The organism is Rhizobium sp. CFBP 8762 (assembly GCF_014841565.1).
Taxonomy (GTDB): domain Bacteria; phylum Pseudomonadota; class Alphaproteobacteria; order Rhizobiales; family Rhizobiaceae; genus CFBP-8762.
This window is the reverse complement of the sequence record NZ_JACYUD010000001.1, coordinates 1,030,374-1,088,044: the sequence shown is the minus strand read 5'-3', so window position 1 is coordinate 1,088,044 and position 57,671 is coordinate 1,030,374. Positions and strand designations below refer to the sequence as shown.

Sequence of the window (57,671 nt, the reverse complement as noted above, 5' to 3'; positions counted from 1 at the left end):
CGTTTGTGCAGCGAAGCAGTCGTTTCCCGGCCAAGAATTGCTCGAGCAATCCAAGTCGATCCGCGTCGATGTATGGGTCCAGCAGAGGAAATGGCGCCGTTCTCGCCGCCAGGGGAGGAGTGATGAACTCGTCGGCGGGCCATGCCCTCGCATCGGCGAAAGATGCCCAGCCTTCTGGTGCGCGAGTGCTAGATACCGAAGGTAGAAGCGCATCACGAGACGAGAATATTTTCTCGCGGATCTCGTCTCGTTCCGACCCCTTCCACATCAGGAGATCCAGCACGACCTGCCGAGCCTGTGCGTGTGCAAGTTTCGTCTTCGCCAGTCGCGCCCCGGCAAGGGCTGCGTCGCGAGCGACGGCAAGGAACATCTGATTCAGCTCGACGCCGCTCTGGAGTGTCAGCCGGTTGAGGCTGGCGAGGAACGGCGCGTCGAGATATCCGGGGAAGGGTTTGCCCGCATCGGACCCCATGGGGAGAAAATTATAGAGCCGCCCATCCAACGGAGCTCCGTCGGCAGCAACGGCGACCGAGACGACGGCGTCGCCCGTCCACTTCAGCCAGGCTTCGGGCATCTTCTCGGCCATGACGTCTCGCTGGATAACGTCGATGACCGCAGCGTATGGAACAGTTCGTTCAACCACCGCATAGCTACGGTTACCGCAGGAGACGATCATGAGGCGGAGATCATGCTCGTCGTGGATAAACTGTGACGTCCGTGTCAGCGTGTTGAATACGGGATCGCAGCCGCGTCGTTCGACCGACAACGTGGTGACGCGCGTGAGAAAGAGCTGAACTGGAGGCCTTTCCTCCGCAAGATTGCCGAGCTGCGCGGCAACGGACTCCGCCGCCTCGGCGCTTTTGAAAGGCAGCCGCACGACGGTGGCGTAACCGTCCTTCGCCAGTTCCTCGACCGTAACGTTCGAGGCACTGGCGGGGCACCCGAGGTACACGCGCGGCATGCTCGCGATGACGAGCGCGGCGGTGTCGCCAAGCTGTTCGGCTTCAAGGAACCGTGTGAGCGTAGGATCATCCGCGAACTGAAAGCAGAAACCATCAAAATTAGGTGATTCAGGGCTCAGTCTTGAGAAGATTTCCGGATGGGCGCACACTTGAAAGACGCTGAGAAAGCCGACCCCTTTGTTCCCGATGGCCTCGTTCACGTCCTTGGTGGTTCGAGTGGGACTGCACAGTGCATCGAAGTTGTCGCGCGTGAAGCCGGCGCCATCATTGGCCACGTACAAGGTGCCGTGCGACTCCTCGCTCATATCCAAAACAAACTTTATCCGACCATCGCTTGATGTGCTCGGATGGGCGTCGTGAGCATTCTGGAGGAGTTCGATAATGACGCGGTCGCGATAGCTGTCCGACACGCGCTCGCACATGCCCTTCAGGTCCGGATAGACGGACAATGAGGGATCCGACAGAAAATGCTGGATACGGCGAAGCGTTTCGGCCCGGATATGCTCTGACGGTGATCGAACCATAGTGTTCTTGCTTGAATGATCCAGCATCTGCATTTCTTTCGACGTCGCTTATTGTGGCCATGTCGCTCAGCGACTCGGCGGATGCGGCGGTCCTTCTTTCATACGGAGCGGGCTTTTCCGATGGGACGGATAACCATTATCTACAACCGCTGGAGGACGTGGCGCGGGAATATGATGGCCCGCGATGTCGCCGCGAGCGACGCGTGCAGCCCGCCGACGCCTCACACCAAGTTCTCAACGGCGTTGAAGATCTCGATGGTTGCCTGGACCTCCGCATAGAGCTCTGCGTTGCTCTCGCCGGCGTCGATCTCGACGATCAGCGCAAAGCGAGCGGCAAGATCCTGCGGATCGGCAACGGTCTTGGTTTTCCACCAGCCGGCCACAGGATGCACCGCAAGGAGATTGCGACGCGCCAGATCGGATGCCGGGCACTCCAGTTCGTCGATGTGCAGCGATCCGACATCCCTGCGATTACGACCAAAGGTCCAGTTGTCGTCTTCATCCACAGCTGGACCATCCGGTTGTTCGGCCGCCTTGCTGATGCGTGCCAGGAATGCGGCCTGGTTCTCGTTCGGCCGGTTCAGCTTGAAGCGCAGATTGTGCGAGGCATATCGGAATTTCGAACCGCGCGCCGGCTCCGACGGGTTCGGCTCGATGAAGGTGCTGAGCGCAACGCGCAGTTTCACCGGGGCGTCAACCAGCTTCCGCAATTCTTCCACCGGCCAGGGCAGCTGAAACACTTTCATCTCGTTGTGGACATGCTGGGCCGACGGTTTGTCCGACTTCCGGTAAGGCTTGATCGTATCCTGCACGATAAGGGTCAGGGCATTGGAGGCGCTCCGGCGCGCGCGGTCGAGATCGGGAACGCCGTAGCCATAGCGTTTGAACAGCGGCGCATAGTCTCCCTTTGCCGGGTTGGCCGGGAGATGGCTCCTCATCTGAGGTGTCCAGCGGGCGGACGACACGAACAGGGCGCGGATGGTTTCCGGCCAGAGGCCGGGATAGTCCGACCAAATCTCGCTCACGGCGCGCGCGGCGAGCGCCGTGGCGCCGCTCGTCTCGCCTGTGGTCGTGAAGGCGCGCTGCGGGTACTGGTGATCGGTGGTAAGAAGCGACAACGCCGGGTGCTTCATCGGCGGGGGGGCGCCGTCCACCAGCCAGTTGCCGCCTTCTAATACCACGTCGGGCTTCAGCGGCCAGTGCGATGACCAGCTGGCCGTCCGCGAAGACGGGGCGAGGTCGCCAACTGGCGCCAGCGGCAAACCGACCTCTCCGGCTGGGAGCACATTCTTCTCGGTATAGGCTCCGACGCAGATCGCGTTCCAAGCGTGAGCGGGCGATTCCACCTCGTTGTCGGGAAGATCGCAAACCGACAGGTAATCGTTGTTGTCGAACTGGTTCTGGTTGGTGTTGCCGGCAGACACGAGGACCAGACGCTTGATCTTCTTGTCGCCGGACACGCCGGAGGCCAACTGGTCGACCTCGCTCGACCATGACGTGGGCGCCCCATCGTGCGGGCTATCGTCCTCTGTGGTGGTCGCCAGCGTGAACGTGCGTCGCCGGTCGCCGGTGATCTCAACGGCATTGATGCCCTTGCGCGTCACCGCGCCGAGAAGATGATGGGGATTGTGTCCGGCATCCGGAATGATCTTGGCGGATTCCAGCCGGTGCCGAATCTGAATCGGGTTCATCGTCTGCACTGCCGTTGTGAGGTCGCCGAAGAGGGCCAGGCCGGCGAGCTGGGTACCGTGGCCCACGGCATCTTCCAGCCCCCATGCCGGCTCTGCCGCGTGGCGGTCGGGGATGGCAAGAGCCGGCGCGATCAGCGGATGCGCCCTACTGACGCCGCGGTCGAGTAGGGTGATGTAACCGGGATCACCGCCGCCGTCGAACGTCGCCCTGCCGACGACGTCAGCCACCCATTCAACCTGCTCCTCAATTTCAAGCGCATCGAAGTAGTCCGCCGTGACGGTGGGAGCAGCCAGCGCACGAACACCTCCTAGCCGGCGCACTGCCAAGGCCAACGCGTCGCTTGTCGCCGTGCCGATGACGACGACGTCTTCGGGAAATTCAAGGCGATCGGCGCTGATGGCAACGCCATATTCGGGAGCGCCGGCAATGAAACCGGCCGCTGCCTCCTTGTCGAGCCAGATCTCCCAGGGCCGCGCGTCATTGCCCTCGGGAAACTTCTGATGGGGGCTACGCCACAGCGCCCGCAAGCCTGCTTCGACGATCGCGCCGATGCTCTGAACGAGATCGGCGTTGTAGGGCCGGCCTTCCGCTCCATCCTTCTTGATCCGGTTCTTCTCGCCAAAGTCAGTGACTTTCTGCCGAAGTTTGTCGATGCCATCTCCGGAGGCAAACACCGTCGCGCGCGCCGCCTGCTGCTCACCTGCTGCCGGCTGCACCTTGAGGAGCGTCAGGCCGCTGGCGTCGAGGCCGGACGTCACCATCACCTCTCCCGGCCGCCCCTCGACGTTAAGGTAGAGCCCGGGCCGGGCCTCGGCTGCTACGTTCGGGAGATGATCTAGCGCTTGGAGGAGAGCCTGAGCATGGGCGGCGCGGTTGGCGACGTCATTTGGTCTTTTTGGCGACCCGCCGCCCTTGGCCTTGAATACCTGGTTTTTTCCCAGACCTTGCAGAATAAAGTGTTCGCGATCCCTCGGCATCCCCGCCCATTCCCCCTATTCCATGCAACGAGCGGCGGCGATCCAGGGATGCGACGAGGGATGTTGTCTCGATGCTCTCCTTATGGGCCAATACCGCTCGTCTTGCTGCGTCCTCCGCGGCGGCGACGACATCGGCGGTCGACAATCCCTCGGCTTGGTGCGCGACGTTCGCCCAATCGACATCTTTGGCGTCGAAACCGGTCAACCGGCGGCGCAGCGCCTTTTCAATCGCCGCACCCTTGGGCATCTCGTAAGGCAGCACTAGGTCGAAGCGACGCAGCACTGCCCGGTCCAGAATTTCCGGAAGATTGGTGGTGGCGACAATGATCGACGGACCGGTGTCCTCATCAAGGAATTGCAGGAACGAGTTCAGGATGCGTCGCGCCTCACCTATATCGTTTTCAGAGCCCCTTGCTGCGGCAAGGGCGTCAATCTCGTCGAATAGGTACACGCCTCGCGTCGCGCGGACTGCATCAAAGATCATGCGCAGCTTCTGGGCAGTCTCGCCCATGAATTTTGTGATCAACCCATGCAGCAGCACGGTAAAAAGGGGGAACCGCAGCTCGCCAGCCAATGCAGCCGCACTCAAGGTCTTGCCGGTCCCTGGGGGGCCGGCGAACAGGAGCCGTCGACGAGGCCGCAATCCCTTTTCCTCCAGCCGCTCCCGCATGCGAGTTTCGGTGACGATATGTCTGAGCTCGTCCTCTAGGTGGAACGGCAGAATGACGTCATTGAGCCGCGTGGAGGGGTAGCTCGCATCAAGGAAACCAGCAAGATCACCGCGTGGCGCCGCCAATGGCGTGGGCTTTGCCGCGGCAGACCTAGGCGGCGTCCGCGTAACCTCTGCCCATTGTCGCAACTGCTCGGCAAGTCTTGTATGCCCTTTCTGGTCTTCAGCAGCAGCAAGCTGCATGGCGAGATCGAAGAAGCGTTCTTCGTCGCCTTCAGCATGACTCTTGACGAGCCCTATCAGTTGCTGTGCCGATGCCATGTTACTGCGACTTTCACTGCCCCGAGTCGATTTGCGTAGATACTACCGACGATGACTTTATATCTATGAAACGTTAATGGAAGAGAGCGATGCCCTGTTATGGCGATGTTCAACCACATTTGTCGACCTTCATACGCCGCTCCCATCCGCGGCTGCATCGACCTGCCTACGGTTGAGCGCCGCCTTTGGAAAATCATGATATCAGAAATGACAACAGCGGCGCGCCAAACCGCCGAAACTGCCCCATGGCCGCCGACTGTCCTCCCGGCCGGCCCACTCGATTGTTCAAACAACATATAACCAATTGAAATTGCTCGTAAATTTTTTATGGCGGCGAGAATATTCCGACACCGAGGCCGTCAAAAAGATACGCTTTTGATTTTAAAGGGAAAATCGCCGAAAAAATATTTTTGAGGTTTCGCCGACTATCGGAGTCAATCGGTTGATTTTAGACCTCAGCACGCCCAGCGTCGCAACGGGCTGTGCCTCGAAAAGTACCGTCAGCGAACCATATCACGCATCGTGGGCGTATGCCATCCTATGGCGCGACCGGCTCTATGCGAACCATCCAGGCTGGCCTTGAGGCACAGCGTTGCTGGTTGAAAATGATCAGGCCAACTGGATCATCGGCAAAGACCAATACAGGCGCGGCTCAGGATACGGGAGAGCAATTGGCCAACGGGGTGGCAAGTTCTAGCCGAGAACTACATGGCGTTGAAGTCGGGCGTTAGAACGATGCGCCATCCGGATCGACGACATCCGGGTCATCCTGTGCCGTCTTCCCCTTAGCCTTTTGTCTGCGCAGTGTGGTCGCAAAAGACCGCCCGCGACGGGGTTGGCGGGCGGCGGTCAACGCCAGCCCAAGATCATCCTTGCGGATATCGATCAGGTCCGCCAACCGATCCACTATACCAAGCACAACCAGGATATCCGCGAGCGTGCCGATCCCGACACCGAGATCTCCCTTTTCCAAACGCGCTACGCTGCTCGGCGACGTGCCCGCGCGCACTGCCAGATCAGCCACGGTGATGCCGCGCCGCAAGCGAGCGCCGCGGACATCGCGTCCAAGCCTTTCGACGGCGACCCTTGATTTCGGCGATCCCATGACAATCAACCATATATGGTTAGTTTGAAGCGTTAACGTGTCATATATGATGATTTTTTATGTTCAGCAAGCGTTGGATGTCGAGCCTTGCCAGTGCTTAACCGATCGCGCCAGCCTCCCCGACAAAGCGTCTACGAAGCCGGCGAATTCCGGACTAGATCCGTGTAGATCAGACTAAACCAGCTTTACTAAAGCTTGCATCGGTGAAATAGTTCACGCTGTTCGCGTCGAGCGGAGAAAGGGTGCGCCTCATGTCCGATCGCTGGATGTCCGTCGAAGAGATCGCCGGCTATCTGGGAGTCAGCAAAGACACGGTTTACGGATGGATAACCAAGAGAGATATGCCGGCTCATAAGGTCGGAAGGCTTTGGAAGTTCAAGTCGGATGAGGTTGATTCATGGGTAAGGGCTGGCAAAGCTTCCGAAGAGGGTAATGAGCATACGGTGAGCAATCCACAGAGCAGCAAAGGGCCCGCAAAGAGGGGTAAGAAATGAGCGATATCGCCTGCATTGATCTGTTCTGCGGCGCGGGCGGCTTGACGCATGGCCTCATCCGGGCAGGTGTCCCAGTTGTTGCAGGCATTGATGTCGATACGGCATGCCGCTATCCATTCGAGACCAACAATGGCGCACTCTTTCTTACCAAAGATATCAAAAGCGTAAAGCCAGCGGAGTTGAACAAGCTGTACGGCGACGCGAAGATTCGGATCCTGGCAGGGTGCGCTCCATGTCAGCCGTTCTCCACGTACTCCCAGCGCTATGACACGCTCACCAGCCCGCGCTGGCCCCTCCTGTATCAGTTCGCGCGCCTCGTCAAATCCGTTCGCCCGGACATCGTGACCATGGAGAACGTACCCCTAGTCGAGAAACATGCCGTCTTCGACGACTTCGTCGCCACCCTTGAGCGACTGGGTTATAAAGTCTGGAAGAACGTCGTCGATTGCACCCAATATGGGTTGCCTCAGACCAGACGGCGTATGGTCATTTTGGCGAGCTTGATCGGCCCGATCGAGTTGATCTCGCCGACCCATAAAAAGCCGCGAACCGTCAAAGACATGATCGGGAAGCTGCCCGCCATCGGGGCGGGAAGCTTCCACGGCGATGACACCTTCCATGTCTCTTCCAGACTTTCAGATTTGAACCTGGAGCGTATTCGCGCTTCCCGCCCTGGCGGGACTTGGCGCGATTGGCCCGAGCGCCTGGTCGCCGAATGCCATAAACGAGAAACCGGACGCACTTATCCGGGCGTCTATGGACGGATGACCTGGGAAGACCCGTCTCCGACGATCACCACACAATTCTATGGCTTCGGCAATGGCCGCTTCGGTCATCCCGATCAGGACCGAGCGATCTCGTTACGAGAAGGAGCCATTCTGCAAGGGTTTCCGAAGAAATACGCCTTCGTGGGGGATGGTGGCTCAACCCATTTCAAGACGTTAGGCCGGATGATCGGCAACGCCGTGCCCGTCGCCCTCGGCGAGGCGATTGGGCGAAGCATCGTGTCTCACCTCGGCATTGCAGCGCAGTCGGAGCAACTGAAGAAGGGAGGCGCCGCGGATGTCGCGCGTAAGCCCCTCGTCGCATGAGGCGAGCCTCCGCATGGCTCGGGTGCGGCAGAAGGGTACCGACGCCGAACTCTTTCTGCGCAGGGAACTGCACGCTAGAGGGTTGCGCTATCGTCTGCATGTCCCCCTGCTGACCAAGCCGCGCCGCGTGGCTGACATCGTGTTTCCCCGTGCCAAAGTCGCCATCTTTGTCGACGGTTGCTTCTGGCACGGTTGCCCGCAACACGCCTCATGGCCAAAAAGCAACGCGCAATTTTGGCGTGATAAAATCGAAGCAAATCGCGCGCGAGACGCTGATACCGACCAGCGCCTCAGTGCTTTGGGCTGGCGTGTCATCCGCGTCTGGGCGCATGAGCGCGCCGGCGAAGCAGCCGAACGCATCGGAAACGTTGTTCGAGGCGGGAGCGAGCTTCAATGATCGGTAGAGATGCGAGCAGTGCGGCAACTCAGATCGCCCATCATACCGTTCCCGAGTGCGGTCAGTTGGTTGAAGCTCGTCGACGGCAATGGATCGTGTCGGAGGTCGACGGTGGCTCGACAGCGCCCGGCCTACCGCAAAACCACCTCATCCGTTTGACGTCGATCGACGAAGACGCCCTCGGCGAGGAAATCGAAGTCCTTTGGGAGTTGGAGCCCGGTGCTCACGTCATAGAGCGAGCAGGTTTGCCGCGCATCACCGGCTTGGATGATCCAGCCGCCCTACAAGCGTTTCTTGATGCAGTCCGATGGGGAGCCGCCACCAACGCGGACAGGGCCTATCTCCAGGCGCCTTTTCGCAGCGGCGTCAGCATTGAAGACTTCCAGCTCGACCCATTGGTTCGAGCTATCGATATGGCCCGCATCAGCCTGCTCATCGCGGATGACGTCGGCCTCGGAAAGACGATCGAAGCCGGCTTGGTGATCCAGGAAATGCTCCTGCGCCATCGTGCCCGCACGGTGTTGGTGTTGTGTCCAGCGTCCCTACAGGAGAAGTGGCGCACGGAGATGCAGGAGAAATTCGGCCTCGATTTCCGCATCGTCGATACCGAGTTCGTCAAGCGCTTGCGCCGTGAACGTGGCTTGCACGCCAATCCGTGGACCTCTTTTCCTCTCCTCATCACGTCGATGGATTGGGTGAAGCAGGGCGAAGGGCTGCGCCTGTTCCGAGATGCGCTGCCACCCACTGTCAATCATCCTCGAAAATTCGATCTGCTGGTCATCGACGAAGCGCACAACGTAGCGCCCACGGTTGGACACTACGCGGTCGAAAGCCTCCGAACCAGGCTGGTGCGACTGCTCGCTCCGCATTTTCAGCACAAACTGTTTCTCACCGCCACGCCCCATGACGGCTACACCGAGTCGTTCACCGCTCTGCTCGAACTGCTCGATGACCAACGCTTCGCCCGAAACGTCCTGCCGAGTGAGGCCCAGCGTGCTCGGGTTATGGTGCGGCGGCTGAAGAGCGACCTGGTGGATGCGAACGGCAAGCGGCTTTACCCGGTGCGGCGTCTCGAAGGTCTCCCCATCAAATATGAAAATGACGAAAGGCATATCCGGCATCTTCTCGGCGATTACATATCGTCGCGAGAGAGTGGCGAGGGCAGCGCACGAGCTGTCGATCGGTTCGTTCACCAATTGCTTCGCAAGCGCCTCGCGTCGTCGCCCGCCGCATTCGCAGCGACACTGGAAAAACACATAGCGACGACCGAAGGCCGTTCGTCGGCCGACCAGACCCGGCGCAAGCTGGACGATCGCATCCTTCGCCGCGCCATATCGAAGACTGAGGAAGACTATGCCGACGACGCATTGCGCGAGGCGGCGGAATACGACGCGCTCAGTGAAGCCGGCAAACACATCCGGCCGCCCGGTGAGCAAGAGCGGCGGATGCTGGAACGCCTGCGCTCTTGGGCGCAGCAAGCATCACGCAAGGCGGATTCCAAGGCGCACGCGATATTGGAATGGCTGACCGAGCACCTCCAGGAGGGCGGTAAATGGACGAATGAGCGGGTCATCCTATTCACCGAATACCGAACAACGCAGCAGTGGATGCAAGAGACGCTCGTGTCGCACGGCTTCGGTGGCGACCGGCTGGCGCTCATCTATGGTGGCATGGATCACGACGAACGTGAGGCTGTGAAGGCGGCGTTCCAGGCCAGCCCTTCGGAATCGCCGGTCAGAATTCTGTTGGCGACCGACGCGGCATCCGAAGGCATCGACCTTCAGAACCACTGTCACCTGATGATCCATCTGGAAATTCCGTATAATCCCAATGTGATGGAGCAGCGGAACGGGCGCATCGACCGTCACGGCCAACGCTCCGGCGAGGTGGTGATCTGGCATCCAGTCGATGACGAAGGCGATCACGGACAGGACATCCTGCGAGCGCTTCGGAAACTCGAAGCCATGCGGGCCGACATGGGGAGCGTCAATCCGGTCATCGCCCCGCAGCTCCCGGACCTCATCGAGGGGCGCCGGCGCGACCTGGATACCCGGCTGGCCGAAGCCCGCATGGAAAAATCGCGGCGCTTCGTCAGGGCCGAGCGCGATGTCCGGGATCGGGTCGCAAAGCTGCACGAACGCCTCGCAGAGACCAAGCGCGAGCAAAATCTCACGCCCGATCACATCGAACGGGCGGTGAGAGCGGCTCTGCGTATTTCGGACAAACCGGACCTCGGGGCCGCGTCTCTGCCCTGTGCTCCAGACGGGGCCGTTTTCACCATGCCGGCGCTGTCCGGTTCATGGACGCGGTGCCTGGAGGGGCTGGAGCATCCCTACACCAAGAAAGTCCGCCCCATCACGTTCGACCACGACGTGGCAAAGGGGCGCGATGACGTCGTTCTGGTGCATCTCAATCATCCCCTCGTCCAGATGAGCCTGCGCCTGTTGCGCGCCGAAATCTGGGCGCGGGACGACGTGAAGAAGATCCACCGCGTCTCCGCCCGTTCCTTACCCGATGGTCAGCTCGAAGGCCCCGCCGTCATCGTAGTTTCTCGACTGGTCATCACTGGTGGTAGCCATCACCGACTGCACGAGGAACTCACCGAGGCCGGCGGTTATCTGCGTGATGCTGGCTTTCGCCGCGAAGACCGCGTGACGGAGGTACGACGATGGCTTGAAGATTCCGCTCCGGCCGTCCTGCCCGATACGACCTTCGCTGCGCTGCGCACCCGCTTCGACAAACAGCGCGACTCGGTGTTGGGAGCGGTCGATGCGCGCTCCAAGGACCGCCTGCGCTTCCTGTCCAATTCGATCGACACGCGTAAAGAACGGGAGATCGACGACATCCGGCAGGTCCTCGACGATCTCGACAAGGCTTTGCGGGCCGAACTCGTCGCCGACCGAGAGCCGCAACAGCTCTCGCTCTTCTCCGAGGACGAGCGCACTCAGCTCCGAAGGGATCATGCCGCCCTCGAAGCGCGGCTCGCCCGTATTCCGCTGGAACGGGAGCAAGAGGTGCGTGCCATCGAGAACAGGTATTCCAATGTCCGGGATCACACCTTTCCCGTCGCTGTCATCCTGCTCGTGCCCCAGTCCTTGACGAAGGGGAAGCCTTAATGAGCACCAACCAAGAATGGCTCAACCTCATTGAGGTCTCGGGACCGTTCCTTGCAGTGCCCGTGCTGCGGGAGGTGCTTCCCCAAGGATTGGAAGCCCTGACCTCCGGCCGCCCGCAGCGGCTGCGCGCCGCCTATGACGAATGGCGTGATGCCGTCGATGCGGACGATGTCGACCTACCCGCTATTCATACGGCCTGGATCGACGAGGTTCTCCAGACCGCTTTGGAGGTGGACGATCAAGTTTTGCGTCGGGCAGCTACTTTGCCGACGTCGCTGACGATATCGCTGCCCGAGCACGGCGCCACGATCACGCCCGACTTAGCGATCGTTAATCCGACCCAGGGCGACGCCGCCCTATTGCTCGTCCAGACCTACGATCCCGACACCGATCTCGACACCACCCGGAACTACGGCGGGCTGGTCACCACACCGGGCGACCGCATGGTGGCGCTGCTCCGCGCCGTCGGATGCCCGGTCGGTCTCATTACCAACGGCGAACGCTGGATGCTGCTTCACGCACCAGCCGGCACGGTCACGAGTTTCGCCAGTTGGTATGCCCGTCTTTGGGGCCAGGAGCCTGAAACGCTCCGCGCTTTCGTCAGCCTGCTCGGGGTTCGTCGCTTTTTCGGGCCCGAAGCTGAAAGGCTGCCGGTGCTGTTCGAGCGGTCGCTTAAGCATCAGGATGACGTGACCGAGGCGCTCGGCGAACAGGTCCGTCGCGCCGTGGAAGTGCTGATCCAATCCCTCGACCGCGCTGACCAGGATCGCAACAGGGATCTGTTGCACGACGTCGATCCGAAGGAACTCTACGAGGCCGGCCTCACAGTCATGATGCGGCTGGTGTTCCTGCTGGCAGCGGAAGAGCGCGGCCTGCTCCTGCTCGGCGATCCCCGCTACGACGCCTTCTATGCGCTCTCCAGCCTGCGTATGCAGTTGCGCGCCGATACCGAGGAGATACTCGAGCGCCGCCGCTCGGCATGGTCGCGGCTGCTCGCCCTGTTCCGTGGAGTCTATGGCGGCATCGACCATCCTCTGCTGCGGCTGCCGGCGATGGGCGGCTCGCTCTTCGACCCGGATCGCTATCCCTTCCTCGAAGGCCGCAAAAGGGGCACGAACTGGCGGAGCGATCCCGCCGAGCCCCTGCCGATCGACGACCGCACGGTCCTACTTCTGCTGGAGGCTATCCAGACCTTCGAGGGGCGCACGCTGTCCTATCGTGCGCTCGACGTGGAGCAGATCGGTCACGTTTATGAGGGTCTCCTCGAACGCATGGTCCAGCGGGTCGATGACGTGACGCTCGAACTCGAAGGATCGGCCAAGGCCAAGAATGCCCGCGTCTCGCTCGGCGAATTAGAGTCCGCGCACCTCGACGGCGCCGCTAAGGTCGTCGACCTTCTTAAGGAACGGAGCGAGCGTTCCGAGTCCGCCATCCGCAACGCCATCGGCCGAGAACCGGACGAGCGCGTGACGGCGCGGCTGCTCACCGTCTGCCGTGGCGACGTGGCCTTGCGTGATCGCATCCTGCGCTATGCCGAGCTCCTACGGACGGACCCGTGGGGATACCCTCTGGTCCATCACGCTGGCGCTTTCGTCGTCGTCCTCGGCGCCGACCGGCGCGAGAGTGGAACGCACTACACGCCCAAAAGCCTGACCGAGAAGATTGTCGAGGAGACGCTGGTCCCGATCGTCTACGGCGGTCCAGCCGAAGGAGCCGCACGCGCGGATTGGAAGCTCAAGAGCGCCCAAGACCTCCTCGACCTCAAGGTCTGCGATCCCGCGATGGGATCGGGCGCGTTCCTCGTGCAGGCTTGCCGCTGGCTCGCCGACCGGCTGGTGGAAGCCTGGTCTGATATGGAAGCGGCGGGCAGCCAGATCGACGCTGAAGGTATCATCCGCACCGCCGATGACCCGGCCGGATTCGAGCCGCTGTCGCGCGCTACCGAAGAGCGCGCCATCCTCGCGCGCCGTCTGATCGCCGAGCGTTGCCTCTACGGCGTAGACAAGAACCCGCTCGCTGTTGAACTCGCCAAGCTGTCGCTCTGGCTGACCACGCTCGCTAAGGGGCGGCCTTTCGGTTTCCTTGATCACAACCTGCGGAGCGGCGACAGCCTTCTCGGCATCCACGATCTTGACCAACTCATCAACTTAGACATGAAGACGAAGGGCAACGCGCAGCTTCGCCTTTTCGGCCGGACCATCCGGTCGGCCGTCGATAAGGCGCTCGTGCTCCGCGGCCAGCTTCGCTCAATACCCATTCGCGACATCCGCGACGTCGAGGCGATGGTCGCGCTCGACGCTCAATCGCGCAACGAATTGGCTCTACCAGAGCTGATCGCTGATGCCCACGTTGGCATCGCCCTCGCCAATGACCGGGCCGTGAGAACTACGGCGCTGGCGACCATGGCCGATGAGGCCGCAGGCGGTGATGCGAATGCACGGGCTCGCCTGTTGCAGCAGGCAAAGATCGATCTCGTGAATGATTCTCCAGACGGGGCTGTACGACGCCCTTTTCACTGGCCGCTCGAATTCCCGGAAGTATTTCTACGGGAGCCCGGTGGTTTTGATGCCTTCATCGGTAATCCGCCGTTCCTCGGCGGGAAAAGGATCACCGGCGTAGCTGGCACCGTATATCGAAATTGGCTCGTGGAGCATATTGCCGAGAGGCGCAGTGGGTCAGCTGACCTGGTGGCGTACTTTTTCCTACGCGCTTATTCACTGTTACGCGTCGGAGGCGGTTTCGGGCTCCTTGCGGTCAACACCATCGCGGAGGGTGATACGCGACAGGTTGGTTTGGAGGCTATGATCCGCACGGATGCTGTCATCCATGCCGCCTATCCGAACGAGCCTTGGCCTGGAAAGGCGGCAGTCGTCACCAGTAGGGTGCATATCCACAAGGGCGAATGGCGGGGGACGCGCACGTTACATGGGCGACCAGCTTCCTTCATTTCGGCCTTTTTATCCGATCGCGAGGAGTGGAGTCCACAGCGGCTAAAAGCTAGCGAGGGCGTTAGCTATCAAGGCTCAGTCGTTGTCGGCATGGGCTTCGTACTTTCGCCCGACGAAGCAGAGAGGATGCTGAACGCCGACCCTAAAAATGCTGATGTAGTCCTGCCTTATCTCGACGGAGACGATCTCAAATCAGGTCCAGAGCAGCGCCCCACGCGATGGGTCATCAGCTTTTGGGACTGGTCGGAGGAGCGCGCGCATCAATATGAGTTGCCGTGGCAATGGATCGAAGATCGGGTAAGACCAGAACGTCAACGCCTCAATCAGAAAGGTGAGTTCGTCCTTCGCAAACCGCTACCCCAGCGATGGTGGCACTTCGGTGATAAGCGCCCCGGTCTCTATCATGCGGTCGGTCGCGGTCACCATTTCGACCAACATCCAACGGGCTGGAATTCACAAGCAAAGCCGCTCCAACTCGTCCTCGTGGCGGGACGTGTTGGCAAATATTTCAATCCATCGGTGGTGCCAAATGACGTTATCTTCCACGAAAAGTGCGTAGTCTTCTCCGTGGCAGAACCCTACGCGCTCGCGGCAATCTTCAATTCATCCCCAGTGGATGCTTGGGTTTGGAAACAGTCTTCCCGGATGAAGCTTGACCTAAATTTCTCACCGTCCGACGCGGTCGAGACCTTTCCTTTCTTGGAGCCCTCCGAAATCATTCGTTTCGAAGGACTCGGCCGTGAATACCTCCAATCGCGTCACGAACTGATGACCGATCCGGCCAAACCCATCGGTCTCACAAAGCTCTATAACCGTTTCCACGACGCAGCCGACACCGATTGCGTCATAGAGCGTCTTCGTGAGCAGCACCGCGAAATCGACGCAGCAGTCATACGTGCCTACGGATGGGACGATATAGACCTCGGGCATGGCTATCACGAACAGCCAAATCTCGCTGAGAATGATCGCGTAAGGTTCACCATCTCCGATGCCGCTCGCGCAGAGGTGCTATATCGCTTCGCAGATATGAACCGTAATCAATATCAAAAAGAAATCGAAGCGGGACTTCACAAGACAACCACGAACCAAAAGTCCGGTAAGAAACGACCCGGCAATGACGTTGGTGATCTCTTTAATGCCGACATCACCGAGATGGAGATGATTGATGATTGATCGCACCTATATGGCGGCTGATCTCAACGTGCTCCCTTTTTTCAAGGAGAAGGCTTGCCGATGACGAGACCCACCACCGATCAGGCGGAGGCAAGCCCAACCAAACGGTTCTTCGTGTCCATGCTGACGCGCGACATCAACCTCGCCGACGCGATCCTCGACCTTCTGGACAATTGTCTCGACGGCGCGCTTCGGCTCGCAAACGGCGGTAACGTCGATTACTCGCAACACTTTGTGAAAATCAAACTCGCCGCCGATCACTTCTCGATCGAAGACAATTGCGGCGGCATCCCGCGCGAGGTCGCCAAGAACTACGCCTTCAAGATGGGCCGCGAGCCCGACGACGACCGGGACTCCGAATCCGAAACCATTGGCATGTACGGCGTCGGGATGAAGCGCGCGATCTTCAAAATGGGGCGTGAGGCGCTGGTTCGAACCCGCCATGGGGACGATACGTTTGAGGTGCCGATCACGTCGGCTTGGCTCGAAGCCAAGGGTTGGGACCCACTCCCGATCAACGAGCCAACGGAAGCGAGCGAGGAGCTCGCGGAGCCCGGCACTGTGATTCGAGTCGACGAATTATACGGGGGTGTCGCAAGGCATTTCGCCAACGAGGCGTTTGAGAACGAAGTCCGCACGGCCATCTCCGAACATTTCACGATGTTCCTTCAATGGGGATTGAAAGTCGATCTCAATGGCACGCCGGTGGAGCCCGTTTTTGTCGAAGTTCTGGTTTCCAACCGTGCCGATGGACCGGCGCCGTTCGTCTTCCAAAAAGCAATCGACGATGTGCTGGTTTCGATTACCGTCGGCCTCAACACGGGGCGCAGCCTCGGCAACGATGACGAGGACGAACCGGGCTTCGAGCGTGACCGCTCGTCAGCGACTGCCGGCTGGACGGTCCTTTGTAACGATCGCGCGGTGATCGTCGGTGACAAGAGCCGTCTGACGGGTTGGGGTGATGGCATTCCACTATACCATCCGCAGTTTGCGATCATTACCGGTATCATCGAGTTCCGATCCAAGCTTGCCGACAAACTCCCGGTCACGACGACGAAGCGCGCGCTCGACACGTCGTCGAATGTTTGGCTCGAGTCCTTGGTCAAGATGAAGGAAGGTATGCGGATTTGGATCTCGTATACCAACCAATGGAAGAACCATCCGCGCGTTGACCAGTCGAATTACTGGGAGGACTCAAAGCCTTTGTCTTTGGCCAAGACGATCGCCGCAATCGCTTTGCGTAGCGATGTCAAGAAGAGTGACAGCCAGATCGAATTCAACCCGCAGAAGGCGAAGGTTCTGCCCGAACCGCCTGGAAAGACTCCGTCTTCAAGGCGCGTCGTCTTCTCACGGCCCGTGGAAGAATTGCGTCTCGTTTCAAAAATGCTCTTCGACGTCGATGACGAGAAGCCGGGGATCGTCGGCGAGAAATGTTTCGAGCTGACACTGGCCAAAGCCAAGAAACAGGAACCTTGAGACATGAGCGCCGGATCTTCGCTCCCCTACCGACTGAGGCCCAACAAGGCTGTCGACCGAGAATTGTTTCTCTCCCTGTTGATGCGGTTGGCTCCTGTCCTTTCGCTAGAGAAATATCATTACGTCGGCCTCGGCGGACCGTTTCTCGAAGACTTCCGATTGGTTCATGCCAGGCTCGGCGTCGGTCGGATGACCTGCATCGAAACTGAAGCGGAGGTCCATAAACGCCAACTCTTTAATCGGCCCATCGCATCAATCGAGTGTGTCCACAACACGCTCGAAGAATACCTGGACGAGATCGATTTCGAGACGCCGGCGATCGTCTGGTTCGACTACACGGAGCCGAAGGGCATCACTACGCAAATCGAACGCTTTGCGCGGACGATTGGCGCGGTTCCGCTCGGGAGCGTGCTTCGGATAACGCTAAATGCCAATCCAGAATCGCTCGGGAAGCCGCTCCCAAGCGACATTTCGGTCGAGATCGGTGACGCTGCATCGGGTGACCGTGCGGCAAAGCCAACGGTGCAGGAGTGGCGCCTTGCTCGTTTCAAGGAGCGGGTTGGTCAACTCTTTCCGAGCGGGCTATCCCCCGAGGGTATGACGCACAAGACCTATGGGGCGAGCGTACTGCGTGTTCTCAAACTGGCGGTCGAAAAGGAAGCTCTCAATTTTCGTGATCGCCAGATCGTATGGTCACTGGCGACCCACTACAAGGACGGTCAGGCCATGGTAACGGCCGCACTTGTCGTGTGCGCAGCCGCCGACGCTTCCGTTGGAAATCTCTTGAAGGAATGGGAGTTTCTTTCGACGCCGGACGTTCCCCATCGCCTTGATCTACCCGCCCTTTCCACGCTGGAGCGTTTGACCATGGAATCAAACGACGACATTCGGGAGAAGATGGCCTTCGATCTCCCCAAATCTGATATGGGCGAAGATCCGATAACGGTCTTCAAGAAATTCTATCGTATCTATCCACATTTCTCTCGCGTCGAGCTGTAGAGATTTATTCGAGGGCGACGCATGAGCTTGACCGTTACTTCAGACCCGCAAAGTTGGCTTACAAAGGAGCTGATTTGGCTTGGCCCGTGTATGGCAAGGCTGGAGGGCAAGCGCTCGGCCTTTCCGGCAATCAATGAGGGGCATTGGGTCGTTGCGGCGGAAGCTGATGGGAAGTTGAAGCGCGTCGGCAAGATTCTCCGCATCCGGGCCGATCTAAACACAACGATGGTCTATTTCGATCATGTCCATGATTTCAGCGCATCGGGAACAGTCGCCGACCTCGGATTGACGCTGCCGAGCGGCCCAATCGCACGGCTTCGTCCGGAAGATCTCGCGAATATTCTCGCCCTGGACGACATATCGATAGCCGATGTTCCGCTCATACAGAACGTCGCTTATGTTCGCGACCTGCTCGAAATAGCAGTCCGCGACGATCTTCTCGGCCCCGCCGGTGGGCCGCACGAGCTGATCAAAGACATGAGCGTCCGCGACCGCTATCTGGTCGGCAAACTCGCACCGCGACGGCTGGGCGACACCGATATTGTCGCCGTCGAGCCGGCTTCCGGCGCAGATGAAATCCGAGACATCGAGGACGAGCGGGCGGCGCCCATCCATGAGCCCGGTGCCGAGTTCGCGAGCGTGTCAGGGCGCGTGGAGCCAGAGGACGACGCCCTCGACGAAATCGACACCACGAACAATCAGTCCCTCGTGCCGTCCAGCATCGGGTTTACCTTCTGCGTCGCGCCGGGTGTGGAGTCACTGGCCGCCGAGGTCCGGTGGGGACGCTATGAGCGTGTCCCAGGCGACGAACACGATGTAGTCAAGACACGCAAGAACCGAGCGACTGGCCGTGAGGAGGAGACCAAAGTCAGGGTATGGCGGAGAGTCCCGTGCGGCGGAATTCTTTCCCTTTCGCTGAAAGACGGACCAATGCGGCCGGCAACGCCGGATCGTGACCAGCCCGAGGTCCGGCTGCAAGGGACTATCCGTACGAATGCCCAAGGTGAGCGCCTCGTCACCCTTTTTCTCGTGAACGGCCAGTTGGAGCCCGACGAAAACAAGGATCGCGCTTGGCTGTTCCAACCTCAGATCTCGGTAGCTGGGCCGGAAGGCGATGCTGATCCAGCTATCTTCAGGCGTCGCCCTTCTAATGAAATCGTCGTCGATGATCCGGAACGCGATCGCTTGGCCCTGATTTATCGTAATCGGCTGGAGTTCGCTGTGGGCCACGGCGTATCCGTCCATGCTGACACGACGCCAGAAGATCCCGCGAAAGCTTCACACCTCCGCACGGAAATCATCCCGCGCTACGAGGTCGCTGTGACCGAAACACCCGGTCTCGAGCCGGATGATCGCCCCGCCATGCGCCGGATGATCGACGAAGAATGGCTCGACATGGGCCGCCTCGCGGACATGGCACCGCAACAATTGCGGGAGGCCCTTACATGCTTGGTCGAGGACTATGCGGCGTGGATCGGGGAACAGAGAACGCGACTGAAAACCGAGATCGTCGGCTTCGACATTCCGGGACAAGATGTGATCGCCCGCTGCGAAGAGACCCTGCGCCGCCTTCGCGAAGGAATGGACACGCTCTTTTCCGACAATGCTGCGCTATCGGCATTCCGCTTCGCCAACAAGTCGATGGCACTTCAGCGCGTGCGAAGCCTCTACGCCCTCAAACGCAGACGCGGCGAGACGGCCGACGCCGCGCAACTCGACATCCCGAGAAATAGGTCCTGGCGCCCGTTCCAGTTGGCGTTTCTCCTGTTGTCTGTCCCATCCCTCGCCGATCCGGCACATCCAGATCGAACGAAGCCCGCTGAAGCCTTCGCCGATCTCCTCTGGTTCCCAACGGGCGGTGGCAAGACCGAAGCCTATCTGGGTGTGGCGGCTTTCGCGATGGCGATGCGCCGATTGAAGAATGATCTCGGCGGCCTCGATGCATCACGTGGTTTGGCCGTTATCATGCGGTACACGCTACGCCTGTTGACCCTGCAACAGTTCCAGCGTGCTGCGGCGCTTCTGTGTGCTATGGAAGTGATCCGTCGCGCCGACGAGAAGCTCTGGGGCAAGGAACCCTTCTCGCTGGGGCTGTGGGTCGGCAATCGGGTGACGCCGGGTCGAACCGAGGACGCCCATCAAGCGATCGAGGCATTGCGGAACGGCGACCGAAACAAATCTGGTGTCGCGTCGCCGGCGCAGTTGACGAGCTGCCCTTGGTGCGGGTCCGAGATCTCCGCGGGTCGCGATATCGAGGTCGATCGGATTGCCGGGCGAACGCTCATCCATTGCAGCGACAAACTCGGCACTTGTGAATTCTCGCGTGCCGGCTCTAGCGGCAGCCCACATCCCGGCTTGCCCGTGAAGGTGGTTGATGAGGAAATCTATCATCGTCCGCCGACCATGATGATCGCCACCGTCGACAAGTTCGCAATGATGGCGTGGCGGCCGGAAGTGCGAAACCTATTCGGCCGGGTCGATGAAGAATGCGAGCGTCACGGCCTGCTCTGGCCGGGGCACGATTGCGGCACGGGGCATCGCGCGCGCGGCGCTCATCGCGCGGCGAGGGTGAAGCCGGTTCGCGCCGCCGTTCGGCCTCCCGATCTCATCATCCAGGATGAGTTCCATCTCATCAGCGGGCCGCTCGGCACCATGGTTGGTCTCTACGAGAGCGCCGTCGATGAGTTGAGTTCCTGGCATCTCGGTGACACAAAGGTCCGGCCCAAAGTCGTAGCATCGACCGCTACGGTTCGGCGTGCCGAAGATCAGGTCCGCAATGTATTCATGCGGCGTACCTCGATCTTTCCACCCACCGGCCTCGACGTCGAGGACAATTTCTTTTCGGTTCAGCGCCCCGTCGATGAGAAGCCCGGCCGCCGCTACATGGGTATTTGCGCCCCCGGCAGCTCCCGACCTGCGGTATTGATCCGGACGTACACGGCCTTCCTCACCGCCGCCCAAGCGCTCTACGATCGCTTCGGCCCGGTCGCCGATCCCTATATGACGCTCGTCGGTTACTTCAATTCGCTGCGCGAGTTGGGCGGAATGAAGCGTCTCGCGGAGGATGACGTGCAGACGCGTTCCTTCCGCGTCAACATGAGCTTGGTCGATCGCCCGGGTTTGTCACAACGTCGCGTCGATGACGTTCGTGAACTCACCTCGCGTGTCTCCAGCCATGACATCCCACGCTATCTCGATCAGATGGAGATTCCATTCACCGGGATCCTGGATCCCGCAACAGGTACATGGAAGGAGCATCGGGCTCCGGGCTCCCCACGCCCTATTGATGTCGTTCTCGCCACCAACATGCTTTCAGTCGGCGTCGACGTGAATCGTCTCGGAGTCATGGTCGTCAATGGTCAGCCGAAGGGAACCGCGGAGTATATTCAGGCGACCAGCCGCGTGGGTCGCTCGCCGCCGGGCCTGGTTGCTACCGTGCTCACTTGGGCACGTCCTCGCGACCTCTCTCACTACGAGACCTTCGAGCACTACCACGCGACCTTCTATCAGCATGTCGAAGCCCAATCCGTGACGCCATTCTCTCCCCGCGCGTTGGATCGCGGTCTTACAGGGGCGATGCTGTCCATCATGCGAAACACTTATGATCCCTTCGCTCCAAATGCGGGCGCGGGCGCCATGAACAGCCCCAGCCGACCAGAGATGACGGAGACGATCCGCGTCGTTTCCGAACGAACCTGGGAGGTCACGGAAGACTCCGCCAAAAAGTCGTTGACCGAACAGGAACTCAAGCATCGTGCCGACGACTGGGCCAAGGAGGCGAGCGTCGGAGGTCGTGCCCTCGTTTATCAAAAATATGGCGCTGGTCCGACGGCCTATCCCCTTCTGGAAACACCGGGCGTGAAGCCCTGGACGGATTGGACCGTGCCGATGTCTATGCGCGAGGTCGAACCCGGCGTGAGATTGGTGATGGAAGATTCGCGATCGAACAGTGATCCGGTCTGGCGCGCCCGCGTTGCTCCAGCCGATGGGGGTGATGCATGAGCAAGACGCCCGTCGGTGAAATTCGGCCCAGCCAACTCCTTTGGACTTACGGCCCCGGCGCCCTGATCGATCTGCCCAACCTCTCTGTCGTCACGATGGGCATTGATCGTTGGGAAAAAGACAGGTGCCAGCCCATCCAGGAAGCCCGGTTACTCGCGAACGTTCGAAGTGTTCTCGGCCCGCAGATGGAATCGCTGAGAATGCCTCCGCTCGGCGACCGTGACGTTGTCGATCCATTCTCCGCTGCGGCTCTCATCGGCGTCCCGGTCAAGCCGTTTCCCCGATGGTTGCGCTGCGTGAAATGCGGTCTGCTGTCGCCGTACGATGCTGGCCTCTTCAAATTGAAAGAGAACCGGTATCGTCCGGAACTGACACGCTTCGTCCATGAGGGATGTAGAGGTTCGAACAACGATCAACGGGCCAAAGACGCCGATGCCGTGCCGGCGCGTTTTTTGATGGCTTGCCGTGAAGGACATCTCGATGATTTCCCGTGGCATTGGTTCGTTCATGGCGGTCCGTCGGATTGCCGCGGGACACTCCGGTTTTTCGAAAGCGGAGCCTCGCTGCAAACCGAGAATCTCTGGGTTAAGTGCGATGCCTGCGGCGCATCGAAGAATATGGCCCAGGCCTTCGGTCAAGCCGGAAGAGACAACCTCCCCGCCTGCCGCGGAAGGCATCCGCATATCGATCGGTTCGATGATGACTGCCCCGAAGATCCTCGGGCGATCCTTCTCGGCGCTACCAATGGGTGGTTTCCGGTAACATTGTCTGTCCTCGCCATTCCTCAAACGGGGAGCCCCTTGGCGCAACTCGTTGGAGATGGCTGGACCTTCTTCGAAGATGTTTCCTCGGCCGACGAGGTAGGATTTGTGGTCAAGACACTGAAGAAGACGGCTCAGCTCCCCGGCATCGATCAGTTCACCAACCAGCAAATTTGGACTGCCATAGAGGCTCAGAGGAGCGGAGGCGCGGACGTCGACCAAAGCGACCTCAAAGAACCCGAATGGCAGGTTCTCACGGCGGACGATCCACCGACCGACTACCCGCATTTCATGAGCCGGAAGGTTGGAGTTCCAAAAGGGTTCGAAACGGCAATCTCTCGCGTCTTGCTGTTGGAACGCCTGCGCGAGGTGAATGCTTTGCTAGGTTTCACGCGCGTCGAATCACCGGACGAGGGATCCGGCGACGATGCTGCGCCACGTGCTCCGCTGGGGCGTTCGGCACCGAATTGGGTCCCGGCGACCCAGGTGCATGGTGAGGGAATCTTCATTCGCTTCGACGCCGGAGCTTTGGACGCATGGGCGGACGAGGATCCGGTCAAGGAAATCGATGCCCGCTTGCGTACGGGACATCGCGGGTGGCGCCAAAAACGGAACCTTGATCCGAGAGAAGGTTATCCGGGCGTGCGGTACGTGTTTCTACACACCTTGACCCACATGCTGATCAGAGAACTGGCTCTGGAATGCGGATATAATGCCGCCAGCATCCGCGAACGAATATATGGAGAAGTCGACGGCGAAAAAGATCAAGCCGGAATCCTGATTTACACCGCCGCCGCAGACTCCGACGGAACGCTTGGTGGCTTGGTCGAACTGGGAAAACCTGAAAACCTCGGACGATTGCTCAGGCAGGCTCTGGATCGCGCCCACGTCTGTGCTTCCGACCCTCTATGCTCCGAGCACGATCCTAGCAAAGACCAGTCGCTGCATGGCGCTGCCTGCCACGCCTGTTCCTTCGTCTCGGAAACGTCTTGCGAAAGGGGCAACAGGCATTTGGATCGTGCGCTGGTGGTCCCCACGCTTGAAAACCCGAACGCGGCATTTTTCCGGTGCTCATGATGGGACCGCTCTTGGATGCGGTCGCGAAATTCGTGGCCTTGGTGTCGCCATCGAAGATCGAAGCAATAGCGTCACGACTGCGTGGCGCTTTACCTTCCGACCCGGGGCAAAACCTCCAGGAGGTCGTTGGCACACCAGCGGGTCGAGCCGCCTTGGCCGCGCTTATGACTGCTTGGCGGGACACCGCTTTGCCCGGTAATGTCGTGGCGGGAATGCTGTTGGGAGCGGCTCATACCAGGCAGCAGACGCAGCGAGACAATAGCGTCGAGCTCGTGTGGACTGGGCCGACGACGCCGTTCGTAGCGACCCGCCGTACCGAACAGGTGCTCTTGGATCTCATCAGACAGGCGAAACAAGAGCTTTTCGTCGTAAGTTTCGTCGCGTACGACGTGCCTTCGGTCATAACAGCGCTCAACGACGCCATTGATCGAGGCGTCGATACCCGTATTCTCGTCGAGGCCTCCTTGACCCAGGGTGGCAGTTTGCTCGTCGATCCGGTGGCGACGATGAGAAATGCCGTTCCCTTGGCCCGGTTATACGTCTGGACCGATCGCCCGCACCCATTCACCAATGGTCGGGTTCACGCGAAGGTGGCCGTCGCGGACGGCGCCATTGCATTCTTGACGAGTGCCAATCTGACGGGACACGCATTGGAAAAGAATATGGAGGCAGGTGTTCTGCTCACCGGCGGATCAACCCCAGCCAATTTGCGTGATCATATGTTTGCATTGATCGAAACAAAGGTGATTAGATCTGCCTAGCTAATTCAGCATCGGAACTATTGCAGTGATTCAGCGTCTGATCATCGACAGCAACATGCTGCAATCGGAACATCTCAGGTACTTTCTCAATACCTCATCTACCAATTTTGCGGTTCTGCCCGATTTCGCTTGGTTTGAAATTTACAAGCAGAGATCAATCGAAGCGGTTGCTTCGGCCCTGTCCGTGATTGGTGATTTTCCTGAACAGGTCATTGTTTTGAAGTCAGGACGGGAGATCGCGGAAATCGATTCCCTAACGCCAATGATGCCGCCCCTGATGCAGTATGAGGATACGGCAGGGAGCATTCGAGAAATGGTCAACATCCTGAATGGACCTGGCCGAAACGCGCCAGAGATTCTTGATCAGTTGGATCGCATGTGGGATGGCGCTGTGAATTTTCTTCCTGGCATGCTCGAAGGCGCCCAAGATATAATGACCTCTCTGCCAGAGATGTCCGAGCAGATGTTCAAACCACAACACCTTCGTATCATTCGGCAGAACTCACGATATACTCCGGAAATGTTTTCCTCTATTTTCGGAGCTGCCGACCAGATATGCGAGACTTTGTCGGATGGAGGAAAGCAACGTTCCACTCCGTCAGGGTTCGGCGAGCATAAAATTCATACCTATCTCTACCGTTATGCCCTTGCACTCGTCATCTACCTTCTCTGGTGGATCAGGAATGGAAATCAGGCTCAAAAGCGGCTTGATCGAGCCAGAAACGATCTCATCGACCTAAGCTTTGCTGTGTACGGGACATATTACGAGGGTCTGATGACTTCCGACAAGAAGGCGGGATGGATGTATGAAAACCTTCGCCTCGCGCTCGATGCCATTGAGATGGAAACGACGACAAACCGGTAATTCCGTTTGCACTTTTGGGGCGTCCTCCGCATGCAGCCGCCCATCGAGTGAACCGCATGTCATGCGTAGCCACGATAGACGTGGATATACGCGGAAAGCGCCTGACAAACGGCCCTCTTGCCTCTAGCATTTGTAGAATGTCGACCGGGCCTTGGACAGACGAAGAGAATGACCTGATCGTCGTGGACTATTTCACGATGCTTGCTGATGACGTCGCAGGGCGCCCTTATAGCAAGTCTGATCATAATCGACGAATGCTAGAGAAAATCGATCGTTCTCGAAAGTCCGTCGAGTTCAAGCATCAAAATATCAGCGCTGTACTCAAGGGCTTGGGCGAGGATTGGATTCCGGGCTACAAGCCCGCTTTCCATTTCCAGGCATCTTTGGTCGATGCGGTGGCGCGCTGGCTTGCGCGAAACCCGCATTGGCTGGCCCGGAAGCCGAATATGTCGACAAAATCTGCACTGAGGGAGCCTTCATCCATTTGGATCGGACCTCCGCCGACACATTCGAATCAGCCTCCGCCGCAAGAACTGGAGCAGACGCTCCACATCGCTCGAAAGTTCGACGTTGCGGCGAGAGACGAGCGCAATCGTGTCCTGGGGCGAGCTGGCGAAGAACGTGTCTTGGAACACGAACACGCGGCATTAATCGGCGCAGGCCGTGACGACCTTGCCAGAAAGATACGTTGGGTGGCGAACGAAGATGGGGATGGACTCGGATACGATGTCGCAAGTTTCACTTCCGATGGCCGATCACGCCTAATCGAGGTCAAAACTACCAACGGCTGGGAACGCACCCCCTTTGAGATCACGCGGAACGAACTGGCGGTGGCCGAGGAGAGGCGATCTGAGTGGTGCCTTTTCCGCCTCTGGAACTTCTCTCGCGAGCCAAAGGCGTTCGAATTATACCCTCCACTGGATGCCCACGTTTCGCTGACTGCGACGACGTTCCAAGCGAGTTTTGGTTGAATAGCCGCAAACAAGACCAATGGCTGTCAATTGGCGTCGCAGCAGGCTGGATCGGCCCGAACGCCAGCCTCGATATGAGTGCTGCATCCACGATGTGAGGTTTCATCGCCTTGGGATGTGCCGATGGGGCGGATATCCGGTGATCGTGAAACTTCTCAAATACCGACCGAGGAGATCAACCGCTCATTGACCCAAGCTCAGCGCCAACGTCGCGCGCGGCATGAGAAATGCGGCAATGTCCTTTATGACATTCGCGAGATCACCCGGATCGTGGGCGACATCTCTGACAAAAGCGTCCCACTGTCGCTGCTTTTGCGCATCCCCGGCAAAGGCTGGTGTCAGCGCATCCGGCAGATCTCGAGGTATTGCCGTCCCGCGCCGCGCGAAAGTGGCGGCGATCGCGCGGGGCAACCTGTCATCGTCAAAGGTGAAGGACCGGCTGAGAATCCAGATGTCGTAGAAGTCCTTCATCCGGGTATTCGCCCGCCCCAGCGCAACCATCGCCTGGAATTTCTCGGCAATGACGGTTTCCCGCGCGTAGCCACGCAGCCGGGGCATGGGAAAGTCCAGAATGGACGGAAAGTCCAGCATCTCGGCTCCGGGCTCCGTCGCGTCACCAAAACCGATGTCGATCGTCAGACTGACCCGGGCACCGCCGATCGATGCCGTCGTCCGCAGTCGCAGGCCGCCATACTCCAGTTCCTCGCGGATTCGATCGACACGAAGCGCATCGACGTCGAACTCCACGCCGTCGGCAGCACCCTGCGCCAGGATCTCCCGAAACGTCGCCAGCATCGGCTCCGCGCTCGGATCGCCGAAGCCCAGCAGATCAAGGTCGCGCGTGCCACGGTGCGGGTCATCGAACCAACTCATCATCAGCATCGCGCCCTTCAGCACGAAGCGGTCGGCGTGGGGTGACTGGCTGAGCCGGAAGAGCAGCCGCTCCAAGGCGAAGCGGGTCAGGACAAGATCGAAGGTCTGGGCGCTCGTCTTGGAGACCTGCAACAGGCGGGCGCGAACCGAAGCGCCGATATTCTTTATCTCCTTAGCCATTGGCGGTCAGCGCCTCGAGATAGGGCCGAACGACCGTGGCGACCGTTCCTCGTTCAGCCTGCCTGGCAATCTCGCCCGGCGTTGTCTTGCTCTGGCGCAGCGCTTCCTGAAGGCCTTCGATCGCCACGGACAGGCCAATCTTGTTCCGATATCGGAAGCAATCGGCGATCGTCTTTGCGACGCTGAAGACCTTTACAGTTACCCCCTCGACAGGATGTGTTTCAACACCCTCCGCCAGCAGACGATCTGTGAAACGTACCAGCCGAATGGGCGTGCCTTCGGGTTTCGGGGACCAGTCCTTCTGGCCCACGGCGAGCCAAACCTGCCTCGGGAGCTGATCCGTCAGACCATGAAAAGCCAGGGCCGAAACGAGGCAAACGACGCCCTTGGGAACCCGTTTGGCGGCCTCTGCCAGATTGTGGTGAACGTCGAGGGGTGCATCAGAAAGTTGATAAAGTCCTCGCGCGAGCCGAAGCACCTCGCCGTCGCGTTCCATGCGGCTCATGGTGGCGGCTGTTACGCCCGCCTCGCGCAGCTCTGCCAGGCGCGAAATGCCGCGCGCGGTCAGCACGGTATGGGCAATCTGGCGTTGGGACATGGATGATGGCACGATACGGAAACTCGGAACATAGGACTTACTGTCCGAGGATTTGTATCATTTTTCGCATGGCGAGGAAAGGTGCCAGGTAGAAGAGGCTGCCGCTCTACGAAACGCGTTCGTTTCAAACGGACCCCTGAGCCAACAGCGACGACTGCTTATCGGGTCACCTTGTACATCCGCACCGGGAGGGGAAAGCCTTCCCCTGCGTCCGAGCCTTTGGTCTCGACCGACCCCTTCTGCGGGGCGGCTGCCCCGCAACGCCCCGCTGAGAGTGAGAGAGTGGACTTGTTTCCCGTGACGGGTTGAAGGTTGGAGAAGAGGTCTCCGACGCCCGTCATGGAGTTTGTCCCATGAATATGCAGGTCCTCGATGCGCGCCGTGACACCAGCGGCGGTTACAAGGTCGATGTCGGCCGTGGCGAGCGGGTCGGCCGCGTCTCGTCAGAGTGGTTCTCGCGTCCGGCCGACGAGCGCTACCTCTCCTTGTCCGAGTTGGCCCACACGGTCCGCGACCGCACCGAACGCAGCCGGACGCGGGTGGTGGAGAGCGCGCTCATCCATGTCGAGGCGAACCGCAACGATTCGGAGCGGTTGGCCCTCATCCTGCCGGGCACGGATGCGGCAATCGCGCCGACACACTGGTCCTTCGGACAACTCGCCAGCCTGGTCGGGGCTCCCGCCGCCTATCTCAGGCAGCTCCCGGCCGCACTTGCCGCCATCAACCTGCAATACGGCCTGACCTCCAATCGGGCCGAGCAAATCAAGACGTTCGAAACCGACAATGGCCGAGTCGAGCTGCGCGCCGTCACCGGCCCGGACTACGGCCGGATCTTCGACCACGAGTTGGTCGAGGCCGTGCAGCGCATCGCCGGCAACGGCACGGGTGACACCCGCTGGAAGGTGCCGGGCGTGCTGGACTGGTCGACGGGCGTCTACAATCCGCGCGTCGACATCACCAAGGATACGACGACGCTCTACGCCTCCGATCGCGACGTCTTCCTGTTCCTCGTGGACGACCTGAACCCGATCAAGGCCGGTCGCCTCCCAGACGGCTCGCCCGATCTCTATTTCCGGGGCTTCTACTGCTGGAACTCCGAGGTTGGCGCCAAGACGCTCGGCATGGCGAGCTTCTATCTCCGCGCGGTCTGCCAGAATCGCAATTTGTGGGGCGTGGAAGATTTCGAGGAAATCACCATCCGCCACTCCAAATATGCGGCCAATCGCTTCGCGCACGAGGCAGCCCCGGCGCTGGCGAACTTCGCCAACTCCTCGCCCCTGCCGTTCGTCAACGGCATCAAGGCGGCCCGCGAGCGGATCGTCGCCAGAACCGACGAGGACCGCACCGACTTCCTGCGTCGGCGCGGCTTCTCCAAGGCCGAGACCGGCAAGATCATCGACAGGGTCCTGTCCGAGGAAGGCCGCCCGCCGGAGAGCATCTTCGATTTCGTGCAGGGCATCACCGCCATCGCCCGCGACAAGCCGCACCAGGACGCCCGCCTCGACATGGAGGGCAAGGCCAAGAAGCTGCTCGATCGAGCTGCCTGATTTCCGCGAAGCCGGGGATGCGGTTTTCCGTATCTCCGGCTTTGCGCTTCCGTGCCTTTCAGGTTTGCCGGTTCGTGGCGCTGCCCCTTTTAGAGGAAGAGGGCGGCGCTTCGCTTCGTGACGGGTTGGAGGTTGAGAGAGAGTCTCTCGGCCGCCCGTCGCGGAGTAAATCCCGATGGCTACTGCCGTTCAGAAGATCATCCTGTCGTCCTCGCGCGACATCCCCTTCAACAAGCTGGTGCTCTCCCAGTCCAACGTCCGGCGCGTGAAGGCCGGCGTCTCGATCGAGGACCTGGCGGCCTCGATCGCTCGCCGCGGCCTGATCCAGAGCCTCAGCGTCTTCCCCGTCGTTGACGCCGAAGGCGTCGAGACTGGCATGTTCGAGGTGCCGGCTGGCGGCCGCCGCTTCCGCGCACTCGAACTGCTGGTGAAGCAGAAGCGTCTCGCCAAGGTCGCGCCCGTCCCCTGCGTGGTCCGCGATCGCGACGGCGTCATCCTCCCCGAGGAAGTGTCGCTCGCCGAGAATATCGAGCGCGCACCTCTCTTAGGTTCTGTGTCGCAACTGTCCTGTTGGGTTCGTACAGCCGTCATGGTTTTGAGCGACACTGGTGGGACATATAAAGGAAGGCACGCAGACGTCCGCCTCAAGCGTTCCCGCAGCGAAGCGAGAACAACGCTTGAGGCGGCGGCGACACCACAAGCTAGTCCATGAAGTGCAGGACTAATCCTGCACTTCTGCCACGTGGCGAACGGGAGAGCGCGAGGGGAACCCCTCGCATAAGAGAAGAGTGCGCCGGAGGCGCTCCGCTCAAGATAATATCCGGTTCGAAGAACTGTCTTCTTTGTCGCTATGCAGGGCTTTTGGCCCTGGCTGATGTCTTTTGCCGCTTTGAATGGCGGCGAGCAAAGAGGACAGGTCATGGTGCGGATTATTAAGGCGGCGATGGGTTACGCTGCAATCCCGGCCGGCTTTCCGATCTTGGTGTCGGAACGGATGGCGATCATCAAGCCGGCGTTTGCCTGGTTGATGGAACTGGCGACGATACCGGGCCGCTCCCATGCGACGGAAACAATCCGGACCTACGGCGAGCACCTGCACGACTGGTTCGACAGTTTGGAGCAATCCGGTCTCGACTGGCGTATGGTTAGCGAGGCTGAGATCGCGGCTTGGCGCAATCGCATGCTGTCACAGCCGAGCCCGCATACGAAACGGCCATATGCGCGCTCGACGGTGAACGATCGGGTCCGCACGGTCTGCCGGTTTTATGCCTGGGCGCAAGGCCGCGGGTGGATTGAGACCTTGCCGTTCCACTTTGTCGATTTGCGGGTGGGTGCCAGTCGGCGACAATCGTTCCTTGCGCATGTCGATGCGCGCCCAGGCGTCATGGCGGCGAACATCCTGACAGTCGCCGAGCACGAACGGTTACCGCGGCCATTGCGGGTTGACCAGTTGCACCGGGTGTTTGCACATCTGGACATACCTTACCAGTTGATGGCGGAATGGGCGCTGGCGACGGGATTGCGGCGCAAGGAGCTTTGTGGCCTTGCCGTCTTCCAGGTCCCGGAGACGGCGCATCTGGACGAGGAGGATCATCCGCTTGTCGGCGTGCCTCTGACGATCACGAAAGGTGACAAGCCACGCACGATCTACCCGCCAATCCGTCTGGTCGATCGTACGCAACGCTATATCGACGAGGTGCGCACGCCGCAGGTCCGGGCGTTGCGACGTCAACGGCCGGACTATCGGCCGCCTTCGGCGCTGTTCCTCAACGCTCAAGGAAACGCGGTCAGCAAGACGCGATTGACGGCGGTGTTTGCAGAGGCATTCCGGGCAGCTGGTGTGACGGGAACCTTGCATTATCTGAGGCACACATTTGCGATGACCATGCTGGTGCGGTTGCAGCGGCAGGCATTGACCACGCCGGACCTCAATCCGCTGAAAATCGTGCAGGTGCTGCTAGGGCACAGCTCGATCCAGAGCACTGCAATCTACCTGCGCTGCGTCGAGCTGAATGCGCGGGACCTCGCCGACAGCATCGACTATCTCTATGGCGAGTTGATCCCCGATGGCTGTTAGACGCGGGCACATCGATCGGCGGCTGGCGACCGCGGCGCCGATTGTTCTGGATCAGCCAGCCGGCACCATCGTCGTCTTCCGCGACGGCTGGGGCGAGGTCACGAAGCGCTACGATCTCGGCGCGCTCGGCTTGCCGCGGGACGTCGCGATGCTTCTGGCCGACGCCTTTCGCCACCATCATGCCGTCTCGAGCCATGATACGCAGCGCCATTGCTGGATGGCGCTGCGGTCGTTCGCGCGATTTGTTGCAGAGGACGGCCAGGTACTATCCGCCGACGATCTGACCACCGCTATGGTCGGGCGCTACATCGCCTGGTTGGATCGGCAGGTCGCAGGACAGACGAACAAGTCCTGGTCCAAGAGTTCGCGGGCGAATGTCCTGATGCAGCTTCGTCAGATGATTGACTGGACGAAGCGCCGGCATCCGTCGCGGTTGCCGGGCCGCATCGACTTCCCCTGGCGGGTTTGGCCGAACCGCAATGCCGACGCCCGATCACGTCTTGCCGGGGAGGATCTCAAGGCGATCCTGCGCGCGTGCTACGAGGAAATAAACGAAGCATGGGAGCGCTTCGAAGCGGGGCGCACCATGCTTATGACGAGCGATCCGATCGAAGGCATCGACCCCAAGCTTTGCGACTTGGTCCGGGCGCTCGCGGGGGCGAATGACGGCGTGCTGCCGTCGCGGACGCTTGCGATACGCAGCGGCGTCAACATCTCGGCAGTCAACCGTCATGGCGGCCTTCGTCACATTGGCGGTTATCTTCACCTGACAGGCGAAACGGTCGTCGCATTCTTCATTGCGCTGTCGATCCAGACCGCGGGCAATCCGGATGCGCTGCGGCTGATGACGCGCGATTGCCAGGTGGCGCATCCGCTCGACGAGCATCGCATCATCGTCGAGTGGGCCAAGCCTCGGGCCGGTGCGAAGGTGAAGCGCGCACAAAGGCGATCGTTCGATCGCCGCCGCCGCTATGCGGCGCCGAACCTGATTGACAGGCTTTTGGCGATGACGGCGCCGCTCGCGGCCCGGGCCAGCCGCCAGGATCGCAATCGTCTGTTCCTGGTGAAAAGCGAGAAAAAGGATGCGGTGACGCTGATTGCGGAGGCGACATTGTCGCATGCCCTGAAGGCCTTCATCAAACGCTCGAATGCCCGGATATCCATCTGGAACAAGGCGGCGCCCGAGCGCGCACGCCAACTCTTGCCGGATTTTGCCGCCGTTTTGCTGCGCGGCAGCGTCGCCACCGAATATTACAAGGCGTCCGGCGGCGACATCGTCGCGACACAGGACGTGCTCAATCACGCTCGCGCCGACACGACCGAGCTTTACATCAAGGGGCCTCAGACGCGCCGCATCCAGCGCGAGACCATCGCCCGATTGCAGGGGCTGATGCTTGGCTGGATCGTCGGCGCGAAGGCTGACGTGCAAGATGAGGCGCAGCGCGATAGCATTGCGCTGGCGGCCAATGCGACGGCTCCGTTCAGCCATGATTGCCTCAACCCGGCCACTGGCACAGCGCCGGGATCGGCTGCTGGCAGGATCTGCCGGTACTTCGGCGGATGCCTGCGTTGCCCGGGATTGGTTATCCCGACCGATGCGGAACACATGGCGCGTGTTCTTCAGGCAATCGGCGAACTGGAGCGAGCGCGGGAACGCATCGACCCGTGTCGCTTCGAGCTTCTGTATGCGCCGAGCCTGCGGATTTTGACCGACGACATCCTCCCCGACTTCCCACCCTCGCTGCGTGCGGAGGCCGAACGTCGAATGTTGGGACTGCCAATCCTTCCGGCGCTGGAGTGAACGATGACTGCGTCCACGGCACCCGATCTTGCAATCACGGCGAGGCCAGCGCTTCGGATATCGGCGCGCTCGCTATGGTCAGACCAAGTCTGGCATCTCGACGGCCATCGCCCCGGCGCAAACCGGAGTGACTTCTCGCTCGACTGGGGATTTGCCCTGGCCGACGACAGCCGGTTCAGTGATCGGCAATGGGCTGACTGGCGAGAGGCGGCGAAGCTGTTCTTGTGGAGCCTGAAGTTGGACCCGCCTGCAGGCCGCCGCAATGTCCATGAATCGACCATCGTCCGCGTCTTTAATATGCAGAGGACGCTGATCCGCTGGATGGCGGCGCAAGGGTACCGCAGCTTCGCCGATCTCGACCGTGCTGGCAGCGACATGTTCTTGGCGGCGATGGCGCAGCGTCCTGGCAGCAAGCCGGGCAAGGCGCTGTCGGCCATGACCCTGCAACACTACGCAAATTTGCTGACGCTTCTGTATCTCCAAGGATCGAAGTTCCCGGAAGTGGCAATTGATGATCCATTCCCAGGGACTGTGCCGCCGTTCGTTCGGCGTGACCCAGGCTGGCTTCCCTATACGCCAGACGCGATCGCCGTGCCATTGGTCTCGGCGGCCTTGCGGCTGATCGAACAACCGGCGGACGACGTCATCGCTTTGCAAATGCAGGCGCAGGCTGCGTATGACGATGCCCTTGCCAGTGGCATCAGCCAGACGAAGGCCGGGTTCGTCGCGACCGACGCGATCAGGGAGTTTACCTTCTCGACCCTGTCCGGAGAGGAATCTCCCTGGCATGAAGCGCCTGTCACCAGCACTAAGCAGGTGCGGTATCTTGCAGATCGCATTTACGACGCGTGCTTTGTCGTCGTCGCTTATCTGGTCGGCGCCCGCGTCTCGGAGATCCTTGGCCTTCAGGTCGGCTGCATCGAGCAGCATCCTGCCAGTGATGGCAGCGAGAGCTTCGCCTATCTCGCCGGCCAGATCTACAAGACGGCGCGCGGCGTCGACGGCGAAGCCCATCGCTGGGTTGCTCCAGCGCCCGTCGAGCGGGCCGTCTTGGTCATGGAGCAACTGACCGCTCGCCTGCGGGCCCAAAGCGGGCGGTCAGAGCTCTTTCTGGTGATGGCCAGCACGGGCCTTGTCGGTCCCGCTGCGAGAACTGACCTGCCCGTCGTCTCCACGATCATACGGCGGCTGAACGATCTGTTCGCACCGTTCATCGGCCTGCCGGACCACGAGGGCGAGCCCTGGCATCTGAATACCCATCAGGGCCGAAAGACCTTTGCGCGCTTTGTCGGCAAACGCGACCGCACCGGACTACATGCGCTTCAGGCGCACTTCGGCCATGTGACCCGGGCCATGACCGATCGTGGCTATGTCGGAACCGACTTCGCGCTTGACGACCTGATCGATCGGCATACCCGGGAAGAAACCCGCGCGGCTCTCGAAGAGGTGCTGACGGCGACGACGCTCGCCGGCAAGGGTGGACGCATGATTGCCGCTCGCTCGCAGTTCCGCGGGCGCACACGCGACGGCGATGTCCAGGCTTATGTCCGGTTCCTGACGGAAGAAACTGACCTCCGCCTCGGGGTCTGCGACTGGGGCTATTGTGTCTATCGCGTCGAAACGGCTGCCTGCTTCGGCGACGAGAAAGGACCCAACCCCGTGCTGCGGACTGAAAGCACGTGTCTTACCTGCGCCAACTTTGCCGTCACGGCCCGGCATCGACCGGTCTGGCAGGCGCGCCGCGACCGCAATGCCGATCTTCTCGCTCACCCCGGGCTGGACCCGGTCAGCCGCCGGGTTGCGGAAACACGGATCGTCGAATGCGATCGCATCCTTGGCGAACTCGATCATGGAAAGGATGGTCGCGATGGCGCGTAAACCCAGCAAAACACCGGCGCTGATGCCGCACGAAAAACGCCTGCGCAACACCGACCGCAAGCTGCGGGAGGCTCTGGAGCGCCTGGTGAAGGGACTGCCCACACACCCGGACCTGCAAAAGCGATCCTACCGTCTGACCATTGCCACGCTCGCACGTGAAGCGCGTGTCGGCCGCAATGCGATCTACACCAACCACCGCTCGATGATCGACGAGTTGCGTCGCGCCAGCGATCGCAAGGTCGTCCCCGAGAAACTGGCGGCCTGGGAAGACAAACTCGCCCAGCAGCGCGCTCTGATCCAGGTCTTGCAGATCGAGGAGCGGCGTATGGTGACGGAAAATGCCGTCTTGCTGAAGCGCATCCTCGACGCCGAGGCGGAGGTCGAGCGGCAGAAGCGTCATAATGCCCGCCTGATAACTGAGCGCGATCGCGCCATGAAGCCGGTGCCTCTCCCGCGCGGGCCAAAATCCTGATGTCGTCTGCGATTGCAGGTTGGTTACCGCGCTCGTCGCAGGACAATTGTCGTCCTATCTATTGCCCGCAACACTCGTGCGCGGCATGATCTGCCGCATGCTTGACCCCTTCGATCCAGACAGCTTCATCGTGCGCGCCGAGGTTCATATCCTCGGCATCGAGCCCATGATCAGCCGCACGCTCGAACTGCCCATCACTCTCAACCTCGCTCAACTCCACGAGATGCTGCAGGCCGCCTTTGGCTGGACCGACAGTCATTTGCATCAGTTCAATATCGGAGGCCTTATCTACGGGGCACCAGAGTTCGATGAGGATGGTCTGTCCGACAGCCGGACCTTCGAGGCGACCGAGGTCAGGATGATCGACCTTCACTTTCCCTACGATCCCGAGGAAAACCCGCTCACGATCCTCTACGAATATGACTTTGGCGATAATTGGCGTCATCTGCTGCGCCTGGAGCGCGTCGCGCGCGAGGAGAATGCCAAATATCCTCGCTGTATCGCAGGCAAACGTTCCGGACCTCCCGAAGATGTTGGTGGGACTTCAGGCTATGCTGACTTCCTCGAAGCCTGGCTCGATCCTGACCACGAGGAACATAATGCCATGCGCCGGTGGGTGGGTCGCAAGTTCCACCCGGAGACCTGCAATCTCGACGACATCAACAAGGCGATCGCCAAGGCCATGCGCGCATCAAAGGGCGGCTATCGCTTCCGTCGAGAAAGCCCGTAATTGACAGACCCAAGAGGGCTTCGAAGCCAAAGATACACTCGAAATACGGAGCGCAGCTAAAAAGTCCTTAGAATCAGCGCTGTCCAGCTAAAAGGACACTTGACGCATAACCTAAGCGTTGCATCCCCTCGATCAGTTCCGCGCCTTCCACGACATGCTGACCAATGGCATGACCGAGGAGGAGATCGCCGCGGCATTCTTCGTGCCCGTCAACGTGGTCAAGCAGCGGCTGCGCCTCGCAACCGTGTCGCCCGCACTGCACGACGTTTATGCCGACGACGGCATGACGCTGGAGCAACTCATGGCCTTTACAGTCGCCGAAGACCATGATCGTCAGGCTCAGGTCTGGGACGCGATCAAGGACGCCTGGTCGAAGGAGCCCTATCAGATCCGGCGCATGCTGACCGAAACCACGGTGCGGGCCTCAGACAAGCGCGCCGTCTTCCTTGGCACCGAAGCCTATGAGGCGGCCGGAGGGATCGTCATGCGCGATCTGTTCCAGGCCGACGATGGCGGCTGGCTGCAGGACGTCGGGCTTCTCGATCGACTCGTCGCCGAGAAGCTGAAGGCCGAGGCCGAGGCGATCGCCGCCGAGGGCTGGAAGTGGATCGAGGTCGCGGTCAGCTTCCCCTACGATGCCGTGCGCGGCCTGCACGAGGTCTCCGGCACGCCGATCGATCTATCGGCGGAGGAACAGGCGACCATCGAGGCGCTCACCGCCGAGCAGGCCAGGCTCGAAGCGGAATATCAGGACGCCGACGAACTGCCCGACGAGGTCGACGAGCGTATGGGCGAGATCGAGTCCGCTCTGGCGGCGTTCGACGATCGCCCGGAGCACTTCGACCCGACCGACATCGCCATCGCCGGCGTCTTCGTTAGCATCGACGCCGACGGTTCGCTTTCGGTCGATCGCGGCTTCGTCCGGCCCGAGGATGTGCCTCAGGTCCGGTCCGATGGCGAGGAGGGATCGGAGACGGATATCGAATCCGTCGACGCCGATCGCCCGTCGCTGCAACGCGCCGTCATTACCATCGGCGGACAACCCGCCGAGTCCGATGACGACGATGAGGACGACGGGATCAAGCCGCTGCCCGAACGCCTCGTCGTCGAGCTGACCGCCTATCGCACCCTCGCGCTGCGCAACGCGGTGGCGAAAAACCCGCACATCGCCATGACGGCGCTCCTCCACAAGCTGATCTCGGACACGTTCATGACCCGCATGTATACGGGCGCCATGGAGGCCGGGGTGAAGCACATCTTCTTCCCCGTTCAGGACGAGGCGCTGAAGGACAGCCCCTCCGCCCGGGCCGTGCAGGAGCGCCACGACGCCTGGGCCAGCGACATCCCAAAGGACGATGACGCCCTTTGGGACTGGCTCGCCGGTCTCGACGACGCCAGCCGCATGGCTCTGCTGGCACATTGCGTCAGCTATGGGGTCAACGCGCTCTATGAGCGGCCGAACCCGCACAGTGCTGGCGGCGTGTCGCAGCACACGCTCGACATGCGGCTCGCGCAGGCCGACCGCCTGACGCGAGCGACCGGGCTCGACATCGTCGAAGCCGGCTGGCGCCCGACCTTCGGCAACTACCTCAACCGTGTCACCAAGCCACGCATCCTCGAAGCCGTCCGCGAAGGCGCCGGCGAACGGGCAGCGCAGCTCATCGACCATATGAAAAAGGGCGACATGGCCAAGGAGGCCGAGCGTCTGCTGGCCGATAGTGGCTGGCTGCCCGAGCCGCTTCGGTTGGCCGGCGTTGACGGCGATCCCGCAGCGGACGCGGACGGAGCCGGCGAAACCGAGGGGGCCGAACTGCCCGACTTCCTCAGCGCCGACGAAGATTCGGAAACGCCACCCGACAGCGAGGATGACGACCGTCACCTCGTCGCCGCTGAATGAGTGGCTCGCGGGGCGGTTTCGGCCGCTCCGCAACTTCCAATCCCATCCACTTAGAGCCCGGCTCAGCGCCGGGCTCTTTACGTTTCAGGAGCCTGATATGGCCGAACATCTCACCCGCTTCTCCTGCCTGCTCGACGTCGGCTCGGTCGCCAATGTCGCGCAGGCGTTCGACATCTATACCGCGCTGATGGCCGAGAACGGTCGCGAGGACCCGCCCGCCGAGCCGTTCCTGCTCTCGCTCACGCCCGAGCATGGCGCGACACGCCTCTGGCTTCGCGACCCCGGCACCGCCGATCCGCAGTTGCTGGTCACCTTCGTCACCCGCTGCGCGGAGACATTCGCGCTCACCGGCACCTGGGGCTTTCAGTGGGCCGGCGTCGCCTCGGACCCTGTCGTCGACGGCTTCTCCGGCGGCGCCCATCTGCTCGATCTCTCCACCGGCCGCACGATCGAGTGGATCAGCACTGGCCGGTGGCTAGCTGAGGGAGGTGTGCGATGATTCCCGACCATGCGCGCGCCCGGCCTCACGGTCGGGCGCTTTTTTTATGTCAGCGGACAAGAGGAAGAGGACGGCCGGGATGGGTCGAGTCCGGGTGGTCGAGAGAGAGCGCCGACCGGGCTTGTCCCTTCCGCTCTCCCGAGATTCCTCCCATGAACATTCTGTCTCCCGCGGCCCTTCCGGCCGCGCTCGTCACCCGTGCGTCTCCGATCCTCGCGGTGGCGCTACAGCTTCTCGATCATCTCGAACGCGGCCAGCGCATCGACGCCGCGATCCTCCGTGCAGCCATGGAAGCGGCCTTCGGCGCGTCCGACACCAGCGGCACCTGGGACTGGAAGGCGGCCTATGAGGCCTGCGAGGTCGCGACAGTCCTCTTCCTGCGCAAATACGGAAAAGCACTTTTCCGCAAAGCCGCATCTCCGGCTGCACGTTTCTCCGCTCTTTCAAAGATCGCCGGGCTCCTGCCGACGCATACCCGGCGCTCGGAAGAATCGCAGGCGCTCCAGCAGTTCTCGACGCCGGTGCCACTCGGCCTTGCCGCCGTGGCGGCCGCCTCCATTGCTGCTGGCGACATCGTGCTGGAGCCGTCGGCTGGCACCGGCCTGCTCGCCATCCTGTCCGAGATATCAGGCGGAACGCTCCTCCTTAACGAGCTGGCCGAAACCCGCGCCGATCTACTCGCTGCGCTGTTTCCGGCCGTTGCCGTCACGCGCTTCGACGCCGCCCAGATCGACGATCATCTCGCGCCGGGAGCCGTTCCCTCCGTCGTGCTGATGAACCCACCGTTCTCGGCCATGGCAAACGTCACCGGCCGCGTGGCCGATGCAGCCTATCGCCACGTTGCCTCAGCACTGGCCCGGCTCGCCGATGGCGGGCGGCTGGTGGCGATCACTGGTGCCAACTTCAGCCCCGACCATCCGGCTTGGGCAGCGGCCTTCGTCCGGCTTCAGGAGCGCGGCCGCGTCGTCTTCACCGCGGCCATTGACGGCTCGGTTTACGCCAAGCACGGCACGACAATCGACACGCGGCTGACGGTCATCGACAAGCTGCCGGCCGACGATCGTTCGGCGTTTCCCGCTTCGCCCGGCATCGCGCCTGACGTCGCCACGTTGCTCGACTGGATCGAGACGCAGGTTCCACCGCGTGCGACTTCGACCCTCCCGCCAGTGGAAACCTCAGGGTCCGCCGCGACGGCCCGGACCGTTCGCGGATACCTCGCGCGCACCACTGCTGCACGTCGCGCCACGCCCGCGTCCATTGAGCCCGAAGGCGTCGAACTCGCCTATGAGACCGTGGACTGGACTCCCGCCGAAAACGGCCGGATCACCGACGCGATCTATGAAGAATACGGATTGCAGGCGATCCGTATTCCCGGGGCGCAGGCTCACCCGACCAAACTCGTACAGTCGGTGGCGATGGCCTCGGTCGCGCCGCCCAGACCGAGTTATCGGCCCCGGATTCCCGCCAACATCGTCACCGACGGGCTTCTCTCCGACGCCCAACTCGAAACCGTCATCTACGCCGGCGAGGCGCATGCCGACTTCCTCGCGGGATCATGGACGCTCGATGAGACCTACGACGTCGTCTCGGCCGCGCCCGACGATGCACCGAACGCCGTGCGGTTCCGCCGGGGCTTCATGCTTGGCGACGGCACCGGCGCCGGCAAGGGTCGCCAGTCGGCCGGCATCATCCTCGACAACTGGATGCAGGGCCGCCGCAAGGCGGTGTGGATCTCCAAATCCGATAAGCTGCTGGAGGACGCCCAGCGCGACTGGTCGGCCCTCGGAATGGAGCGGCTGCTGGTCACGCCGCTGTCGCGTTTCCCGCAGGGCAAGGACATCACGCTCTCGGAAGCCGTCCTATTCACCACCTATGCCACGCTACGGTCCGACGACCGGGGCGAGAAGCTTTCCCGCGTCAAGCAGATCGTCGAATGGTTGGGCTCCGACTTCGATGGAGTGATTATCTTCGACGAGAGCCACGCCATGCAGAATGCCGCCGGCGGCAAGGGCGAACGCGGCGACGTCGCCGCCTCGCAACAGGGCCGTGCGGGCCTCCGACTCCAGCATGCGTTGCCGAATGCGCGCGTCGTCTATGTTTCGGCGACCGGCGCGACCACTGTCCACAATCTCGCCTACGCCCAGCGCCTTGGTCTCTGGGGCGGCGAGGACTTCCCGTTCTCGACCCGCGCCGAATTCGTCGAGGCGATCGAGGACGGCGGCGTCGCGGCGATGGAAGTGCTGGCCCGCGACCTGCGCTCGCTCGGTCTCTACACGGCCCGCTCACTCTCCTATGACGGCGTCGAATACGAACTGGTCGAGCACCAGCTCACCCCCGAGCAGACCGGCATCTACGACGCCTATGCCGGCGCCTTCGCCGTCATTCATAACAATCTCGACGCCGCCATGCAGGCCGCCAACATCACTGGCGACAGCGGTACGTTGAACCGCCAGGCCAAGTCCGCCGCCCGCTCCGCCTTCGAATCCGCCAAGCAGCGCTTCTTCGGCCATCTGCTGACCTCAATGAAGACGCCGACACTGATCCGCTCGATCGAACAGGACCTGGTCGACGGCCATGCCGCCGTGATCCAGATCGTGTCGACCGGCGAAGCCCTGATGGAGCGCCGTCTCGCGGAGATCCCCACCGAGGAATGGAATGACGTCCGGGTGGACATAACCCCGCGCGAATATGTTCTGGATTATCTCGCACACTCTTTCCCGGTGCAGCTCTATGAGCCGTTCACCGACAGCGAGGGCAACCTGTCGTCACGGCCGGTGTTTCGCGACGGCCAGCCGGTCGAGAGCCGCGACGCCGTCGCACGTCGCGACCGCCTGATCGAGAGGCTCGCTTCGCTGCCCCCGGTTCCCGGCGCGCTCGATCAGATCGTCCAGCGCTTCGGCACCGATGTCGTGGCGGAGGTGACAGGACGTTCGCGCCGCATCGTCCGCAAGTCGGGTGCCGACTCCATGACCAGCCCCGGCGGCATCGACCGCCTCGCCGTGGAGAACCGCGCCGCCTCGGCCAATCTCGCCGAGACGCAAGGCTTCATGGACGATCAGAAGCGCATCCTGATCTTCTCCGACGCCGGCGGCACCGGACGCAGCTATCACGCCGATCTGTCGGCGCGGAACCAGCGGCTGCGCGTCCACTATCTGCTGGAGCCGGGCTGGAAGGCTGACGCCGCCATCCAGGGCCTGGGCCGCACCAACCGGACCAACCAGGCGCAGCCACCGCTGTTCCGGCCGATCTCGACCGACGTGAAGGCGGAAAAGCGCTTTCTCTCGACCATCGCCCGCCGCCTCGACACGCTGGGCGCGATCACGCGCGGCCAGCGCCAAACGGGCGGCCAAGGCCTGTTCCGTCCCGAAGACAATCTGGAGAGCCACTACGCCCGCGACGCGCTGCGGCAGCTTTACCTGTTGCTGGTGCGCGGCAAGGTCGACGGCTGCTCGCTCCAGATGTTCGAGGACGCCACCGGCCTCTCGCTGATGGATTCCACCGGCATCAAGGACGAACTGCCGCCGATCACAACCTTTCTCAACCGGCTGCTGGCGCTGACCATCGAACTTCAGGGCGTCCTGTTCACGGCGTTCGAGCGACTGCTGAACGCCAAGATCGAAGGCGCTATCGCTTCCGGCAGCTACGACGTCGGGCTGGAGACGCTGCAGGCCGAGAGTTTCATCGTCACCGACCGCCGGACGATCCACGTTCATCCTGGCACCGGGGCCGAGGCTCGGCTGCTGACCATCACCCAGCGCCAGCGCAATCGTCCCGTGACGCTGGCCGAGGCGTTCGGCCATCTCGATGACCCGGGCGCGAGGCTGCTGGTCAACGAGCGTTCGGGCCGCGCCGCCGTGCAGATACCGACCACCAGCATCATGCTGGACGATGGCGAGATCGAGCGGCGGGTGCGGCTGGTCCGGCCAATGGAAGCGCAGAACATCCCCATCAAGATGATGGGCGAGACCCACTGGGTCGACGCGGATCGGTCGGGCTTCGCAGCGGCATGGGATGCGGAGTTGGCCGAAGTGCCGGAATATGCCGACAGCACCATCCATGTCGTCAGCGGGCTCTTGTTGCCGATCTGGAAGCGGCTGCCGAACGAGTCGACGCGGGTCTATCGACTCCAGACCGACGACGGCGAGCGCATCGTCGGCCGCCGCGTCTCCCCGGCATGGGTGGCCGGCGCGCTTGCGACCGGCATGTCGACCCTGACGCCCGACGACGCCTTCATGGCGCTGATGGACGGCAAGACCATCCTCGATCTGACGGAGGGTCTTCAGCTTCGCCGCGTCCGCGTGATGGGCGCAAACCGCATCGAACTGTCGGGCTTCACCGACGCCATGCGCGATCGCCTGCGGGCCTACGGCCTGTTCCACGAGATCATCTCGTGGAAGCTGCGGATGTTCGTGCCGACCGATACGACCGGGGCGACCATCCTCGCCAAGGTGCTGGAGCGCTATCCCGTTGAGCGCATCGGCGAGCGGGAGGCGGCGTGATGGCACGGCAGGACGCCTCCGAACTGGCGATCCGTCTCGGCCGGCAGGCCGAGGCGGTGTGCCGCCACTACCTCTCTGCCGGTCATCGGGAGGGCCGTTACTGGCTGGTCGGCGATGTGCGCAATACGCCGGGCCGCTCGATGTTCGTGCGGCTGAAGGGCGGCGAGACAGGCAAGGGCGCCGCCGGCAAGTGGACCGACGCCGCGACCGGCGAGCATGGCGATCTGCTCGACGTCATTCGCGAGAGCTGCGGCCTGGTCGACTTCAAGGACGTCGCCGACGAGGCGCGCACCTTCCTGTCGATGCCGCATCCCGAACCGGACCGTTGGCATGATGGCGAACGCAAATCACCGGCGCCGACGGGATCACCCGAGGCTGCACGACGGCTCGTTGGAATGTCGCGGCCGATTTTGGGCACTGTCGTAGAAACGTATCTACGGAACCGTGCGATTACGGCTTTGCACGGAACCGGAAGTCTCCACTTTCATCCCCGCTGCTATTACCGTCCCGACGAACATTCCCCGACCGAGACCTGGCCGGCGATGATCGCATCGGTCACCGATCTCGACGGGCGTCAGACCGGCGCGCACCGCACCTGGCTCGCTCCCGACGGCTCTGACAAAGCTCCGATCGACACGCCGCGACGGGCGATGGGCGACCTCCTTGGGCACGCCGTTCGCTTCGGTGTGGCGGGCGACGTGATGGCGGCGGGCGAAGGCATCGAGACGATGCTGTCGATCAGAATGGCGCTGCCCACCATGCCGATGGCGGCGGCGCTCTCGGCGGCGCATCTCTCGGCCATCCTGTTCCCCGACACGCTGCGCCGGCTCTATATCGTCCGCGACAATGATCCGGCTGGCGACGGTGCGATGACGACGTTGATCGAACGGGCGAACGCGGCCGGGATCGAGGCGGTTGTGGTGTCTCCAAGCCTGGGTGACTTCAACGAGGATCTTCGCATGGAGGGCCTGGACAGTGTCCGGGCAGCGGCCAGGGTGCAGATCGCGCCTCAGGACGTCGCACGCTTCATGGCGCTGGCGGCATAGGCCGGAAGAAGATTGCAGGCGGCGGGAGCGCCGTCGTCGGCATCGCTCGGATGATCCCCAGGTCGGAGAGAACCGCACCCCGGCCTTCAAGAGGGCGATCGGCCAGCAAACGGGCCGGACCCACAATGCCTGTGGCGGACTATTTTCCGGCGCGGCCGAGGACCGCTTTCCATCGCGAGGCAAAATAGCCCGCCTTCGTCATCCTCCGCTGTGCTCCGGCCCTCCGCTTTGCTGCGGATGCAGGTCCGGCCCGCCCGCCGGCTTTCGTCGCCATGAAGGCCGCGAGGGTCGCGGTCGAACCGACGGAGCATCCCATGAGCGAGCACGATGACTACGAACCGCACCACGCCTCTTCCCCCACCGACCATGTCCTCAGCGAACTTCAGCTTTACGGCTACCGTCCCTTCACGGATGAACCCGATCCCCGACCGCTTCCGGAGGGCGACCATGTCGCCGGCGCCATCGCCGACATCTTCGACGCCCTGATCGTCGCCCTGGAAGACACCCGCCTCGAGCCCGACCTCGACGATCTCCTCTGGTCGACCGTCAACCTCTTCCACCGCACCACCGCCCGGATCGAGCGCGAGTTGGACGACAACGAGCAGGCGCAGCGTCGCGGCCAGCGCGAACAGGACGGCAGCGAGGTGAAGGCGGTCGAGTTGGAACGCCTGACGGCCGAGGGCCAGACCATGATCGAACGCCGCAACGCCTTCGAGCTGATGCGCGACCAGGCCGCCGAACACTATGAGCGCCACACCGGATCGAACTGGCGACCGCGCAGCGGATCGATGGTCAACCATCGCAACCTGACCTCGGCGATGATCGACAGCCGGGACTTCCTCGCCGCCAAGAAACGCGCCGATAATCAGGTGCTGCTCCCTGCCGGTCCGAAGATTGCCTTCACCGGCGGGCTCGACTTCAACGATCACCACCTGATCTGGGCCAAGCTCGATCAGGTCCACGCCAAGCACCCCGACATGGTGCTGCTTCACGGCAAGTCGCCGAAGGGCGCCGAGAAGATCGCGGCGAAATGGGCCGACGCCCGCAAGGTGCCACAGGTCGGCTTCGCCCCCGACTGGACGAAACACGCCAAGGCCGCACCGTTCAAGCGCAACGATCAGATGCTCGACGTCCTGCCGATCGGGGTGATCGTATTCCCCGGCACCGGTATTCAGGACAACCTCGCCGACAAGGCGAGGAAGCTCGGTATCCCGCTGTTCGATTTCCGCCAGAAGGGAGGCGGCGCGTGAGCGCTGCCTTCACAGCATCTCAGGTCGGAACAGCGACCTCCGACTGATGACCTTGCCGGACATCACGAACACGCCCTCGCCGGTGTAGTGCAACGTCTCGGGATGCTTCGGCGACACGGCGACGTGCGCCTTCACCACCTCGAAAATGAAGAAATTGTACTTCTCGACCAGCGCATCGTCGTGAAGGCGGCACTCAAAGCTGGCATGGCATTCGCCGATCAGCGGCGCATCGACCGCGCTCACGTCTTCCGCCGTGAGATCGAACTTGGCGAACTTGTCGATGTCGGCTCCCGACGTATTGCCGATCCCGACCACGGTATCGGTCAGCGCCGTCGTCGGCAGATTGATGACGCACTCCCGGCTTTCGCGGATCATGCGGTGGCTGTGATTTCCGGCGGAAATCATCATGCCGACGAGTGACGGCGAAAACTCCAGGATCGTATGCCAGCCGAGCGTCATGATGTTCGTCGCGCCCTGCCACTTCGACGACACCAGCACGATCGGGCCGGGCTCCAGATAGCGCCGCACCTGGCTGACGGGGAAGTCGGTCTTCTTCGGCAGTTTCGGCACGGGTATCCCCCTCGGCTGTTGCGCTTTGCATGACCTTACCGGCCCATGTCGGCAGCATAACGACGGGCCGCACGGCAACGAGGCTAGGGCGCGAAAGCATTGAACACGCGACCCCATCGTGGCCCCGGTCATGGCGGAAAAACCATCTCCAGCTTCCATTGCGCTGATCCTTGGTCCAGCCGCTGGCCTGACGCCATCAACCCGTAAAGGGTCGGACTACGCAAAGCGTGCCGCCGCTCCGGCTTCGCCTGCGCGGTGATTGCGGCCATCGGCCGGACAAATCGGGCGCCTGTCGCGCGGGAGATGGTCTCCCGCCTCCAAGACAGGAGCCGGTCAGATGTCCCTCAATCAAGCTCACGCCTTCGCCTTCAGCCTCGCCACCACCCTCATGGTCACCATCGTCATCTTCCAGGCGGGCGACGGCACCATGGGCGTCATGCCCGCCGGCGAATATGACGGCGAATTCGCCGCCATCGTTCACGAGATCGATCCCTTCGCCCGCTGATCGCGGGCTCCCGTGCCGCCTTCTCTTCGGCTATACTGGCATCGCGCCGTGGTGGTGGTGGAGGCGCGACCGTCAAACCTGTCTTTCACGGAGAACACCACCATGATCTTCATTGGAGTCCTCTGCAGCATTGCGGCGATCGTCGCTCTGTGCTGGCTCTTGTTCACACTCGCTGTCTTCGCTCTGCCGTTCTTCGCAGGCGTCAGCGCCGGGACTTGGGCCTTTCAGACCGGCGCCGGTTGGCTCGGGGCGATCCTCGTCGGCCTCGCCGCCGCCGCGCTGACGCTCGGCCTCGGCCAGTTCCTGCTCGCCTTCGTCCGTCCGCTCTGGATACGGCTCGCGATCGCACTCGCCTTCGTCGCGCCTGCGGCGCTCGCCGGCTACCACGCGACCCATGGCATCGTGAAACACACCATGCCCTCCGACACCTGGCAGATCATCTTCTCCGTCATCGGCGCAATCGCCGTCGGCGTCACTGCGCTGATCCGGGTCACAGCAATGGCCGCGCCCGGGCCAACCGGGCAGAACCTCGCGCGCGCCTGACACTGTTGCTGGCGGCGGCAGGACGGCGGGTCGATGTCTACATGCCGCGCTTCTCGTCGGCAGGGTCGTTTGCAATCGCGTTGATCGGATCGACGGCTAACCCAACTGACGCGCCATACCCTCGGTGATAGCGCTTGGGGGCAAAGCCGTGACAGCACGCCCGACGGCGCGAGTGCCGAGAGGGGCGATCTCGTGGGCGACGGGCAGGAGTCGGCGGAACGTAGCGTCTGGCGGAACTGGTTTGAACCGCGGTGTCAGGCGTCGTCACGGCCTATCGGTTCGGAATGGTCGCCACGTTCTCCTGTGATGCGTCTCTATCAGGTCGACCGCTCCAAAACGGCCTCTTCAATGGGCTGATCTGGCCGAAGGTCGGCTGCGCCTCGATCGCCTATGCCGCAACAGCGGCGTCGAAACTTTCTTCCCCTGCCGGCTGCGCCGTCATTCCTCGCGAGCCAAGAAAGCCCCTCCTTTGCTGTCAGGCCCCTGCGGGGTGCGCCGTCAATCGCCTCCGGCCTGTCGATCGCCATCGAGGCCGCAATGGTGCGGGCTCGGAACAGAGTTCAAGGAGAACTACCATGGCGACCATCGGCACCTTCAAGAAGACCGGCAACAACGAGTTCACCGGCGAAATCGTCACTCTCAGCGTTCAGACCAAAAACGTCCGCATCGTCCCCGAGGCCCGCGCCAACGGCGAGAACGCCCCCAGCCACCGCGTCTTCGTCGGCCGCGCAGAGATCGGCGCCGCCTGGTCCAAGACCTCCAACGAGGGTCGCGCCTACCTGGGTCTGAAGCTCGATGATCCCAGCTTCAACGCCCCGATCTACGCCAACCTCTTCGACGACGAGGACGGCGAAGGCTTCAGCCTCATCTGGTCCCGCCCTAACGGCCGCCGCAACGGCGAATAAGGCCAGCGGGACGCCCCGCCCGGACAATCCGGGCGGGGCCAAACGCTTCTGCGGGCGACCGAATCAGTTGGAGGCCCAATGGTTGTCAGCCTCAGCCGCATAGGCAGTCTCAGGTAGCATCGCCGCTCAAGAGCGACTATTATAGTCGTAGTTCTGGTGTACGCGTCGGTCTGAGTGGGAGGTGATCATGCATGATCACCGCCCGACAATCGCGGGCCGCACGCGCGTTGCTTGGATGGAATCAGGAGACGCTCGCTGACAAGGCCCAGGTATCACTGACCGCGCTCAAGCGCCTCGAATCCGCAAGCGGGCTCGAGGTGTATGAGACCACACGCGATCAGGTGCGTCGGGCGCTTGAGGGCCATGGCATCCTCCTCCTGACCACCGACCAAGGCGAAGGAGTGATGGTGGTTCGTGGGAAAATCGACAGGCGATAACGTCTCCCTTGCCAACCGCGTGCCCCCGGCACGCCTTTGGCATCACCGGCGTATATTTTGCTGCGATGCAACCAAGACAAGGTTAACAAATGCCACCGGAATGGATAAGAATGACGTCAGGGGACCGGTGTGACCAAGACAGACTTCCTAGACGAACCACCTGAGAGCGCCGTGCTCACGCCGTATGATCGCGAGCACCTGAAAACCTATCTGCGACTGCTGGACGCCGAGGCCGACGGGGCGTGCTGGGAAGAAGCGGTCGCCGTTATATTCGGCCTCGATCCAGACAATGAGGCCCAGCGGGCTGAGCGCGTCTACACCAGCCACCTGGCCCGGGCGAAATGGATGACGGAGAACGGCTTTCGCCATCTGGTCCGGTCGAGTTACCACTGATCGACCAGTGATGCAGAACCTGCATCACGTCGCGCCACCTTCGAACTTCCCAAGCCTAAGACAACTTGGAATCGTGTTCTCTGCATTGCTCGCTTCAGAGAGGCGCGGCTGGAGAGGAAAAAGCATGTCTGAGGAAGGAAGTTGGAGAACTGGCTCGGCCTATGACTATATCGACGGCCTAAGTGCGCCAGATATCGCGTGGGAGTTTCTGCGGAGAAATCGCGACTACCGCCGCGAATACGCGGAATTACAGCAAGCCGGCCACCTCGCTCCAGACAAAGCAAGGGCTCTGTCTGATCATTGGGGGTTGTCTTTTTGCTACAGACCCAGCCCTCAATGCCTTGACCACGGTTATCTCCTGGACCCTTACCGCCGATCCGTTCAAACTTCTCCTCGCTCCGTCACCGGCATCGCCCGCTGGCAGAGGGGTAACTAGCGAAATAATTTCCCCCACGCACCTTTCTGCCGATGAGTCCATTCGTCTTGCCGCCAATGGCCAGATGTTCGACATCGCTTTTCACGGCGAAGCCGGTGACGCATCGCTCGCCGCCCTCGTCATACTCGACGACATCACGCCGGATCGGCTCCAGGCGATCGACCGCTTTTGGTCGACGATGTGGAGGCGCAAGACCGCTCCAGACGAACGCCTGACCACCCCACGACGCCAGCGAATGCGTACGATGCTTCGAGCGGTCGACGCGCACTATGCGGGTGAGACCTACCGCGCCATCGGCGAAATCCTTTTTCTCGGTTACCAGATCGACGCGCAATCCTGGGTCGGAAACTCGGTTCGTGAAACGACGATCCGCCTCGTGCGTGACGGCGTGAAACTCGTGGAAGGCGGTTACCGCTCCCTCCTGCGCCGACCCCGCCGATCATAGGCCGCCATCAATCGCCTGAGGCGTGTCGAAATTAGATTCCTATCTTCGACATCGTCCGACCCACCGTCTTCACGCCACCGTGCTCTCGAACCGCCGCCTGACGGCAGCGGCCCCCGATGAGACCACGGAGGCTCGACAATGGCCGAAACTACCGCCGGCATCCCGCCACGCTACCTGCGCACGCAGGAGGCAGCACGCTTCCTCGGACTTTCCGAGCGCACGCTTGAGAAGCATCGCACCTACGGCACCGGCCCGGCTTACCGGAAGCTCGGCGGCCGAGTCGTCTACGCCATCGAGGATCTCCAGACTTGGGCCGATCGCGGCCTCGTCAGCTCGACCTCCGATCCGCGCGGCGCGGTGCTTCCAGCCAAGAGGCAGGAGCCTTCCGATCGCCGCTTCGCCGGCCGCCAGCCGCGCTGAGACGACCTGCCATGTCGTTCCGCCACACACAACACGATGAGCGTGCGCAGCTCGATCTGTTCCGGGCGCTGCCCGGCGATCTCGCGCCGCGAGATGCGCAGGACCTCATGGCCTATCCGTTCTTCTCGCTTGCCAAGTCGAAGCGCTTGGCGCCGATCGACTTCAAGGCCGGCTCGGTGAAAATCCGTGTCGAAGCCGTGCCCGAACACGGCATGGCGACGATCTGGGATGCCGATGTCCTGATCTGGGCGGCCTCGCAAATCGTCGAGGCCCGTGACGTCGGCCTGCGTCCGTCACGCCTGATGGCGACCACCCCATATGAGATTTTGAACTTCATCGGCCGCGGCGTGTCGCTCCGGGACTACGACCGTTTGAAGGCCGCGCTCGACCGACTTCAATCCACCACCATCGCGACATCCATCCGCCAGCCCACCGAGCGGCGGATGCACCGCTTCTCCTGGATCAACGAATGGAAGGAGCGCGCCGACCATCGGGGCCGACCGCTCGGGCTCGAACTGATCGTCCCCGACTGGTTCTACGGCGCGGTCCTCGACGATGCTTTGGTCCTGACCATCGACCGCAACTACTTCGGGCTGACCGGCGGGCTGGAGCGCTGGCTGTACCGCCTTGTGCGCAAGCATGGTGGCAAACAAGAGTTCGGCTGGAGCTTCGATTTTCCGCATCTGCACGCGAAGTCCGGCAGCCTCTCGCCGCTCAAGCATTTCGCCTACGACCTGCGCGACATTGTCCGCCGCCAGCCGCTGCCGGGCTATCGCCTGGCCATCGAGCAATGCGTCGGCGGCCCCGAAATCCTGTCCTTCGTACCCACCGATCCCGACGCGCTCGGCATCCCGCGCCGCCGCCGCCGCTCGACAACTCGACCTGGGGATAAGCTGTGAATCATCTCGTGCTATCAGGGACCGGCACTATCGTGCCATCGGGGACCGAAATCGTCGATTCCTCGCGCTGAATCAGCAGCTTGCGAGCCCCGTAACTTATCTAACCTAGATTCCTACGGAATCTTTCTAACGGAATCCGCATTTTCGCGCCCTGTGGACGAGTCCCCGATCGCCGGGAGACCGTCATGATCGTCGCGTTCCTCAACCAGAAGGGCGGCGTCGGCAAGACGACGCTCGCCCTCCATCTCGCCGGTGAATGGGCTCGGCGTGGGCAGCGCGTCACGCTGATCGACGCCGACCCACAGGGATCAGCGCTCGACTGGTCGCAGCAGCGCAGCCGCGAGGGACTGGAGCGGCTGTTCGGTGTTGTTGGCCTGGCCCGCGACACGCTCCACCGCGAAGCGCCGTAGTTGGCACGCGATGTCGATCATGTCGTCATCGACGGACCACCGCGTGTCGCCGGTCTCATGCGTTCGGCGCTGCTCGCCGCCGACCTTGTGCTGATCCCGGTGCAACCGTCACCGCTCGATGGCTGGGCGTCAGCCGAGATGCTGACGCTGCTCAGCGAAGCGCGGATTTATCGACCGGACCTCAAGGCGCGGTTTGTCCTCAACCGCTGTGCTGCCCGCACGATCCTCGCCCGCGAAACCGCCGAGACGCTCGCGGAACACGATCCCCCGCCGCTCCTCACCACGATCGGTCAGCGCATCGCTTTCGCCGATGTCGTGCAGACCGGACGGCTCGCAGCCGAACAGGACGATACATCGCCGGCCGCCCGGGAGATTGCCGCGCTCGCCGCCGAAGTCACGAGGATCGGGACATGAGCGAGCGGTCCTCGAAACGCAGTTTCGCGTCCCGACCGGCCGATCCGGAGAGCTGGATCAAGGCACCGGACCGTCCATCGCCGCGCACGGACCCCGCCGCCGAGTTTACCGCCAGGCTGACGATAGACGTCACCGCCGACATGCGAGGCCGGATCAAAATCGCCGCCTTCCAGCGCGGACAGACGGTCGCCGAGATGCTGCGCACCCTGTTCGAGCGCGAGTTCCCCACCAGCGAAGGAGAGCCGCGATGATCGGTGTCGCCGCCACGTCGCTGCGCAGCGGTTCGCCGCACGCGCCTGCGGCAGATGCACTGACCCATGTCGAGTTGACGTGGGTCGAGAAGGAGATCGAATTCTGGATCAGGTTCGGTCGCGAGACGGCCGAACAGATCCTCGACCGCCGCCGGCGCGTCGTGTCGTTCGCGCCGGACAGCGTATTCGCCTTCGTTCGCTGGACCTCCAACGACTACGGCACCGCGCTTTCGCGCCTCGACATCGTGCGCGCCGTCAGTGCGGGTGAGCGCTGCCAGACCCTGCCATTCGTGAGCCCCGGCGGCGACATCCTGTTGCGCGCCGATGGCTGGCCGAAGGTCGAGCGCGTCCTCCAGCTCATCGATGCCATCGAGGCGCGGGGCATCGCTGCGATCGACGTCTCGCCCGATCACTGGCGGCACGCCCACAACCGTCTGGCGGTCGGTGAAGCACCGCGCGCCTACGAAGCGCAGCAGCATCGCGCCTTCCTCCTGCGTCGGAGGATCATGCCATGAGCCGCTTTGGATACGTCATGACGACGTACTTCGCGGTGATGCTGATGGGGATCCTATCGATCGTATCCTTCGCGCCGAAGCTCATCTGGAACGCCTCAGCGAGCACGCCGATTGGCCTCTATGCGATCAGCGCCAGCGACGGATTGGAAGCGACCGACCTTGTCGCTGTAGCGGCGCCGGAGCCGATCGCCACGTTCCTTGCCGATGGCGGATATCTGCCGCGCGGCGTGCCGCTGCTGAAGCGGGTCGCGGGTCTGCCCGGTCAACGTGTGTGCCGAACCGGCCACGCGATCACCGTCGATGGTCAGGCCATCGGCGATGCGCTCGACCGCGACAGGCGGGGCCGCGAACTGCCGATCTGGCAGGGATGCCGCGTCATCGCCGACGACGAGTTGTTCCTGATGAACTGGCAGGTCCGCGACAGTCTCGACGGGCGTTACTTCGGCCCGCTCCCCGCCAGCTCGGTCATCGGCCGGGCCACCCCCCTCTACACAGACGAGGACGGCGACGACCGCTTCGTCTGGCGCGCGCCGACGCGGTGACGGCACGCCCATGACCTTGTCCACCGCAATCCAAAGGAGACGACCCATGTCCGTGATCGGTCAATTTACGCGCGAAAATGATGGCTTCGTCGGCCACCTGACGACGCTGTCACTGCACCAGGACATCATCATCGTTCCGGCCGAACCGTCCGATGCCGAGAACGCGCCCGACTTCCGCGTCCATGTTCTCAACAGCATGAACAACGAAACCGGCGCGGAGATCGGCGCCGGCTGGAAGCGCACCGGCGAGAAAGCCGGCGACTACGTCTCGCTGCACATCGACGATCCAACCTTCGGTCATCCGATCCGTGCCAACCTCTTCCAGTCGGCCGGCGACAAGTCCGCCTGGGGCTTGCACTGGAACCGTCCGCCTAAGCGCGCCGAGCGGGACTGAGCGATGTCGGTCCCGCTCCCCAAAGCTGTCGCCGGGCGGTCAAACACCGCCCGGCGCACAGTCCTCCTTCTCCTTTCCGGCCTGCTGCTCACCGCGCCGCTCTGCGCCAATGCGAGTGCGCAGACCGTGTCGGCCGAGCGGCCCTCTCGCGTCGATCCCTACGCCACATTCATCGCCGAGGCCGCGCAACGGTTCGGCGTTCCCGAGCACTGGATACGCGCCGTCATGCGCGTGGAAAGCGCTGGCGACGTGCGGGCGATCTCGTCAGCCGGCGCGGTGGGCCTGATGCAGGTCATGCCCGCCACATGGGCTGACCTGCGCGCCCGTCACCGGCTGGGCGCGAATCCTTACGATCCACGCGACAACATTTTGGCAGGCGCGGCTTATCTCCGCGAGATGCACGACCGCTATGGTTCGCCGGGGTTTCTGGCAGCCTATAATGCAGGTCCTGGCCGCTATGAAGAGTATCTCGCTGGTCGACCATTGCCGACCGAAACCCGCGCCTATGTCGCCACGCTCGCGCCCATCATCAGCGGCGCGGATACCCTTGCTCCCGTCGCGGTCGCGGCAGTCGATCCCAACGCCTGGACGCGCGCGCCGCTCTTCATCGTGCAGTCCGAACGCGCGCCCACGGCCGCTTTGACGTCCGGCGATGGCGCTCCCAATGACACTCCGGCTGTGACCCCGGCGCGCGATGTCACCACGACAGCTCCGCGGTCCGGAGGCCTGTTCGTCGCCCGCAATGCCGATGGAGGGCCGCGATGACCACGTTCGCGCCATATCGTGGATTAGCGTGCTCTGGCGGGCGATGGGCGGTCCGGGAAGGAGGAGCAGGCAACACAACCGCACGATGGCGAGATAAAAGCGCGCGATGTGCGGCTTGGTGCGGTTGTGTGTTTTCAGGGGCTTATGGCGCGTTTTCGCGAGGTGCGCCGGATCGGCGCAGCCTGCGTACTCGCCATTTCGCCAAGGATTTCCGCGCTATTGCGCGATGTGCGGAGCCTCGGCCATGAGCGGCGAGGACGATTTCCGCATCCGGCCAGGCCGCATCCGCTCGACCCGGGCTCAGCAGGCGCGGCCCTTCATCGCCCAGGCGCTCGCGGCCGCGCAGCGCGCCGGCGGCCGGGTCTCGCGCTCCGGCCAGATCAGCTCGGGCAACCGCTCGCGTTTCGGGCGCGGCCAGCGCGCGACCGTCCAGGCCAACCGGCTGCTCACCAGCCGATCGCGCAACACCGTCATCAAGACGCGCGTCGTCCGTCATAGCGCGCGGGCCGCGCCGCTTTCCGCCCACCTCAGCTACCTCCGGCGCGAGGGTGTCACCCGGGACGGGGAGAAGGCGCGGCTGTTCGGTCCTGAGACCGAGGACGCCGATCCCAAGGCCTTCGCCGAGCGCACCCAGGACGACCGCCATCATTTCCGCTTCATCGTCTCGCCCGAGGACGCGACCGAGATGTCCGACGTCAAGACCTATGCCCGCGACCTGATGGGGCAGATGGAGAAGGACCTTGGCACCAAGCTCGACTGGGTCGGTGTCGATCACTGGAACACGGATAATCCGCACGTCCACATCATCCTGCGCGGGCGCACCGATGACGGCCAGGACCTCGTCATCTCCCGCGACTACATCAAGGAAGGCATGCGCGCCCGCGCGCAGGATCTCGTCACCCAGGAGCTGGGGCCGCGCACCGATCACGAGATCCGCCGCAATCTCCAACGCCAGATCGAGTCGGAACGCTGGACCAATCTCGACCGCCAGCTTTCGCGCGACGCCTATCGCACCGGCGTCGTCGATCTAGCCCCTCACGCTGACCGCCAGCCAGACGAATTCCATGCGATGAAGGTTGGCCGGCTGCGGAAGCTGGAGACGCTCGGCCTTGCGGATCAGGTCGGCCCCGGCCAATGGGTCGTATCGGAGAATGCCGAGGCAACGCTGCGTGAGCTGGGCGAGCGCGGCGATATCATCAAACGCATCCATCGCGGACTGACTGAGCGCGGCATCGAGCGCGGCGCGGCCAGCTATGTGCTCGCCGGCGAAAGCCTCGACGATCCCGTCATCGGCCGGCTGGTCGATCGCGGCCTCGACGACGAGCTGAAGGGTACGGCTTATGCCGTGGTCGACGGTACGGACGGCCGCACCCATCACATAAAGCTGGCTGACCTCGACGCCGCCGGCGACAGCGCGCCGGGCTCGATCGTCGAACTGCGCAAGTTCGACGACGCGCAGGGACGACGTCGCGTCGCGCTCGCCATCCGCTCCGATCTCGACGTCGAACGACAGGTCAATGCGACCGGCGCCACCTGGCTCGACCGGCAGGCAATCGCCCGCGATCCCGTCGCACTTGGCGGTGGCGGCTTCGGGGCCGAGGTTCGCCACGCGATGGACCGGCGGGCCGAACATCTCGTTGGCCAGGGCCTCGCCGAGCGGCAGACGCGCGGCGTCAGTTTCTCACCCGGCCTGATCGAAACGCTGCGCCAGCGCGAGGTGGAGGCGTTGGGCGAGAAGCTTGCGGCGGAAACCGGCCGGCAATTCGCGAAGGCTGGAACGGGCGAGTATGTGGCGGGCACCTATCGCCAGCGCTTCGCGCTCGCGTCGGGCCGTTTCGCCATGATCGACGACGGTCTCGGCTTCCAGCTTGTGCCCTGGTCGCCATCCCTCGAACGCCAGATCGGTCAGCACGTCTCCGGCGTGTCGCGCGGTGCCGGTGGCGTCGACTGGAGTTTCGGCCGCAACCGCAGCCTCGGCATGTAGCCCAATCAAGAAAGGAGTGCACGCCATGTCGGCGACCAAAATCCTCTGGGGCCAGATCCTCACCGTCGCCTTGATCGTGTTGATGACGACCTGGGCGGCAACGCAGTGGACGGCCTGGCGACTCGGCTTTCAGCCGCAGCTCGGACTTCCTTGGTTCGAGCTGGCCGGCTGGCCGATCTACTATCCGCCCGCCTTCTTCTGGTGGTGGTACTTCTACGATGCCTATGCACCGCCGATCTTCATTGAGGGCGCCTATATCGCCGCCTCAGGCGGCTTCATGTCCATTGCCGTCGCGATCGGCATGTCGGTCTGGCGGGCGCGTGAAGCCAAGAACGCCGAGACGTTCGGCTCCGCCCGATGGGCCGTCGCCGGCGAAGTGCGCGCCGCCGGGCTGCTTGGCGCGGACGGCGTGGTGCTCGGGAAGTTCGATCGCGACTATCTCCGCCACGACGGTCCCGAGCATGTGCTGTGCTTCGCGCCCACGCGTTCCGGCAAGGGCGTCGGCCTGGTCGTGCCGTCGCTGCTGACCTGGCCGGGCTCCGCCATCGTCCATGACATCAAGGGTGAGAACTGGACGCTCACGGCGGGCTATCGCGCCCGCCATGGTCGCGTGCTGCTGTTCGATCCCACCAATACGAAATCCGCGGCCTACAATCCGCTGCTCGAGGTGCGCCGCGGCGAATGGGAGGTCCGCGACGTTCAGAACATCGCCGACATTCTGGTCGACCCGGAGGGGTCGCTGGAGAAGCGAAATCACTGGGAGAAGACCAGCCACGCTTTGCTGGTCGGCGCGATCCTACACGTCCTCTACGCCGAGGCCGACAAGACCCTGGCCGGCGTCGCCGCCTTCCTCTCCGATCCGAAGCGGCCGATCGAGTCCACGCTCGCCGCCATGATGAAGACAGCCCATCTCGGCGAGGCTGGCCCGCATCCGGTAATCGCCAGCGCCGCGCGCGAGCTGCTGAACAAATCCGACAACGAGCGGTCGGGCGTGTTGTCGACCGCGATGTCATTCCTCGGCCTCTATCGTGATCCCGTCGTCGCCGAAGTCACACGCCGCTGCGACTGGCGCATCGTGGATATCGTCGGCGGTAAGCATCCGACCACGCTCTAC

General features: G+C 62.3%; 47 protein-coding genes and 2 pseudogenes (2 of these 49 cut by a window edge). 42 read left to right on the top strand and 7 right to left on the bottom strand.

Translation table 11 applies throughout. The features are described 5' to 3' along the window. The 4 genes from IFT84_RS05190 to IFT84_RS05175 all read right to left on the bottom strand — a co-directional run. On the bottom strand, positions 1–1,513 hold the 5' portion of the coding sequence (locus IFT84_RS05190) for a sacsin N-terminal ATP-binding-like domain-containing protein (RefSeq protein ID WP_192117524.1). 3,749 nt of this gene lie to the left of the window's left edge; only the first 1,513 of its 5,262 coding nucleotides appear in the window; its start codon is at positions 1,511–1,513; the stop codon falls past the left edge of the window. Between the two features lie 194 nt (positions 1,514–1,707). Next, on the bottom strand, positions 1,708–3,939 hold the full coding sequence (locus IFT84_RS05185; RefSeq protein ID WP_192117523.1) for a S8 family peptidase: 2,232 nt from the start codon (positions 3,937–3,939) through the stop codon (positions 1,708–1,710). A 121-nt stretch (positions 3,940–4,060) separates the two neighbouring features. Beyond that, positions 4,061–5,146 (bottom strand): AAA family ATPase, encoded by a 1,086-nt coding sequence (locus tag IFT84_RS05180; RefSeq protein ID WP_192117522.1) that lies wholly within the window; start codon positions 5,144–5,146, stop codon positions 4,061–4,063. A 727-nt stretch (positions 5,147–5,873) separates the two neighbouring features. Continuing rightward, positions 5,874–6,251 (bottom strand): helix-turn-helix domain-containing protein, encoded by a 378-nt coding sequence (locus IFT84_RS05175; RefSeq protein WP_192117521.1) that lies wholly within the window; start codon positions 6,249–6,251, stop codon positions 5,874–5,876. A 251-nt stretch (positions 6,252–6,502) separates the two neighbouring features. Here IFT84_RS05175 and mads1 point away from each other — a divergent pair, with 251 nt between their 5' ends. The 12 genes from mads1 (at position 6,503) to IFT84_RS05115 (ending at position 26,382) form a co-directional block, all read left to right on the top strand. Next, a complete protein-coding gene (mads1, locus tag IFT84_RS05170) occupies positions 6,503–6,745 on the top strand; it encodes a methylation-associated defense system helix-turn-helix domain-containing protein MAD1 (protein WP_192117520.1) in 243 nt (80 codons plus the stop codon). Then, the gene (locus tag IFT84_RS05165) at positions 6,742–7,836 is read left to right on the top strand and encodes a DNA cytosine methyltransferase (RefSeq protein WP_192117519.1); all 1,095 of its coding nucleotides are present in this window, start codon (positions 6,742–6,744) and stop codon (positions 7,834–7,836) included. Before mads1 ends, IFT84_RS05165 begins: the two co-directional genes overlap by 4 nt. Further along, positions 7,808–8,233: a very short patch repair endonuclease gene (locus IFT84_RS05160; RefSeq protein WP_197975432.1), complete on the top strand. Its 426-nt coding sequence runs from the start codon at positions 7,808–7,810 to the stop codon at positions 8,231–8,233. The genes IFT84_RS05165 and IFT84_RS05160 overlap by 29 nt, the downstream gene beginning before the upstream one ends. Then, entirely contained in the window at positions 8,230–11,349 is a 3,120-nt protein-coding gene (drmD, locus tag IFT84_RS05155; protein ID WP_192117517.1) for a DISARM system SNF2-like helicase DrmD, read from the top strand. The genes IFT84_RS05160 and drmD overlap by 4 nt, the downstream gene beginning before the upstream one ends. After that, positions 11,349–15,470, top strand: coding sequence for an Eco57I restriction-modification methylase domain-containing protein (locus tag IFT84_RS05150; RefSeq protein WP_192117516.1), 4,122 nt, complete (start codon positions 11,349–11,351; stop codon positions 15,468–15,470). The genes drmD and IFT84_RS05150 overlap by 1 nt, the downstream gene beginning before the upstream one ends. A 60-nt stretch (positions 15,471–15,530) precedes the next feature. After that, a complete protein-coding gene (locus IFT84_RS05145) occupies positions 15,531–16,946 on the top strand; it encodes an ATP-binding protein (RefSeq protein ID WP_244651105.1) in 1,416 nt (471 codons plus the stop codon). A gap of 3 nt (positions 16,947–16,949) precedes the next feature. Beyond that, positions 16,950–17,945, top strand: coding sequence for an O-methyltransferase (locus tag IFT84_RS05140; RefSeq protein WP_192117514.1), 996 nt, complete (start codon positions 16,950–16,952; stop codon positions 17,943–17,945). A 21-nt stretch (positions 17,946–17,966) separates the two neighbouring features. Continuing rightward, the gene (gene drmA, locus IFT84_RS05135; RefSeq protein WP_192117513.1) at positions 17,967–21,947 is read left to right on the top strand and encodes a DISARM system helicase DrmA; all 3,981 of its coding nucleotides are present in this window, start codon (positions 17,967–17,969) and stop codon (positions 21,945–21,947) included. Further along, positions 21,944–23,785, top strand: a complete 1,842-nt coding sequence (gene drmB, locus IFT84_RS05130) for a DUF1998 domain-containing protein (protein ID WP_192117512.1) — start codon at positions 21,944–21,946, stop codon at positions 23,783–23,785. The genes drmA and drmB overlap by 4 nt, the downstream gene beginning before the upstream one ends. Then, the gene (gene drmC / locus IFT84_RS05125; protein ID WP_192117511.1) at positions 23,785–24,546 is read left to right on the top strand and encodes a DISARM system phospholipase D-like protein DrmC; all 762 of its coding nucleotides are present in this window, start codon (positions 23,785–23,787) and stop codon (positions 24,544–24,546) included. The genes drmB and drmC overlap by 1 nt, the downstream gene beginning before the upstream one ends. 25 nt (positions 24,547–24,571) lie before the next feature. Beyond that, positions 24,572–25,411, top strand: coding sequence for a hypothetical protein (locus IFT84_RS05120; RefSeq protein ID WP_192117510.1), 840 nt, complete (start codon positions 24,572–24,574; stop codon positions 25,409–25,411). Positions 25,412–25,548: 137 nt separating this feature from the next. Then, the gene (locus IFT84_RS05115; protein ID WP_192117509.1) at positions 25,549–26,382 is read left to right on the top strand and encodes a DUF3883 domain-containing protein; all 834 of its coding nucleotides are present in this window, start codon (positions 25,549–25,551) and stop codon (positions 26,380–26,382) included. Between the two features lie 183 nt (positions 26,383–26,565). Here IFT84_RS05115 and IFT84_RS05110 read toward each other — a convergent pair whose 3' ends face one another. Together IFT84_RS05110 and IFT84_RS05105 are read right to left on the bottom strand one after the other, a co-directional pair. Next, the gene (locus IFT84_RS05110; protein WP_192117508.1) at positions 26,566–27,435 is read right to left on the bottom strand and encodes a nucleotidyl transferase AbiEii/AbiGii toxin family protein; all 870 of its coding nucleotides are present in this window, start codon (positions 27,433–27,435) and stop codon (positions 26,566–26,568) included. Beyond that, positions 27,428–28,033 (bottom strand): type IV toxin-antitoxin system AbiEi family antitoxin domain-containing protein, encoded by a 606-nt coding sequence (locus tag IFT84_RS05105; protein ID WP_197975431.1) that lies wholly within the window; start codon positions 28,031–28,033, stop codon positions 27,428–27,430. Before IFT84_RS05105 ends, IFT84_RS05110 begins: the two co-directional genes overlap by 8 nt. A gap of 353 nt (positions 28,034–28,386) precedes the next feature. On the opposite strand from IFT84_RS05105, the gene IFT84_RS05100 reads away from it, so the two are divergent. The 12 genes and pseudogenes from IFT84_RS05100 (at position 28,387) to IFT84_RS05045 (ending at position 45,729) form a co-directional block, all read left to right on the top strand. Continuing rightward, positions 28,387–29,580 carry a DUF932 domain-containing protein gene (locus tag IFT84_RS05100; RefSeq protein ID WP_192117506.1) on the top strand — a complete coding sequence of 398 codons (1,194 nt, stop codon included), beginning with the start codon at positions 28,387–28,389 and terminating at the stop codon, positions 29,578–29,580. Between the two features lie 175 nt (positions 29,581–29,755). After that, positions 29,756–30,124 (top strand): annotated as a pseudogene (locus IFT84_RS05095) (ParB/Srx family N-terminal domain-containing protein); the annotation flags it as partial. 375 nt (positions 30,125–30,499) lie between these two features. Beyond that, on the top strand, positions 30,500–31,657 hold the full coding sequence (locus tag IFT84_RS05090; protein ID WP_192117505.1) for a tyrosine-type recombinase/integrase: 1,158 nt from the start codon (positions 30,500–30,502) through the stop codon (positions 31,655–31,657). Continuing rightward, on the top strand, positions 31,647–33,458 hold the full coding sequence (locus IFT84_RS05085; protein ID WP_192117504.1) for a hypothetical protein: 1,812 nt from the start codon (positions 31,647–31,649) through the stop codon (positions 33,456–33,458). Before IFT84_RS05090 ends, IFT84_RS05085 begins: the two co-directional genes overlap by 11 nt. A 3-nt stretch (positions 33,459–33,461) precedes the next feature. Further along, on the top strand, positions 33,462–35,336 hold the full coding sequence (locus IFT84_RS05080) for an integrase (RefSeq protein WP_192117503.1): 1,875 nt from the start codon (positions 33,462–33,464) through the stop codon (positions 35,334–35,336). Beyond that, positions 35,326–35,808: a hypothetical protein gene (locus IFT84_RS05075; RefSeq protein ID WP_192117502.1), complete on the top strand. Its 483-nt coding sequence runs from the start codon at positions 35,326–35,328 to the stop codon at positions 35,806–35,808. Before IFT84_RS05080 ends, IFT84_RS05075 begins: the two co-directional genes overlap by 11 nt. 85 nt (positions 35,809–35,893) lie before the next feature. Beyond that, positions 35,894–36,538, top strand: coding sequence for a plasmid pRiA4b ORF-3 family protein (locus tag IFT84_RS05070; RefSeq protein WP_342212832.1), 645 nt, complete (start codon positions 35,894–35,896; stop codon positions 36,536–36,538). A 154-nt stretch (positions 36,539–36,692) separates the two neighbouring features. Beyond that, entirely contained in the window at positions 36,693–38,435 is a 1,743-nt protein-coding gene (locus IFT84_RS05065) for a ParB/RepB/Spo0J family partition protein (RefSeq protein WP_244651104.1), read from the top strand. Positions 38,436–38,532: 97 nt separating this feature from the next. After that, the gene (locus IFT84_RS05060; RefSeq protein ID WP_192117501.1) at positions 38,533–38,934 is read left to right on the top strand and encodes a hypothetical protein; all 402 of its coding nucleotides are present in this window, start codon (positions 38,533–38,535) and stop codon (positions 38,932–38,934) included. 152 nt (positions 38,935–39,086) lie between these two features. Next, positions 39,087–43,433, top strand: a complete 4,347-nt coding sequence (locus tag IFT84_RS05055) for a strawberry notch family protein (RefSeq protein WP_192117500.1) — start codon at positions 39,087–39,089, stop codon at positions 43,431–43,433. After that, positions 43,433–44,479, top strand: a complete 1,047-nt coding sequence (locus IFT84_RS05050) for a DUF7146 domain-containing protein (protein WP_192117499.1) — start codon at positions 43,433–43,435, stop codon at positions 44,477–44,479. Before IFT84_RS05055 ends, IFT84_RS05050 begins: the two co-directional genes overlap by 1 nt. A gap of 314 nt (positions 44,480–44,793) precedes the next feature. Further along, a complete protein-coding gene (locus tag IFT84_RS05045) occupies positions 44,794–45,729 on the top strand; it encodes a DUF2493 domain-containing protein (RefSeq protein WP_192117498.1) in 936 nt (311 codons plus the stop codon). 9 nt (positions 45,730–45,738) lie between these two features. On the opposite strand, the gene IFT84_RS05040 is transcribed toward IFT84_RS05045, so the two are convergent. Beyond that, positions 45,739–46,299 carry a flavin reductase gene (locus tag IFT84_RS05040; protein ID WP_192117497.1) on the bottom strand — a complete coding sequence of 187 codons (561 nt, stop codon included), beginning with the start codon at positions 46,297–46,299 and terminating at the stop codon, positions 45,739–45,741. Between the two features lie 130 nt (positions 46,300–46,429). Between IFT84_RS05040 and IFT84_RS21595 the strand changes: the two genes are divergently transcribed. From IFT84_RS21595 to IFT84_RS04960, 18 genes and pseudogenes are all read left to right on the top strand, one after another. Continuing rightward, complete coding sequence (locus tag IFT84_RS21595) at positions 46,430–46,558, top strand: hypothetical protein (protein ID WP_274603586.1); 129 nt, start codon at positions 46,430–46,432, stop codon at positions 46,556–46,558. A 78-nt stretch (positions 46,559–46,636) separates the two neighbouring features. After that, the gene (locus IFT84_RS05035) at positions 46,637–46,804 is read left to right on the top strand and encodes a hypothetical protein (protein WP_192117496.1); all 168 of its coding nucleotides are present in this window, start codon (positions 46,637–46,639) and stop codon (positions 46,802–46,804) included. A gap of 102 nt (positions 46,805–46,906) precedes the next feature. Next, a complete protein-coding gene (locus IFT84_RS05030) occupies positions 46,907–47,347 on the top strand; it encodes a hypothetical protein (RefSeq protein ID WP_192117495.1) in 441 nt (146 codons plus the stop codon). A gap of 575 nt (positions 47,348–47,922) precedes the next feature. Then, the gene (locus IFT84_RS05025) at positions 47,923–48,252 is read left to right on the top strand and encodes a DUF736 domain-containing protein (RefSeq protein WP_192117494.1); all 330 of its coding nucleotides are present in this window, start codon (positions 47,923–47,925) and stop codon (positions 48,250–48,252) included. A 191-nt stretch (positions 48,253–48,443) separates the two neighbouring features. Next, positions 48,444–48,689: a helix-turn-helix domain-containing protein gene (locus IFT84_RS05020; RefSeq protein ID WP_192117493.1), complete on the top strand. Its 246-nt coding sequence runs from the start codon at positions 48,444–48,446 to the stop codon at positions 48,687–48,689. A gap of 129 nt (positions 48,690–48,818) precedes the next feature. Next, a complete protein-coding gene (locus IFT84_RS05015) occupies positions 48,819–49,082 on the top strand; it encodes a DNA -binding domain-containing protein (RefSeq protein ID WP_192117492.1) in 264 nt (87 codons plus the stop codon). Between the two features lie 10 nt (positions 49,083–49,092). After that, the gene (locus tag IFT84_RS21730; RefSeq protein WP_446737566.1) at positions 49,093–49,518 is read left to right on the top strand and encodes a transcriptional regulator domain-containing protein; all 426 of its coding nucleotides are present in this window, start codon (positions 49,093–49,095) and stop codon (positions 49,516–49,518) included. After that, the gene (locus IFT84_RS05010; protein ID WP_197975430.1) at positions 49,424–49,963 is read left to right on the top strand and encodes a DUF2285 domain-containing protein; all 540 of its coding nucleotides are present in this window, start codon (positions 49,424–49,426) and stop codon (positions 49,961–49,963) included. Before IFT84_RS21730 ends, IFT84_RS05010 begins: the two co-directional genes overlap by 95 nt. Before the next feature lie 138 nt (positions 49,964–50,101). Then, entirely contained in the window at positions 50,102–50,383 is a 282-nt protein-coding gene (locus tag IFT84_RS05005) for a helix-turn-helix transcriptional regulator (RefSeq protein ID WP_192117491.1), read from the top strand. Positions 50,384–50,394: 11 nt separating this feature from the next. Beyond that, on the top strand, positions 50,395–51,282 hold the full coding sequence (locus tag IFT84_RS05000) for a replication initiator protein A (RefSeq protein ID WP_192117490.1): 888 nt from the start codon (positions 50,395–50,397) through the stop codon (positions 51,280–51,282). A 185-nt stretch (positions 51,283–51,467) separates the two neighbouring features. Then, positions 51,468–52,106, top strand: a pseudogene (parA, locus tag IFT84_RS04995) (ParA family partition ATPase). Then, entirely contained in the window at positions 52,103–52,357 is a 255-nt protein-coding gene (locus IFT84_RS04990; protein ID WP_192117489.1) for a ribbon-helix-helix protein, read from the top strand. The pseudogene parA and the gene IFT84_RS04990 overlap by 4 nt, the downstream one beginning before the upstream one ends. Beyond that, the gene (locus tag IFT84_RS04985) at positions 52,354–52,872 is read left to right on the top strand and encodes a DUF2840 domain-containing protein (protein ID WP_192117488.1); all 519 of its coding nucleotides are present in this window, start codon (positions 52,354–52,356) and stop codon (positions 52,870–52,872) included. The genes IFT84_RS04990 and IFT84_RS04985 overlap by 4 nt, the downstream gene beginning before the upstream one ends. Continuing rightward, the gene (locus IFT84_RS04980; protein WP_192117487.1) at positions 52,869–53,414 is read left to right on the top strand and encodes a S26 family signal peptidase; all 546 of its coding nucleotides are present in this window, start codon (positions 52,869–52,871) and stop codon (positions 53,412–53,414) included. Before IFT84_RS04985 ends, IFT84_RS04980 begins: the two co-directional genes overlap by 4 nt. A 46-nt stretch (positions 53,415–53,460) precedes the next feature. Continuing rightward, entirely contained in the window at positions 53,461–53,808 is a 348-nt protein-coding gene (locus tag IFT84_RS04975; protein WP_192117486.1) for a DUF736 domain-containing protein, read from the top strand. Positions 53,809–53,811: 3 nt separating this feature from the next. After that, on the top strand, positions 53,812–54,573 hold the full coding sequence (locus IFT84_RS04970; RefSeq protein WP_192117485.1) for a lytic transglycosylase domain-containing protein: 762 nt from the start codon (positions 53,812–53,814) through the stop codon (positions 54,571–54,573). A gap of 244 nt (positions 54,574–54,817) precedes the next feature. Further along, a complete protein-coding gene (locus tag IFT84_RS04965) occupies positions 54,818–56,557 on the top strand; it encodes a relaxase/mobilization nuclease domain-containing protein (protein ID WP_192117484.1) in 1,740 nt (579 codons plus the stop codon). Positions 56,558–56,582: 25 nt separating this feature from the next. Continuing rightward, positions 56,583–57,671 carry the 5' portion of a conjugal transfer protein TraG gene (locus tag IFT84_RS04960; protein WP_192117483.1) on the top strand. It continues 897 nt past the right edge of the window, so 1,089 of the gene's 1,986 nt are visible here — the first part of the coding sequence; it begins with the start codon at positions 56,583–56,585; the stop codon falls past the right edge of the window.

Bases quoted from the DNA above. Each gene is read 5' to 3' on its own strand.
- IFT84_RS05185 (WP_192117523.1), bottom strand. From the start codon at position 3,939: ATGGTGACGTCCGGCCTCGACGCCAGCGGCCTGACGCTCCTCAAGGTG.
- IFT84_RS05180 (WP_192117522.1), bottom strand. From the start codon at position 5,146: ATGGCATCGGCACAGCAACTGATAGGGCTCGTCAAGAGTCATGCTGAA.
- IFT84_RS05175 (WP_192117521.1), bottom strand. From the start codon at position 6,251: ATGGGATCGCCGAAATCAAGGGTCGCCGTCGAAAGGCTTGGACGCGAT.
- mads1 (WP_192117520.1), top strand. From the start codon at position 6,503: ATGTCCGATCGCTGGATGTCCGTCGAAGAGATCGCCGGCTATCTGGGA.
- IFT84_RS05165 (WP_192117519.1), top strand. From the start codon at position 6,742: ATGAGCGATATCGCCTGCATTGATCTGTTCTGCGGCGCGGGCGGCTTG.
- IFT84_RS05160 (WP_197975432.1), top strand. From the start codon at position 7,808: ATGTCGCGCGTAAGCCCCTCGTCGCATGAGGCGAGCCTCCGCATGGCT.
- drmD (WP_192117517.1), top strand. From the start codon at position 8,230: ATGATCGGTAGAGATGCGAGCAGTGCGGCAACTCAGATCGCCCATCAT.
- IFT84_RS05150 (WP_192117516.1), top strand. From the start codon at position 11,349: ATGAGCACCAACCAAGAATGGCTCAACCTCATTGAGGTCTCGGGACCG.
- IFT84_RS05145 (WP_244651105.1), top strand. From the start codon at position 15,531: ATGACGAGACCCACCACCGATCAGGCGGAGGCAAGCCCAACCAAACGG.
- IFT84_RS05140 (WP_192117514.1), top strand. From the start codon at position 16,950: ATGAGCGCCGGATCTTCGCTCCCCTACCGACTGAGGCCCAACAAGGCT.
- drmA (WP_192117513.1), top strand. From the start codon at position 17,967: ATGAGCTTGACCGTTACTTCAGACCCGCAAAGTTGGCTTACAAAGGAG.
- drmB (WP_192117512.1), top strand. From the start codon at position 21,944: ATGAGCAAGACGCCCGTCGGTGAAATTCGGCCCAGCCAACTCCTTTGG.
- drmC (WP_192117511.1), top strand. From the start codon at position 23,785: ATGGGACCGCTCTTGGATGCGGTCGCGAAATTCGTGGCCTTGGTGTCG.
- IFT84_RS05115 (WP_192117509.1), top strand. From the start codon at position 25,549: ATGTCGACCGGGCCTTGGACAGACGAAGAGAATGACCTGATCGTCGTG.
- IFT84_RS05110 (WP_192117508.1), bottom strand. From the start codon at position 27,435: ATGGCTAAGGAGATAAAGAATATCGGCGCTTCGGTTCGCGCCCGCCTG.
- IFT84_RS05105 (WP_197975431.1), bottom strand. From the start codon at position 28,033: ATGTCCCAACGCCAGATTGCCCATACCGTGCTGACCGCGCGCGGCATT.
- IFT84_RS05100 (WP_192117506.1), top strand. From the start codon at position 28,387: ATGAATATGCAGGTCCTCGATGCGCGCCGTGACACCAGCGGCGGTTAC.
- IFT84_RS05090 (WP_192117505.1), top strand. From the start codon at position 30,500: ATGGTGCGGATTATTAAGGCGGCGATGGGTTACGCTGCAATCCCGGCC.
- IFT84_RS05085 (WP_192117504.1), top strand. From the start codon at position 31,647: ATGGCTGTTAGACGCGGGCACATCGATCGGCGGCTGGCGACCGCGGCG.
- IFT84_RS05080 (WP_192117503.1), top strand. From the start codon at position 33,462: ATGACTGCGTCCACGGCACCCGATCTTGCAATCACGGCGAGGCCAGCG.
- IFT84_RS05075 (WP_192117502.1), top strand. From the start codon at position 35,326: ATGGCGCGTAAACCCAGCAAAACACCGGCGCTGATGCCGCACGAAAAA.
- IFT84_RS05070 (WP_342212832.1), top strand. From the start codon at position 35,894: ATGATCTGCCGCATGCTTGACCCCTTCGATCCAGACAGCTTCATCGTG.
- IFT84_RS05065 (WP_244651104.1), top strand. From the start codon at position 36,693: ATGCTGACCAATGGCATGACCGAGGAGGAGATCGCCGCGGCATTCTTC.
- IFT84_RS05060 (WP_192117501.1), top strand. From the start codon at position 38,533: ATGGCCGAACATCTCACCCGCTTCTCCTGCCTGCTCGACGTCGGCTCG.
- IFT84_RS05055 (WP_192117500.1), top strand. From the start codon at position 39,087: ATGAACATTCTGTCTCCCGCGGCCCTTCCGGCCGCGCTCGTCACCCGT.
- IFT84_RS05050 (WP_192117499.1), top strand. From the start codon at position 43,433: ATGGCACGGCAGGACGCCTCCGAACTGGCGATCCGTCTCGGCCGGCAG.
- IFT84_RS05045 (WP_192117498.1), top strand. From the start codon at position 44,794: ATGAGCGAGCACGATGACTACGAACCGCACCACGCCTCTTCCCCCACC.
- IFT84_RS21595 (WP_274603586.1), top strand. From the start codon at position 46,430: ATGGCGGAAAAACCATCTCCAGCTTCCATTGCGCTGATCCTTGGTCCA.
- IFT84_RS05035 (WP_192117496.1), top strand. From the start codon at position 46,637: ATGTCCCTCAATCAAGCTCACGCCTTCGCCTTCAGCCTCGCCACCACC.
- IFT84_RS05030 (WP_192117495.1), top strand. From the start codon at position 46,907: ATGATCTTCATTGGAGTCCTCTGCAGCATTGCGGCGATCGTCGCTCTG.
- IFT84_RS05025 (WP_192117494.1), top strand. From the start codon at position 47,923: ATGGCGACCATCGGCACCTTCAAGAAGACCGGCAACAACGAGTTCACC.
- IFT84_RS05020 (WP_192117493.1), top strand. From the start codon at position 48,444: ATGATCACCGCCCGACAATCGCGGGCCGCACGCGCGTTGCTTGGATGG.
- IFT84_RS21730 (WP_446737566.1), top strand. From the start codon at position 49,093: ATGCAGAACCTGCATCACGTCGCGCCACCTTCGAACTTCCCAAGCCTA.
- IFT84_RS05005 (WP_192117491.1), top strand. From the start codon at position 50,102: ATGGCCGAAACTACCGCCGGCATCCCGCCACGCTACCTGCGCACGCAG.
- IFT84_RS05000 (WP_192117490.1), top strand. From the start codon at position 50,395: ATGTCGTTCCGCCACACACAACACGATGAGCGTGCGCAGCTCGATCTG.
- IFT84_RS04990 (WP_192117489.1), top strand. From the start codon at position 52,103: ATGAGCGAGCGGTCCTCGAAACGCAGTTTCGCGTCCCGACCGGCCGAT.
- IFT84_RS04985 (WP_192117488.1), top strand. From the start codon at position 52,354: ATGATCGGTGTCGCCGCCACGTCGCTGCGCAGCGGTTCGCCGCACGCG.
- IFT84_RS04980 (WP_192117487.1), top strand. From the start codon at position 52,869: ATGAGCCGCTTTGGATACGTCATGACGACGTACTTCGCGGTGATGCTG.
- IFT84_RS04975 (WP_192117486.1), top strand. From the start codon at position 53,461: ATGTCCGTGATCGGTCAATTTACGCGCGAAAATGATGGCTTCGTCGGC.
- IFT84_RS04970 (WP_192117485.1), top strand. From the start codon at position 53,812: ATGTCGGTCCCGCTCCCCAAAGCTGTCGCCGGGCGGTCAAACACCGCC.
- IFT84_RS04965 (WP_192117484.1), top strand. From the start codon at position 54,818: ATGAGCGGCGAGGACGATTTCCGCATCCGGCCAGGCCGCATCCGCTCG.